This is a genomic window from Granulicella sp. WH15 (assembly GCF_009914315.1).
Classification (GTDB): Bacteria; Acidobacteriota; Terriglobia; order Terriglobales; family Acidobacteriaceae; genus Edaphobacter.
The window spans coordinates 3044371-3102041 of record NZ_CP042596.1 but is presented as its reverse complement, the minus strand read 5'-3'; the positions used below and the strand labels follow the sequence as shown (position 1 = coordinate 3102041).

Here is a 57671-nt window from a genome sequence, read left to right as displayed (position 1 = left end):
GAGCTTGCATGAAGACAGCTCATCCAGAGTGCGAATAGAAACACGGTGGAGAGCAACGAAGCCAAGAGCAACAACAAAAGCAAAAGCCTATGAAGGAAAAACAAAGAACAATCACTTGACACTAGTGACCTGCTCATAGAAAGTCGGCTTGTCGGAGGTAACGGTTGCCAACGTGGCTGCATCTGCAAAGTAGTTATACGGAGATAGACAGCACCGTCTGTCTCTGTACGTCAGTTCATATGCCGGATCCCAAAATGCCTCGGATGGAGCAGAGAACTGAATTTAGTGGCCTGCCAGCCTGGGCAGGTTCCAGTGCCGCCAGAGGCTGACCATGCGGAGCAGGAAACATACGGAGATTCCACAGATGGCGACGGGTGTCCGAGGAAGCTTTAGCCGAAGGCCGATCACGACGACCGCGGCTCCGGCGAGGGCCGCTGTGGCATAGACGTCGGCTCGCAGGACGGTGGGTACCTGGGCAAGCAGGACATCGCGCACCGTACCTCCTCCAACACCGGTTATGCCGCCCATAAGGATGGCGAGGAAAGGATGGATCTTATAATTCAGGGCCTTTTCCGCGCCTGCTACGGCGAATAGGGCCAATCCGGCGGCATCGAGCATGGTCAGGAAAGACGCAGGAATTTCGAGCACAAGCGAGTGCATAAAAAACGCTACGATCGCTCCGAAAAAAGCGATAGCTCCGTAACGCCAGTCACGGATAGAGTTGGGCGGAATGGCCCCAATGAGCACATCGCGGATGATTCCGCCGCCGAGCGCGGTGACGAAGGCCAGAACCAAGGCGCCGAGCAGGTCGAGGTTGCCTCTAGCCGCTGCCACGCCGCCCTCGATGGCGAAGACCAACGTGCCAAGAAAATCGACCGCCAGAAGGAGTGCGTCCGATGTAGGCCTGAGCAAAGCGGGATAGGACAGAACGCGACGGATCGTAGTCATAACGGGTCTCGTTTGAAGATTAGCTCAATCGGATTCTTCGTACTCAATCTTCACGCTCAACCTGTCGTTCCCGAGAATGCTCGCGAATTCTGATGCGTTCGACCTGGGCAAGGATCGAGAAGTCGGCTTGTCGGTAGCAGAGGGATCTGGTCTTGTGGCTGGCGTGGTGGTTACTTGATGTAGGAGTAGACACCGCAGAGGTCGGTGGAGTTCTGGAGGGCTTCGAGGGTGAAGAGAGGCGGCTTTTCGCTGGAGAAGAAGGCGAGCTTCAGATTGCGGCCCTCTACGTAGGTGGCCATCCACTGTGTCTCTTCAGAACCGCAGAGCGTGTTCTTGTGCAGGAAGCGTGCAGTCGCGGGGACGTGCAGGCGGTACAGGTGGCCAATGCCCCCGGAGTTGCTATCGCTGTCGAAGGCCGAGCTTAATTCGGCGGGTTGCAGGGGACGAATCTGGGAGATCACGAAGCTCGAAAAGTTGATGGTGAGGCGCTCGTTCGAGAGGCCGATGTCGCCCGTGATGGAGCGGGCCGTCGAACTGGAGGCGCGCCACAAGCCCTGTTCCTGGGCCGCTCCTGATACAGCATTGGCCAGTCCTAATCCCATTACTACGCAGAGCAGCGTTCGCCTCATCATCTCTCAAGCATGACATCGACAGAGGGTTTGGGCAATGTACGGGCTACGTTCTAATCCAGGGTTGGTTGCGTACGCCTCCTCCGGGCAGGGGAACGGTCTCGAGATGTTCGTCCACCTCGTAGCTCTCGACGTAGAAGTTGGTGACGTCGGCTACGCCAAAGCTGGTGGTGATGGCGACGTCGGTGGCGTCGCGGCCGGTGGCCATCAGGACGCGGCCCATGCGGGAGTCGTTGTGGCGCGCGTCCATGGTCCACCAGCGGTTGTCGAGAAAGACCTCGTACCAGGCGCTGAAGTCGCCGGCACCACTGTACGGGCGGCGGATGTCGCCCAGGTATCCCGTCACATAGCGGGCGGGGATGTTCATGGCCCGGGTCATGGTGATGGCCAGGTGCTGGAAGTCGCGGCAGACGCCGACGCGCTCGGTGAAGACGTCGAGCGCGGTCTTGGTGGGGCGGGCAGTCTTGTAGTCGAAGCGGACGTGGTCGTGGACCCAGTCGCGGATCCAGATGGCGCGAGCCCAGCCGGGTGTGGTGTGGCCGAACATCTCGCCCGCGATCTGCGAGAGCGCATCCACCTGGCAGTATCGGCTGGAGAGGAGGTACTCGAGGACGTCTGTGGGGAGTTCCTCGACCTGGTGCTGCACGGCTGCGGTGTGGATGGGGTCGGGGACCGACTCCTGCTCGGTGACGCTGCCGCCGGTGAGCCGCAGGCCGCCCTCGGGGGCCAGGAAGCGGGAGCAGCGGTTGCCAAAGCGGTCGAGGTACTCTTCCACTGCGATTGGCGTCTTTTCGCCCGTGTCGGAATCGACGTGTTCGGCGGCGAGTACCTCCGGCACGCGTACGCGGGGATCGAGCGACGGGTGCAACCGCAGCATGGCGACCAGGGCGCAGGCGCGGGGGAGGTGGAAGTCGATAGCGAACTCGGAGCGGATAAGCATTTTATGGTTTTTCCTGAGAGATGCGGCTGACCATACGATGCGGTTTTCGGGTTTATCGCGTGAATGGAGGGTTGGGGAGTGCAAAAAGAAGCGGGCGAACCCGGAAGTGGGCTCGCCCGCCTGATGCTTTGCTACTGCGTTATGGCTACTTGGCTGCGGTGAGAAGCTGCTCGGCTCCGGCCTTGAGAGCGGCGGCCTTGTCGGTCGCCTCCCAGGTGAAGTCCGCGCCGGTGCGGCCGAAGTGGCCGTAGGCCGCCGTCTGCTTGAAGATGGGACGGCGCAGGTCGAGTCCTTCCATGATGCCCTTGGGCGTCAGGGAGAAGTTGGCACGGACCAGCTTCTCCAGCTCGACCGAGTCCACCGTGCCGGTGCCGAAGGTGTCGACCAGAACCGAGACCGGCTCGGCGACGCCGATGGCGTAGGCAAGCTGGACCTCGCAGCGCTGGGCCAGGCCCGCCGCGACGATGTTCTTGGCCACGTAACGCGCCATGTAGGCCGCCGAACGGTCAACCTTGGTCGCATCCTTGCCCGAGAAGGCTCCGCCGCCGTGACGGCCCATGCCGCCGTAGGTGTCGACGATGATCTTTCGGCCGGTGAGGCCGGTGTCACCCATCGGTCCGCCGATGACGAAGCGTCCGGTCGGGTTGATGTGGTACTTGGTGTTCTCGTCGAGCAGGGCCGCGGGGATCACAGCCTGGATGACGTGCTTGAGGATGTCGGCGCGAAGCTCGTCGTTGCCCACCGACTCGGCGTGCTGAGTGGAGATGACGACGGCATCGACGCGGACGGGCTTGTGGTTCGCGTCGTACTCGACGGTGACCTGGCTCTTGCCGTCGGGGCGCAGGTAGCTCATAAGACCCGACTTGCGGACCTCGGAGAGCTTGTGGGTGAGCTTGTGGGCCAGCGAGATGGGCGTGGGCATCAGCTCAGGCGTCTCGTTGGTCGCGTAGCCGAACATCATGCCCTGGTCGCCGGCTCCGCCGGTATCGACGCCCTGCGCGATGTCGGGGGACTGCTTGTTGATCGTCGAGATGACCGCGCAGGTGTTGGAATCGAAGCCGTAGAGGGCGTTGTCGTAGCCGATGGCGGAGACGGTGCCGCGCACGAGAGCCTGGAAGTCCACGTAAGCCTTGGTGGTGATCTCACCGGCGATGACGACGAGGCCGGTGCAGGTGAGAGTTTCGCAGGCTACGCGGCTATAGGGGTCCTGCTCCAGACAGGCGTCGAGAATGGCGTCTGAGATCTGGTCTGCAATTTTGTCGGGGTGCCCTTCGGTGACTGATTCACTCGTGAAAAGAAAACGGTCGCGTTTCGCCAAAGAAAATCTCCTGTACTTCCACACACCGGGAGGTGCGTAACTTGCTGAAGCTGATTCGTCGTAACCCTTATCGTAGCTCCCACCGTAATCAAGGGGCAACAATCGGCACGACCTATCTATTTTACCTCAAAGGCTGGGCTGGGGTGGTTTCGGAGCTGGTTCAGGGACGACGGCCTGTCAGGCTGCCTGCAGCGTGGCTGCCGAGGATGGTCGCCTGGTGCCGCAGGTGCGGCTGGATGGCGTAGCGCCATGCCACCCAACTGAGCGCTCCGAGCACCAGCAGCATGGCGAAGACGCCCAGCCAGCGGGTGAGGCCCAGGCCACTGGCGGCGGGCTGTCGGTTGCGCTTGACGTTGACGGCGAACTCGGTCCAGTCGGCCTCGGGATCGGAGGCGAGGCCCGCAGAGCGCAGAGCGTCGTCGAAACGGCTCATCCAGTTGGATTCTCCGGCGGCGTCGAGGCCAAGGGTGGAGAGGTAACTGCGCAGGATGCCTTTGCGAAAGACGCCGCCGGGAAGCTCACCGAAGCGGTTGGCTTCGAGCGCCTGGAGGTGGCGCTGCGATACCTTGGTGACTGCGCAGATGGTCTCGATGGACATGCCACGCCGTTCCCGTTCGCCACGCAGTTCGTCGCCGAATCGTTCCATGCGCTCCGCTTGCATTGCCAGCATCGGTCTGACCCCGTCCGTCGTCCAGACTGGTCGCTAAAACCCCATTGTCCGCAAGGGTAGCTGCTTTGACTGCCTTGGGTCAAAGCCGATCCGGTCCGGAGGCACCATCGCCGCCAATAGCTGATTTTCTTATCGGCAGGCCGGGACGATTCTAGAGAGGAGAAAGCAGATTGTCGGCGGGGGCGGGGGATCCACGCTAGAATAGCGGAAGCAAAATGCGGATCCCCTTTCCAGAACGCATTCCCATCCAGTATGTGGTGACCTTCGCCGCAGTGCTGATCGTAGTGCAGCAGCTTGAGGGGACCGATCTACTGTTCTCCGTCTGCGCATTTGGCTTTATTGTCCTGTCTGGCGTGGGGTTCAATATCGCCGGTGGGTTCAGCCGTGTCTCGGGGGGGTATATCTTTTTTTACTCAACCCTGACAGCTATTGTTGCCTGGGTTGCTAAGGCGGCTCTTGGAGAGGCGGCGGATTCCAATCTGACGGTGCCCAACCTGACCGCGCTGGTCTACCTTGGCACGTCGTTCTCGCTGGCCCTTTCGGTTCTTGTGAGCAAGAAGTTGACTGCCAAAAAGCCGTGGCTCGGGACAATGCTTACCGAGGAGAACATGGAGGCCTCTGCGGTCGGCTGTGCGGTCGTGGGCTTTTCCATCTGCCTGGCCCTTACGGTCCTTCCGCATAATTCCGGCGATTCGCTTAGCGCCCTGAGTCAACTAAACCAGTGGTCTGCGCTTGCCATCGTGATCGGGGTGATCTACGAGATCAAGCGGAGCGGTGGCAAGAGGAGCGTCAACGCCATTGTTCTTATGGGCGGAGTCACGGTTTTTATATTTGTAGGGCTCTTGCCGTTTACCAAGCAGGGCCTATTTCTTCCATTCTTCTGCTATCTGGTGGCGGCCGTCAGCATGGGATACCGGTTTAGCTCCAGACAGGTTCTCGGGTGGGCCCTCACCATCTTTTTGATGATGTACTATCTGGTGCCTTACTCGCAGCTCGGAAGAGCCATGAGGCCCGAGGAGGGAGAGTACTCGACTGAGACCTTGCTCACCAATATCCATGATTCCTGGTCAGTCTTGAGCGATCCGGTGGGAACTCGGGATGCCTATTTGATCGAGATGGCAAGCGCGCGAGCCAAAGGAGCGGTGGGATATTTTGACGAAGACGAGGGCCTGTTCGAGCGCCTGCAGATGCTGAAGATCGACGACGGGCTCATCAGGATCAGCTCAGAAGGGGTTAATCCTTATGGATTCCTTCCCTTTCTGGCAGAATTTACCAATCTTGTTCCTCACTTCCTCTGGCCGGATAAACCTGATGTCCGATTCGGCAACTTGTATGCGCATGAGCTTGGCATGTTGGGCCGGAACGATTTCACTACCGGCATCTCGTTGAGCCCGGGAAGCCAGGCATTTCATGTATGGGGCTGGCTGGGGGTATTTTTGCTTGAGCCGGCCATCTTCATCTTTGTTTTCTGGTTCTTTGATTCACTCTGCGGCGACACGCGAGCCTCTCCCTGGGGCCTTCTTGCGATTGCTGTATTCGCGCATCTCGCTCCGGAGGGCATGTTGAACGGTGCATTGGGTTCTGTGTTCCATGTTGGCGTTGGACTGACGATCGGGGCTCTGTTCTGCTCGTACATCATGCCTCTCCTGGGGGTGCTGATGATTGGTCCGCAGAAGAATCAGAGGCTGCAGGCGGCGCTTGCGAGAAGCAGGCAAAGAGCGCTTGTAGGGGGCTCGAAGCCGCAGGTCTTGTAAGCGGGAGTGGGCTTCGGTTGCTTCCGGGCATCTCCGCCGCGCCCGACAGCCGTGTTATCCGAGCTTTGAATTTTTATTGACTGTGCCGGGCTTGTGTCTTGCCGCACCTGTTCTGTATTGCGCCGCATGGCGTTGCTTTGTAGTGCCGGCCATGTACGATTGAGAGTTAAACCCCAATCGTCCGAGCCATTTGTAAACTGTGCAGAAGCCATCTTCCAACTTAGTCGTGCGTCTCCTCGAAGCTGTGTTGCTCTGCCTCGCGGCCGTCTTTTTTGCCTTGCACTATGTTCATCTGGCGGCGGATTTCCCCAACTTTTCGCCCTGGATGGACTGGTCGAAGTACACCGACGAGGGGTGGTATGGCGATGCTGCTATCCGCTACTTCCAGTGGGGGCACTGGTACGTCGCGGGAGATTTCAACCCGGCGACGGCGCTGCCGGTGTGGCCGTTTCTTGAGGGGATACTCTTTCAGTTCACAGGGGTCTCGCTGATCGCGGCTCGCGCCCTTACGGTCACGGTTTTTGAGGGGATTTTGGTGTGCTCGTGGCTGCTCCTGCGGCGATGGAGGCCGGGCAATACCTCTCTGGCTCCGGCGACTGCGGTTTTTTTGCTGGCGGTGAGTCCCTTCTGCTTTGTGTTTACCCGGCTGGCGATTCTGGAGCCGCTGCTGATCTTGCTGATGCTGCTGGCTCTGCTGTTTGCAGGCAGGATTGGAGAAGGGCTTGCACGGCTGTTCCCCGTCATCGGGCTGGGAGTGCTGATTCCGGCGATGATCCTGACCAAGACCACGGCGCTGTTCCTGCTGCCGTCGATCTTCTGGCTGGTCTTTGCCGGGGTGGAGTACCGGCCGCGGCGGTTTGTGCGCGTGGCTCTGCCGGTCTGCGGGCTGGCGCTGGCGCTGTGGCTGCTGTGGATGGGGTTGATCCTGCACGGCCACTACATGCTGGACTATCGCTACCTCTTCAGCGCCAACGGTTACACGCAGATCAGCCGAGCCAACGCGCTCTCGGTGCTGCACGATACCTTCGCCGACGGTATGTGGATGGGGAAGATCTTCTTTCCGGCGGCGATGCTGGCGGTGGCTGTCGCAGCGATCCGCTGGCGTCGGCTGCGGGATTATCCGCTGGTTCCGGCGCTGCTGCTGTGGGCTGCGGGGTACACCGCGTTTCTCGCCTACCATAACAATCTTCAGCCTCGTTATTACCTGGTGGTGGCGGTTCCGCTGACGCTGCTGCTGCCGGTGATGCTGGAGTTGTGGCTGCTGGGGCGGCTCGGTCTGAGCCCGCGTGGAGCCTCGCTGCGGGGAGTAGCTCTGGCTGGGGCGGCGATTCTGATCGGCGCGATCGGGGTGCAGGATGCGGCGGAGATGTTCGGCTACCTGCGCCATCCCGAATACACTTTGGTACGGGCTGCTCGGCAGTTGCACCAGTACATCGCCGAGGACCGCAGCCGCGATTCGCAGCATAGCCCTCTGGTACTCTCGATCTCGGGTTCCAATCTCTCGCTGATGACCGGGCTGCACAGCATTAATGACGACTTCGGCACTCTGGAGCTGGTCAATCGCGTGGGGCAGTATCGTCCGGGCTGGTACGCGGCCTGGAACCAGATCGACGACGACAAGATGGAGGCGCTGGCCCCGTACTACCGGGTGGAGCGGGTGGCGACCTTCAGCGCGATGGACGATCCGGACCGGAACCAGTTGGTGCTCTACCGACTGAACGACGAGACGGAGCCTACTCCGCCACGCCGCCCGTCGAAGCCGGTTCCGCTGTCGTTCCGGGCCAAGGTCGGGCAGGAGCCGAGCACCATTCAGCGGAAGCACTAGCTGGACGGGCTCGGCTCTAATGTTCTATGGATTCGACCGGCCGGAAGCGATTGTGAACGATGAGTGCGAGCGCGGGAACGATAAAGGCGGTCAGCTCCGAGAAGATGCGAATCTCGGTGATGACGCCGACCATCATCATGCCCGCAAACCAAGCCGGAATCAGGATGGCGCAGGTCCAGGTAATTCCTTTGTTTCTAATCCAATGCCGACCGGCCCAGAGGGCGGGCAGGGTAAACCCGAAGGTGCTGAGCAGTACGGGCCACTGCTGCGGTTTCGCCAGCTCCGGCAGGTTGTAACGAAGCCGGAAGAGTATGGTCGAGGAGCCCAGGGCACCTTCAGACGGGTTGGCAGCATAGCGATGTGAGAGCCAGGCCTTGATCGCGCCCCAGATGAATAATTGCACGAGGGCGTGGGCTGAGAGGATCGCCAGTTGGCGCTGTGTCGGCCGTTGCCGGCTCGACTTGCACCAGCTCCAGATGAGGAAGAAGAGCGTGAGAAAGCAGGAGGTCTCGCGATTCAATGCGGCGAAGGGCAGCAGGAGGTAAAAGGCCCATGTTCGCTGACTCACCACAAAATAGACGCCCAGACAGAAGAAAAACAGGCTCGGTGTGTCGTAGGGGAGGGTGTAATCCAGTCCCCAGCCTGGGGCCAGATTGAAGTAGGCCATGTAGACGACGAGCAGGCTGAACCAGCGGCTGAACTCGCGATCTGCGGTCAGTAAGACTAATGTGTGGAAGGTGGCCAGAACGGCTCCCAGCATGGAGAAGAGGACGATTCCCGTCTGTACCAGCTGGCGTGGATCGTGGAGCAGTGGCGGTAAATGGGTTGCGATGCGGGCGGTGGCAGGGAGGTTGGCAAAGATCCGCAGGATGTACATCGGCAACACCCGATACTGAAAGGGGGTCTTTGCCAGGCCTTGCATATAGGTGCTCAGGTTTAGGTAGTCGCGATGGGCATCGTAGTCGAGTGCGAAGTGAGTGCAGATCAGGACTAGTACGATCCGCCAGACGATCAACTGTCTTGTGGAACCCGCATCGCGAAACCAGTGTGCGGAGCGTGCTGCATCTCGCTGCTCTTCCAGGGCGCTTCCGTTCGGCAATGGAATTCTCCTCAGTCAGCCTTGGACGCGGCTGCGTGCTGATGATATCGGCTTTTGTAGGGCCTTTTCAAAAAAAGAAGATATAGAGAAGGGGACTCGCGCTTTTGGTAAAGGAGGTCTTATTGACTTTCGATTCCGCTACGGATATCCTTGAAACTCGCGCAGTCTCGCGTCTGCACGTCTGTGCTTTTCCATGTCTACTTGCTAGTATGTGGCTCGGTTCAGTCGCTCGTGAGGCCTCCGCAGGTTCGGCCGGTTAGCTCCATCGCCCCGCCAGACCAGTGCGAATGCGCCGATCCAGGCAGTCAGGTCGCCACAGGACGTTAGTTCCTGCTCGCACACCATCCGCCAGGCAACAATTTTCCTGCGAACGGTCTTGTCTCGTCGTTTGTTTTGTTCCACATCGCGCCTCATCTTCAAGCACCACGCTGCGCCCAACTGAAGACAGCAGAACCAAGGAGTACATCGCACCATGAGCAATCTCAACAACACCACGACGATCCCCAGCGGGAAAGACATCCAGCGCAAGTGGTTCGTGATCGACGCCGCCGGCAAGACGCTCGGCCGCCTTTCCACCTCTGCCGCCTCGGTCCTCTCGGGCAAGCTCAATCCGCTCTACACGCCGTACATCGACATGGGCGATCACGTCATCGTGATTAACGCCGAGAAGATCGTCCTGACCGGCCTGAAGAGCGATTCGAAGATGTATCGCCGCTACACCGGCTTCCCCGGCGGTCTGCGCGAAGAGAGCTTCATCAAGCTGCTCGCGCGTCGTCCCGAGGCCATCGTCGAGCAGGCGATCAAGGGAATGTTGCCCAAGAGCAAGCTGGGACGCCAGATGGCGACCAAGCTCAAGGTCTATAAGGGCGACAAGCACCCGCACTTCGCCCAGCAGCCGCAGCCGCTCGAGTTCCACGCCTCCAACGCGCCGAAGAAGACGGGCAATGCGTCTCAGGCGATGGTTGCGCTCGAAGGCTAATTGCAGCCAGGGTTCGGGACACTTTCGTCCCCATAAGAGATTGGCTTCACAGCTTATAGGAGCATCATGGCAGATCTGATTCAGTACTACGGAACCGGCCGTCGCAAGAGCTCGATCGCTCGCGTCTTCCTGCGCCCCGGCAGCGGCAAATTCGTCGTCAACAAGAAGGACGTTGACGTTTACTTCGTCACCGCGCAGCAGCGTGCAGCGGTTCGCCGCTCGCTCGGCATCGCCGGTATCGAAGAGACCTTCGACGTGCTGACCACCGTTCGCGGCGGCGGCGTGATGGGCCAGGCCGATGCGGTTAAGCTCGGCATCGCCCGCGCATTGATGGAGTTCAACCCCGAGCTGCGCAAGGCTCTGAAGGCCGAGGGCCTGACGACCCGCGATTCGCGCGGCAAGGAGCGGAAGAAGTACGGGCAGAAGGGCGCTCGCGCACGGTTCCAGTTCTCCAAGCGCTAAAGAGTTTTATGTTGTGGGTTGTATGTTGTGTGTACTGCGAAGAAAACACATAACATACAGCCCGCAACGCATCACTTTCGCAACACCCTCCGAAGCGGTTTCATCGGAGGCAAGGAGTCAAATCTCCCGAAGCTTTTTCGCCAGGGATCAATCCAGACCGCGGACACCAGGCCCATCAGAGCCCGTCCGGGCGGGTCTCAAAACAGGAGCCTATTATGGCAAGCATTACGATGAAGGAACTGCTCGAAGCAGGCGTGCACTTCGGCCACCAGACCAAGCGTTGGAACCCCAAGATGAAGGAGTACATCTTCGGCGAGCGCAACGGTATCTACATCATCGACCTGCAGAAGACGCTGAAGATGTTCAAGGAAGCGTCGAAGTTCGTCACCGACCTGACCTCGACCGGCAAGCTGATCCTGTTCGTCGGCACCAAGCGCCAGGCTCAGGATGCCATCGCCGAAGAGGCGACGCGCGCCGGGATGCCGTACATCAACAGCCGCTGGCTGGGTGGACTGCTCACGAACTGGGTTACGGTGCAGAAATCGGTCAAGCGTCTCCAGGAGCTGGACGACATGTCGACCGACGGCCGCTACGAGCTGCTGACCAAGAAGGAAGTCATCAAGCTGGAGCGCGAGCGCAAGCATCTGTCGACCAATCTGGCCGGTATCAAGACCATGAAGCGGCTGCCCGATGCGCTCTTCATCGTCGATAGCAACAACGAGGCGATCGCTGTGGCCGAGGCCCGCAAGCTGGGCATCCCGGTCGTCGCGGTGGTCGATACGAACTGCGATCCGACGGTTGTCGACTACGTGATCCCTGGCAACGACGATGCTCTGCGCGCCATCCGCCTCTTCACCATGAAGATGGCTGACTCGGCTGCCGAGGGTGTCCAGATGGTTTCGGAGCGCGCTTTCGCGACCGAGGCTTCTGACGTTCGCGTTCTGCCGACCGAGGAGCACTTCATCGGCGAAGAGGGCGAGACGTTCGATGCTCTGCCGATCGCCGAGAGCGTTGGCACTGCCGAAGCCTCGACCGAGGACATCGCCGAAGAGGGCGAGATCGACCTCGAAGCGGCTCTGGGCGGCGGCATCAAGAAGGCTCCGGCTGCGGCCACCGAGCCTGAGCTTGAGGCCGAGGAAGTCCACGCCGAAGCCACTGCCTAAGCCACACGGACCTCACCAGAGAGAGCGTGGCGCCGGCCCAAACCGCCCACGCTCTTTCTGCGTCCGGCTCCTCGCTGCGCGTTGTGGGAGTGCAACCGCATTGCAGAGTTGTAACAACGCTGGCGTACTTTTAAAGAGACAAATAACTTTAAGCGAAGCTCAAAAGAGAAGGAATTGCCAATGTCTACCGATACCGCAGTGAAGATCGATGCCAAGCTCGTCAAGGAACTCCGCGAAAAGTCCGGCGCCCCGATGGGCGACTGCCTGAAGGCCCTGCAGGAGGCCAAGGGCGATATGGAAGATGCGTTCGTCGTGCTGCGCAAGCGCGGCATGGCGTCGGCTGCGAAGAAGGCCACGCGCACCACGAACGAGGGTGCGGTGGGCACGTACATCCATGCCGGCGGCAAGATCGGCGTGCTGGTCGAGCTGAACTGCGAGTCGGACTTCGTGGCCCGCACCGAGGACTTCCAGGAGCTGCTCCGCGACATCGCGATGCACATTGCTGCGACTGACCCGCGCTTCGTGGGCCGGGAGGAGGTCGCTCAGGCTGACCTCGACCGCGAGAAGGAAGTCTTCCTGGCTCAGCCCGCGATGCAGGGCAAGCCCGCCAATGTCATCGAGAAGATCCTCGAGGGCAAGATGAGCAAGTTCTACGAGGAGGTCTGCCTGCTCGATCAGCCGTTCATCAAGGAGGCCAGCCAGACGATCTCGCAGCTCATCGCCAGCAAGGTTGCCAAGTTGGGTGAGAATATCTCGGTTCGCCGCTTCGCCCGCTTCAAGGTCGGCGCGCCGGACTGGACCGTTGCCCAGACCAAGGCCGTTGCTGAAGAGGCTCAGGCGTAGTTTTTAGGTACCTCATCAAAGAAAAAGCCCGGGCTTATGCCTGGGCTTTTTCTTTGAAAGAGTGGTTTGGCGATGGCTGGTCACTTCAGCTTGGCGAGTAGTTCCTGCATTCGCGTAAAGCCTTCTTCCCATGCTTTCTTGTTGGCTGGGGTGGCGTCGGGGGCTTGACCGGCGCGCATGAAGCCGTGGCCTGCGCCCTCGTAGGTAATCGGCTCGTAGGTTTTTCCGGCTGCCTTCATGTCCGTGACGGTGCCGGGGACGGTGGCGCCGATGCGGGCGTCGAGTCCGGCGTAGAAGCCGTAGACCGGGGCGCTGATCGCCGCCATTGCGGCTGCCGGTGGTGGGGGGCCGTAGAAGACCAGGGCTACCTTGATGTCCTTACGATGCGTGGCGAAGGCGAAGGTCTTGCCTCCGCCCCAGCAGAAGCCGCCCACGGCCAGCTTGCCGTTTGAGGCCGGAATCGTCCTGGCGTAGTCGGCTACGGCGTCAAGATCGGCGTTGACCTGCGCGGCGTTGAGGGAGGAGACGGCCTTTACGACTGCGTCCTGATCGGGGAAGGCATCGGTGCCGCCGGGTGTCGCGGGGATGTAGGCTGCGCCGGTGTTGGCGTCCATGTGGGCGTGGTCCATGGGGGCGGCGGGGGCGGATTTGGCCGCGGAGGAGATGGGGCCGAGGCCGCTCAGCAGGTCCGGCGCGAGGACGATGTAACCCTTGGCGGCCAGCTCGTCGGCTTCGAGCTTCATCCAGTCGCTGAGGCCAAAGATCTCGTGGATGAGGATGACCGTTGGGGCCTTCTCCTTGACCTCGGGGTAGACCACCAGCACGTTGACGGTGCGGCCGCCGTGGGTGACGGGGACGTACTCGCGGTGGCGGGAGCTGTTGGCGAGTGGGGCCTTGGCCCAGTCCTGCGCGTTGGCAATGAGGGGGCAGGTGGCCAGGGCGGCCAGAAGCAGGGCGGCAGGGAAGAGGCGCGTAAGACGGATCATGCCAGCGAGTTTACGTTGCGGTGGTGGTGATCCGCAACGGTACTTCGTACGGTTCTCGGGGCGGTACGGGGAGTGCGTGCTGTATGGGGTCTCCCATTGGTCGGAAGCGAGGTAAGGGTACGGCTGAGGCTGTTCTGATTGGAGGCCATGTACGAGGGTGCTCCATGTCCCAAAATGGAGATATGGAGCACCCGAATCTGTGGTCGCTTAGCGGTCATTGCCACCAAGCAGCGAGCCGACGACGCCGCCGATGACCGAGGCCGCACCCAACTCCTGCACGCTGCGGCCGCGGCCCTCGCTGGGGGCGTACTCGAGGATCTGGTGGGCCAGCCGGGCGATGGGCAGGGTTTGCAGCCAGACGCGGCCTGGGCCGGTCAGCGCGGCCAGGAAGATGCCGTCGCCGCCGAAGATCAGATTTTTGATGCCGGGGACGCGGGTGATCTGGAAGTTGACGCCTGCGGTGAACGCGCCGACGTGGCCGGGGTGCACGCGCAGAGTCTCGCCGGGGCGAAGCTCCTTGACGACGACCTCGCCCGAGAGCTCGAGCCACGCGGTGCCGCTGCCGGAGATCTTCTGCAGCAGGAAGCCGTCGCCGCCGAAGATGCCCGCGCCAAGCGACTGCTGGAAGCCGACGCCGAGCTGCACGTGGGACGTCGCGCAGAGGAAGCCGTGGCGGTGGACGAGGAACTCCTGGCCGACGCCGACCTCGATCGGCAGGATGTGGCCGGGGACCTTGGTGGCGAAGGCGATCTCGCCGGGGTAGCCCTGGGCGGTGTACTCGGTCATGAACAGCGTTCCGCCACCTGCGACACGCCTGATGGCGCCGAAGAAGCCGCCGCCGCCCGCCATCTGGGTGTGGGTGGTCATCTGGATGGTCTGGCTCATCCAGCTCAGTTCGCCTGCCTCCGAGATGACGGCCTCGCCGGGCTGAAGGAGCACCTCCAGCACCGGCATCGTGGTTCCGAGAATCCTGCTCTGCATCGCAAATCTCCTTGCTGGAAAGATACGCCTGATGGCGGTGCAAAGTTCCGGGCGATCCCTTCTTGCAGCCTTGGCCCCATGCGATACTTGAAATTGATATGTATAAGCGCATCCTCCTCAAGCTCTCCGGAGAAGCCCTCGCAGCTGGTAAGGGGTTCGGCATTGACGCCATTTTCATCCACAAGGTAGCCGAAGAGATCGCCGATATTCACGCACTTGGCTGCCAGATCGCCATCGTGGTGGGCGGCGGTAACTTCTTCCGTGGCGTCGCCCAGCAGGCCATTGATATGGACCGCGTGGCGGCAGACCATATGGGGATGCTCTCCACCGTTATCAACTCGATTGCGTTGCAAGATGCGATTGAGAAGCGCGGACTCTTCTGCCGGGTCATGTCGGCTATCGAGATGCACGAGGTCGCCGAGCCGTATATTCGGCGGCGGGCTATTCGGCACCTCGAGAAGAATCGGGTGGTCATCTTCGCCGCCGGAACCGGCAATCCGTACTTTTCGACCGACACGGCGGCCAGCCTGCGGGCGATGGAGATCAGCGCCGATATCCTGCTGAAGGCCACCTCGGTCGACGGCATCTACTCGGCCGATCCGAAGAAGGACCCGACCGCTACCCGGTTCGATACCATCACCTATGACGAGATTCTGCGCCGCAATCTGAAGGTAATGGATACGACGGCGGTCTCGCTGTGCCGCGACAACAACATGCCGATGATGGTCTTTTCGATGCGCGAGCAGGGAAATATTACGCGCGTCGTCGCGGGAGAGCAGCTCGGGTCGCTCGTTACGGCCTGATCTTCGTTGCCTCGGAACCCAAATCCATCATCCAATCCTGAGAATAGCCTGTTTTTGCCTGCTTCCTTTTGGGGAGCAGGCAGAGATAGTGAGGCAGGTCGTGCAACTTAGCCCGACCCCTCGCGTCTAGAAAGATAGTTTAGGAAGATAGTGTCCGCCGTTAGCCCCAGCTCGCCGGTTCGCAGGCCCCCACTCCCGGCACTCACCGGGTTGCGGACGCTGCTGGCTCTGAATATCGTTCTCTTCCACTTCACGCCGCAGCATCTGCACTATCTCTACCCGGTCATCGATAATGCGTATGTCTTCGTCGGCTTCTTCTTTCTGATCTCCGGCTTTGTGCTGACGTATAACTATGCCGACCGGGCGCTGGGGCTGCGGAATTACAACTTTTATATCGCTCGTTTTGCCCGCATCTACCCTACTTACCTGCTGACGTTGCTCATCTCGCTGCCCATGGTTGGGGAGGAGTGGCACGCTCGCTCGCGGGCGGAGTTCTGGCAAGGGATGCTCCTGACGCCGATCAGTATGCAGGGATGGATCCCGTCGATCGCAACCTTCTGGAACACGGTGGGCTGGACGGTCTCGGCGGAGGTGGCGCTGTACCTGGCGTTCCCCTTTATGTTGCGCGCTGCCGCCCGTAGCCGCATGTGGAACTGGTCTGCTCCGCGTCTGATCCTGTTGGGGCTGACGGTCTGGCTCGTCGGGCTGATTCCCCACAGCCTCTACATCGTCTTCAACCCGGACCATCTGCCGCTGCCGATCAACCGGTTTTCGTATGGGATCTACCTGCGCGCGCTGAAGTTCGGGCCCATGTCCTACTTGTGCATCTTTCTCGCCGGGGGAATCCTGGCTCGGGTGCATTTCCGGCTGAAGCTCGGGTCGATGCAGAGGCTGGTTCTGTGCGTAGTCGCGCTGGTCAGCCTGGGGCTGTTCTTCCAGAAGGCGATTCCGGCGGGTGTGCCGTATGTGTTGATTCACGGTTGCATCCTGCTGCCTCTGTTTTCCATGCTGACCCTGGGGCTGGCGGGGCCGAATCCCGTGGCTGCGGTGTTCTCGTGGAAGCCGCTGGTCAAGCTGGGGGAGGCGACCTTTGCGCTCTACCTGTTGCACTTCAATGTCTTCGTGATGATTCACGCGTACCACCTGCCGGAGCGGTTGCATGTGGCGCAGTGGGACCCCTGGATCTCGTATGTCTTCCTGCTGGTGCTGGCGTATGCGGTGATGAACCTCTTTGAAAAGCCGATGCGGCAGTTGATCCTGGGACGGATGCTGCCCAGGCCGCAGGCCGCTATGGCTTCGGCAAAGGCTGTGGAGCCGCAGCTCGTATAGTCGGCGGCTGTCTTTGGGGGAAGAAAGCATGCCTCCCCAGAAACAACGTCAAGAGCAAAAACAGAAGCAGATTCCTCCGCTTCGCTCCTGAAGAACAACCGGGAAAACAGGCAACAGCAGCAGCGTCCTCACGCCGGGGCGCTTCGTGCTGTTGCTGCGCTCGAAAGACCGGCACTTCGTGCGGTGTTGTACGCTGCGAGGGACTCTTCCCTGAGCACAAGTACTGCCCGGAAGAGAACGGAAAAGGCCCCGCCATTGGCGGGGCCTTTCCCGTAAAACCAACCCAGTCAAGACTAGGGGGTTACTACCTGGGTGGCGTGAGAGCTGCTCGCCGCCGCCGCTGCACAGCTCGGCAGACCAGAAGCAGGGTAGGGAGTTCCCTGGATCTGGGTCAGCGCGCCGGTAGTCGGATTGAGCTGCATACCCGAAACCGAGTTGTCCAGGTTGTTGGAGGTGTAGACGTACTTTCCGACAGCCGGATCGATGGTCACACAGGTCGGTCCCGTTCCGGTCTGCGTCGCCGAACCGCTGGCCGAGAGAGCGCCGTTGGCGGTGTTGATCGCATAGCCGGATACGCTGGAGTCGCTGAAGTTAGAGACGTACACGAAGAGTCCACGTGGATCGACCGTGATGCCCATCGGAAGAACGCCGGTTGCAAACGGGGCGTTGACCATTGGCGTCAGGATTCCATTGGCTCCCACTACATCGCCGAATACCTGGTTGGTGGCGCGGTCGGTGACGTAGACATAGCGGCCGGTGGGCTCCACAGCGATCGCGGAGGGAACTGAACCTGCCTTGTATCCGCCGAGCAGGGGACCGTTGACCGGAACGAGGTTGCCAGCGGGGTTGCCGCTGCCGTCCACACCCTGCTGGAATGCCATGATGACGCCGGTGGGAACGCCGCCTACGGAGTCCTGATCGATTACGTAAACACTAGGAATGGTCAAATGACCTGCCGCCTGAGCCGTGGTGGTGCAGGCCTTGGTCGTATAGGTGACGCCGGAGACATCGGGAAGGCAGAAGCTGTTCGCGACAGAGACGGCGACCGGATTGTTGCCAACGGGGAAGTAGGGTAGCGGATTCGCTGCCGTAGTTCCGACCGAGGTGTTGGTCACTGGGGTGCCGAGGGTTCCATCGGTGTTGATCGGGAAGACCGCGACGCCACCGGGTCCGGTCTTGGCGGGCGAGAACCCATTCTGGTAGGTAAAGGTCACGTAAAGGAACGTATCGGTCGAGTCCATCGCGATGCCCGTCGGCAGGCTGCCGACGATGCTCTTCGAGGCGTTGGTGACGACGTCGTAGGTATTCGCCTGAAAGAGCTTGCCGTCGGTTCCGATGGAGAACTGAACCACGGAGGAGTCATCGTGGTTGATGACATAGACGAACTGCTGACCGCCCTTGGTGTAGCTCGTATTGGTCGAGACCACCAGGCCGACGGGGTTCTTGCCCCCCGAGGGAATGGGCGAGTCCGCGAGAGGTACCAGCGAACCGAGCTGATAGTCGATCGTGAAGGCGTTGATAAGCCCCGGATTCGTCTTCGCTGTCGTCACGTAGAGGTACGCCACGGTAAAGTCGCGGCTGCAGGCCGTGACCCCGAGTCCTAATGCCAGAGATACTGCGAGAGCCTTTGCACCACGGCCCAGTTTAGTCCACTTCATGCGCTTCCTTTTCCCCCGGGCTTCGTACCGCCCGCAACTGCTGCTGCTCAAAACTTCCATGCGCTACCACGTGCTCAACAACACGTGGTAGCGGACTCCAAAGGCCACTTCCACTGGTCCGGTGAACGGGACCGGCTAGTTCACGTTCGGGCTGATGACCAGGCAGCTCGGCGGCCCCAGCAACGTGAAGGTAGATCCGCGATGCAGCGGCTGAAGCAGGCCATTGGTCTGCTGAATGATGCGGCCCGTAACGGTCTGGCTGGTGCGGTCCGAGGTATAGATGTACTCGCTCGACGGATCTTCCACGATGCAGGTCGGGCCGGAGCCGTTTGCATAGGGGTTGTTGGAATCGCCCAGCGGCTGCAACTGGCCCTTGCTTGCGTCGATCGAGAAGGCCGAGATGGTGCTGTTGGACGGAGTCTGGGGATCGCTGGTCGAGGACTGGTTGACCACGTACAGGTACTTGCCGTCCGAGCTCGTCAGCGAGTTGACCGGATTCGAGGTCAGGGGCAGGTTCGCCACAACACCGGGGTTTACCACGCTCAGCGAGCAGGCGGAGGCGCCGGCGGTCAGAGGGTAGATGCTGTTGTTGGCGACGTCGGTCAGGTAGACGTAGGTGCCGCCCGTGTTGATGGAGCTGAATTTGATGGGATTGGGGGTATCACCTGTGATGGTGAAGGGTCCCGTCGTCGCCGCCGTCAATTGTCCGCCGCTGCCCGAAGCCAGGGGGTAAACCGACTGATCGGAGAGGGCATAGACGCAGCCGTTGGAGCCGACCTTCACCATAGTCGGCTTGATGCCGACGGGGAAGTAGGGTAGCTGCTGGGTGCCCTTGCCGTTGGGATCACTGGCGGGATACTTGACCGCCGCGTTCAGCAGCAGGGTCAGGCGCCCGGAGTCGGCCGCGACCGAGAATGCCGTGATGTCGCCGCAGGTGGTGGTGGGATCGGGGCAGAGCTTGTCCGCGGTGGGACCAGACTCGGCCGGAGCATCCTGATCCAGCACGTAGAGGTAGGTTCCGGTGGAGTCCATGGTGGCCCAGACCGGGTTCGAGCCCTGGCTGGAGTAGCTCAGCTGGAAGACCAGCGTGCCGTCGCCGCCGACGCTGTACACCGCGATGTTGCCCGGAACGGCGGCAGCGGAGCCGGAGGCCGGGGTCCCGGCGTTGATGACGTAGACGAAGCGGCCGCCGGACTTAACCACGAGCGAAACCGGATTGGCTCCATTCGAGCTGAAGGGCGAGTGCGGAATAGCCGTCAGGTTGCCCGTGTAATGGTCGATCTTGAATCCGGTAATGATGCCGGTGCTCTGGTTCGGCTGCGTGCCCAGAACCCACATATAGCCGATCGTGCCGCCACCACACGCCGTCATACCTAAACCGAGTGCCGCCGATGCTACCAGGCCTAAAATGATCCGGCCAATCCTGCTGAACGTCATGCGCTTCCTTCATCCTCGCGAACCGTTCGTTACCGATCGATTCTGTAGTGCGAGCAAACTCTCTGGGGATCTGTTCCTGCGATTTATTGTAGAAGCAGTCGAGAGTTTGTGCCACTTCCGGGGTGCTCATTCCGGCATCCAAGGGGAAATTCGTGAGCCTTGGCGGATGGGAGGAAGGCAGATTCGGAGCTTGGCATGGTTGCTTTAGGGGAAGACCCTGGCGGCCTCCGGGTGTATCGTGTTGATCCATTTTTGATTCGGGCCGGGGATCGGCCGGGAGATGAAGGCGTGTCTCGGGGACTAACGCTCCGATCTGCCCCCAGAAATAGCGGCAAAGACAGAGGCAGATTCCTCCGCTGACAGAAACATCAACGGCCTCCCGCTGGACTCAGCAGGAGGCCGTTGATGAGGACGATGCCCTAGAAGACCTTCAGGTGGATCGTCAGGTACTTCTTCGGGTCCTGCCGGATGGTCTGGACCAGCAGTGTGCTCTCGGTCAGGGTCTTGTTCAGGTTGGTGTACATCTGGTCGTCTGTGGCCAGCTTGCCCAGCGTGCCGCGGCCCTCGTCGACGCCCTTTACCAGGCTGTCCACGTGCGCGACGGTCTCCCTTAGCTGCTTCGCGAAGACCGGGTCGCTGATTAACATCCCGGCCGCACCCTTGCCATGCTGCACGTCGGCGAGCAGGGCGTTGGTCTGGGTCAGGGTCTGGTTCAGGTTGTTGTAGAGCGTCTCGTCCTTGAGCAGCTTGCCTGCCGTGCCCTTGCCGCTGTTCAGCTCGCCCGCGATGTGCTCGAGCGTGCCCGCGGTGTTGTTCAGCCGGTTATAGAGCGTGTCGTCGGTCATTAGCTTGCCGACCGTGCCGCGGCCGTTGTTCAGGTTGGTCTCGAGCTTGTGCAGCTCCTCGACCGTGGCGTTGACCTTGTTGTAGAGGTCGGGGTTATTGATGAGCTGGCCGATGGAGCCCTTGCCCGCCTGCAAGTTGTCGACGACGGTGTTCATCTTGGCGAGAATGACGTTGAGCTGCTCGATGGTGCCCTGGCTGGCCTTGACGACGTCGGTCAGGCTGGGGGTCTCGAGCGTGTGCAGCTCATCGCCGTCGCGCAACGGCGGACCGGCGGCGGTCTGGCTGTTGATATCGACGACCGTGTCGCCCAGCACACCCACGGTGGTCAGAGATGCCTTCGAATCGGTGTGCAGGCTGGAGGCGTACTTCTGGTCGAGCTTGAGGGTGACGCGCACCGGGGTGAGCTTGTGCGCGGGGTCGGTGACTACGGTGACGGTCTTGACCGAGCCGATGGTGACGCCCTGCAGGTTGACCGCGCCGCCCTCCTTCAGACCGGCGGCGTTCTCAAAGTAGACCGTGATGGTCAGCTTCTTCGAGAGGATTCCAAGCCCGGAGGCGCTGGTCATCAGGAACAGCAGCGTTACCAGAATCACGGTCGCGACCACGACGATCAGGCCGACCTTGAGTTGCGACCACTGGACCTCCTGCTGGCTGGGCATAGCGTTTTCTGGCTCCTGAATCCGGGGACAACATGAAGATGTTGGGATCTGAACTGCGATCCTGATACTTGAAAAGCTTACGATACGTCCGAGAATACATGACGACTGCTGACGGCGAAGGAAGGCCGCTGCAACAAGATAGCCTCGTTTTCCCGGTAACGGCTTATGACTTTATTAGGATAGATGCACGTTCATTGGCCTACGTTTCAGGTACTTCGGGTACTTCGTACTGTTCTCGGGGTGGTATGGGGGGAATTGGCTGCTGAGGGCCTCCCGTTGGTCGGCAGCGGGTATCTATTTCCGGTTAGGTGCGGGCTTCAGCTTGTCTCCATAATGACTACGGCCATCGCCAGGTCGCGGCTGTGGGTCAGGCTGAGGGAGATGTGGCTCACGCCCAGGCTGGCGGCGCGCTCGGCGGCGCGGCCGCTCAGGTGCAGGGTCGGCCTTTGGCCGGGCTCGCGGCGGACTTCGATCTCCTGCCAGGAGACGCCGCGGCTGATGCCGGTGCCGAGTGCCTTGGCCCCGGCCTCCTTGGCGGCGAAGCGCGCGGCAAAGCTCTCGGCGGCGGCTTTTTTGCGCTGGCAGTAGGCGATCTCTCCGGCGGTGAAGACGCGGTCGAGAAAATGTTGCCCAAAACGGGCCAGGCTTTTTTCTATACGCGCGATCTCGGTGATATCCGTTCCCAAACCTACCACCATGGCTGTATTTCTCCCGCTCCTAATGTATCGCGTGGCAATTCATCATGTTGTAATTGTTACGGGGCTACCCGCCAGTCACGTGACTACTGGAGGGAATCTGTCGATTTCACGATGGCGAGGCCTTGCGCTTATCCGATGAGGTATACCGAGGACGCCAGAGCGCGTTGCATCTCACGAACGAGGATCGATGTTGACCAGCCACTCACTTGACCTTCAAGGCTTCTGTTACCAGGATCGCGTGGACGCCATGCCTGCGCTGGACTTGGCGTGTACGGACTCGGGCGGCTGGATATTAGAGCGGACGACCGTGGCGGCCAACGTGGTGGAGCTGAATATCGAGATCCAATTGCGGGGGATCGTGGAGCTGTATGCGAACCTGGCCGCCAATGGCGTGGAGCTGACCCGGGTGACCCAGGACCTGCTGACCGAGCTGTGTAACTGCCGTCAGCAGTTCGGGTTTACCGAGGCGCAGAACCAGATTCTCTCGCTGCGGCTGAAGCTGAACTTTCTGGAGCATGTGACGGTGAACTCGCTGCTGATGACGGGGTCGGTGACGGCCTGAGGGGGCATTACTTTTCAGGCCAGCTTTCAGCCAGGTCGATGAGGGGGACGTCGTGGAAGGCCTGCTCGCCGTCCTCGCTGATGCGGACCCGGCCGGTGGCGATGTCGTAGACCCAGCCGGAGATCGTCAGTTCACCGCTGGACATGGCTTTGACGACCGAGGGGTGGGTGCTCAGATGCCGCATCTGGAGAGCGACGTTGGCTTCGGTGAGGCGTCGCAATATTTTGGCGCGCTCCTCGTCGCTGAGCGGCTGGCCGCGCAGGTCGCGGGGGAGTGCCTCGTCGAGTGCAGCGGCGGCGTTGCCCAGCCAGTGAGCCACGGCGGGCATGGGGACGGTCGAGGCCGGATCGAGCAGGGCCTTCATGGCCCCGCAGTCGCTATGGCCGCAGACGACGACGTGCTGCACCTTCAGGGCCGTTACGGCGTACTCGATGACGGCGCTGACGCCTCCGAGCATCTCGCCGTACTGGGGGACCAGGTTGCCGACGTTGCGGGTGACGAAGATGTCGCCGGGGCCGGACTGGGTAATAACGTGCGGCTCCACGCGCGAGTCGGCGCAGGCCACGATGAGAGTGTGGGGCTGCTGCGGCTCGATTGCCGCCTTCTGGTACAGCTCGGCGGCGGCTGGGTAGATCTCAAGGCCGAAGCGCCGGATCCCGGCCTTCAGGTTGTCCAGTACAGTGGTCACGCGTGGGCTCGTTTCTGAATCTGATTGATCTTGTTTAAGACTTCCATTTGATGTTGCAGCCAATGCTGGAGATCTGTTCGGTGCTGGGCTGGACGCCGCGGATGACGTCGTCCATGGCGCGGCGCAGGTCTTCCCCGTTGACCGGCAGGTCGTTGCCGGAGTCGCGGCGGCGGGGGCGGCTGCTGTCGAGCTGTCCGCGGTAGACGAGCTTCAGGTCGGCGTCGAAGAGGAAGAAGTCGGGCGTGCAGGCGGCGTCGTAGGAGCGGGCGACCTCCTGGCTCTCGTCGAAGAGGTAGGGGAAGCGGAAGCCCAGGCGCTCGGCCTGCTCCTTCATAGACTCGGGGCCGTCCTGGGGGAAGGTCTCGATGTCGTTCGAGGAGATGGCGGCGATGGCGATCTTGCCTTCGTAGTCCACGCCGATGCGAGCCAGTTCTTCTTCCACGTGCTTGACGTAGGGGCAGTGGACGCAGATAAACATGACCAGCAGGCCACGATAGTCGCCCGCGAAGACGTCGTCGCGGCTCACGGCGCGGCCGGTGACGATGTCGGTCAGCTCAAAGGGCGGGGCGACGGTGCCCAGGGTGACCATGGTGGATTCTGTCTTCGACATTGCTTGCTCCTGTTTTTCTTGCGTTCATTTATGGATGGGATGCGTGCAGACACATCTTCCATTGCCTCATGCCAACCCTTCCATCATAGAGGCTTGAGCATGACTCCGACATGAAGCATGGCTTAGTCCTTTGTTTTGGAGGCGCATCTCGTCTTCATCAGGATTGTTGATGCAATGCGGCGTGGGGCGGCAATCCATTCCAGGTTTTATGTATCTAAGATTGGATGGAATCAAAACGCATCTGCGAGGGTCAATGGAACGAGCTTTAAAGCCAGCATCAGTAGCAGAACGAAGAGGTAATGCCCGGAAGGGCGCATGGATGCCCCGCGCTCTTCGCAGAAAGCCGGTGGTTTATGCCGCGATGGCGCTTGCGCTGTCCGGAGTCTTTGAGGCGGGTCACATCGCCTGGTCGCAGCAACAACAGCAGCAGCAACAGCCGCCGGTCGACTTCAAGGCGCGGGGGCAGGATGTTCTGGCCCACCTGAATTCGGTGCTCCGCTTCTACCGGGAGTCTACGGCTCCGGTGCAGAAGATGGGCGAGCCGAACGATATCGTCTATCGCGAGCAGGCCGTGGCGCTGGTAAGCCAGGCGGCCGAGTTCGCTTTCCAGTCGGCCAAGGCCGAGGCCGAATTGATGGCCTCGTATCAGAAGCATCAGGGCGGTGCGACCGAATCCGCGGGGTCTGCCGAGCAGCAGCGGATGCAGACGGTGGCCAGCAACATAGATAAGCAGCTAGCCGACCTGAAGACACGCGGAGATGCGCTGGATCAGCAGATTGCCACGGCCAGGCCGAAGGACCATGCGGCGCTGGTGCAGCAGCGGAAGCAGGTCGGCGAGGCGACCGATCTCGCGAATGCGATGAAGGACGCGCTGCAGAAGATTACGGGCATCTCGGATGCGAAGGGGAACAGCGGGCTGGGGGCGGATATAGAGAGCCTGCAGCGCAGCGTGCCGGAGCTGAACAGCAAGACCGCTCCGGTGGCCGCTCAGTTGACGACGCTCGATGCGGCGCGCTCCTCCGGCGTCAGCAGCCAGACGATTGCGCTGTTTGAGCTGCTTAGCTCGGAGCATACGCTGGATGGCCTGATTCACGATAACGATAGCCTGCACCAGCAGGCGCTGGCGCTGCGGACGCCGATCTCCAGCATTCTGCGCGGGCTGATCGGGCGGGGGCAGCAGCTCTCGCAGCAGGTGGCCGATGCTCCTCCGGCTGTGGTCGCAACTCCGGCTCCGGCTAAGGGGAAGAAGGGTGCTGCGGCTCCGGTCGCTGCTGCTCCCAAGGCTGCGGCTCCGGATGCGGCTGCTCCAGGTTCTACAGACCAGAGCCTTGGGTCCATTGCTACTACATTCAAGGCGCTCTCCACTGCCAGCGTGCCGCTGAGCCAGGAGATCATCGTTCTCGAGCGCAACCGGGCCAACCTGACGGCGTGGAAGGCGGCTGTGGATCGGGAGTACAAGAGCATTCTCCACGCGCTGCTGCTGCGTCTGCTGGTGATGGCCGTGGCGCTGGCGGTGATCTTTGCCGGGGGCGAGGTATGGACGCACGCGACTAACAAATATGTCCGCGATATGCGCCGCCGCCGCCAGGTGATGCTGATGCGCAGGACGGTTGTCGGATTCCTGTCGGCGATTGTGCTGCTCTTTGGATTTGTGACGCAGTTCAACTCGCTGGCTACCTTTGCGGGCTTCATCACGGCGGGCGTCGCGGTCGGTTTGCAGACGATTCTACTGTCGGTGGCCGCGTACTTCTTCATCATCGGCCGGTACGGCATCAAGGTCGGTGATCGGATCACGATCGCCTCGGTAACCGGGGATGTGATCGACGTGGGGCTGGTCCGCTTCTACATGATGGAGCTGGCGGGGACCGGGACCGAGCTGAACCCTACGGGGCGTGTCGCGGTCTTTTCGAACGCGGTACTGTTTCAGGCGGGCGCTCCGCTCTATAAGCAGATTCCGGGCACGGAATACGCCTGGCACGAGCTGATCGTGAAGCTCACGGAGACGGCGGACTATAAGACGGCGAGCGACGCCATCCTGAAGGTGGTGCAGGGGATCTATGACACCTATCGGGGGGGAATCGAGCAGCAGCACCGCGACGTCGAGCAGTGGATGCAGACCTCGATTGTGGCTCCGGGAGTCGAGTCCCGGCTGCAACTGGTGGGCGGCGTTTTGCAGCTTTGGGCGCGCTTTCCGGTGCAGATCAAGCAGGCCGCCGATACCGATGAACGGCTGACGGAGGCGCTGCTGGGACTGCTGGAGAAGAATGAGGCGATCAAAGCCGCGGTTGCTGCCATGCCGGTGATTCAGCCGTCTATCAAAGGATAGGCAGGGGACAGGCAGGCAAAGACCTGCAAAACCTCATTGGTCGAGACTGCCGGTAAGAGCTGCGGTTGCAGCTTTTTACCGGCATTTTTTCTCCGATTCATTCTTAGATTTCCTGGTTTTGCTTGTTCCTTGTAGCATCGGTGTGAAGGTGATGAATCAATGACGGTTTCTCAGCACGAACAGCATGGAACGGAGCGGGTACAGCACGAGGTCCCGGCCGGGCTAGAGACGGATTGCAAGACGGGGCTTGCCTCTTCTTCCGGTGGAATCTTCAAGGGCTACTTCGCGAGTGAGCGGAAGTGGAACTTCAAGAAGGACGACCTGCTCGACGCGCGTGGACGGCGGCTCTTCGAGTCGACCGCGATGGCCTGCGCGGCGGATGCTTATCCGTTCCAAGTGCCGCTTGAGGGCAAGACGGGGCCGATCATCAGCACGGAGGGGCGGCAGATGCTGATGCTGTCCTCGTACGACTACCTGGGGCTGATCGGCGATCCGCGGATTGATGAGGCGGCGATTGAAGCTGTGAAGAAGTACGGCACAGGCACGGGCGGCGCGCGGTTGCTGACCGGGACGCTCGACCTGCACCACGAGATGGAACGGGATTTGGCTGGGCTGAAGGGGACCGAGGCGGCGCTGGCGTTCAGCTCGGGCTATATGGCCAACCTGGGCGTGATTACGTCGCTGTTTGGACCGGCGGACCGCGTGGTTCTGGACGCGTTGTGCCACCGCAGCCTGCTGGACGCGTGCAAGATGGCTGGGGTGCAGGTGCAGAAGTATCGGCACAACGATATGGACTCGCTGCGGGAGGAGCTGCGGGGCGGCGCTCCGGCGAATCGGACGCTGATTATCGTGGACGGCGTGTTTTCGATGGACGGCGACATCTGTCCGTTGCCGGAGCTGATCGCGATCAAGAAGGAGTTCGGCTGCTTCCTGCTGGTGGATGAGGCGCACTCGATCGGCGTGATCGGCGGCACGGGCCGGGGAACCGATGAGTACTTCGGGATCGGGCCGGAGGGAATCGATATCTGGACGGGATCGCTGGCGAAGTCGATCCCCTCGACGGGCGGGTTTGTATTGATGTCGAAGGAGCTGGCGATCTATATGCAGCACGCGGCGTCGCCCTTTATCTTTTCGGCGGCGGTGAGCGCTCCGGCGGCGGCGGTGATCCGCAAGGGCATCGAGATTCTGAAGTCGGAGCCGGAGCGGGTGGCTCGGTTGCAGGAGAACGCGGTCTTCCTGCGCGAGGGGCTGAACAGTCTGGGCTTCGATACGGGGCTGTCGGAGACGGCGGTGATTCCGGTGGTGATGGGCGAGGATATTCAGGCGGCGCTGTTTGCGCGGAAACTGCGCGACCACAGCATTCTGGCCTGTCCGGTGATCTTCCCGGCCGTGGCTCAGGGTTCGGCGCGGCTGCGGCTGTGCGTGACGGCGGCGCATACGAAGGCGCATCTGGAGTACGTTCTGGATACCTTCCAGAAGTTGTCGAAGAGCTAGGCGTGGCCGTCTTTGTAACCGGGGCCAGCGGCTTCCTGGGCGGACGCCTGGCGGAGCTGCTGGCCGACCGGGGGCATGAGGTCGTGGTGCTGGCGCGGGCCTCGGCCGATCTGCGGCACTTGGCCCATGTGCCGGTGCGCGTGGTGGCCGGGAGTCTGGGCGATCTGGAGACGCTGAAGCGAGCCATGAGCGGGGTGACGCAGATCTTTCACTGCGCTGCCGCTTCAACCGATTGGGCATCCAAAGAGATGTTCTTCGATGCCAATGTGCGCGGGACGGAGAATATGCTGGCCGCCGCAACTGTAGCCAGCGAACTCCAGCGGTTTGTCCACGTCAGCACCACGGATGTGTATGGATATCCGCTGGTTCCGTGTGGAGAAGATGCACTCGTGCAGGATGTGGGGCTGGGGTACAACCACACGAAGGTGCTGGGGGAGCAGGCCGCGTGGCGGGCACATCGGGAGCAGGGGCTACCCGTGACCATCATCCGTCCGGCGACGATCTACGGGCCGAGGGGCAAGGCGTTTGTCACCGACTTTGAGGAGCTGCTGCGCATACGGTTGATGGCGTATATCGACGGCGGCCAGCGCACCGGGGGATTTACCTACGTGGACACCGTGGCCGAGGCCATGATGGCGGCGGCCCAGAGCGAACGCACGCTGGGGAGGGCTTACAACATCTCCGATGGAACCGGCGGGACGTGGCGGGAGTACGTCGAGGGGCTGGCGGCGGGGCTGGGGTACAGAACGCCATGGCTGAAGCTGTCGTTTCAGTCGGCGATGCTGCTGGCGCGTGCGATGGAGTTTCCGCACGGGACATTGGGACTGCCGGGACGTCCACAACTGACGCGGCACGCGGTCTACCTGCTGGGGAGGGACCAGGAGTTTCCTAACGCCAAGGCCCGGCAGGACTTTGGATTTGCGCCGGAGATAGACCTGGCCGAGGGAATCAGGCGCTCGGTCGAGTGGCTGCACTCGCTGCCGAAGTGGGTTTAAGGCTGGCCTAGATGCTGGCCAGCCCGGACTCCTTGGACTGGAGTAGCTGCTGGATGCCGGTCACCATCTGGGGAATAGTGGTGATGGTTTTGGCCTCCTCATCGTCGATGGAGATGTCGAACTCGTTCTCGAGGTCGAAGAGCAGATTGATGCGGTCGAGAGAGTCGATGCCGAGCTGCTCGAAGGTGCTGTCGGAGGTGACGGACTCGGTAGGAAGGCGGCGTGAGGTGGCAACGACTCGGAGGACACGGCCCTGGACGGAGTCGGGATCGGTCGTGCCAAGGGTTGGTTCGGTGGATGCGTTCATAGTCCTCGAAGATAATGGTAATGCGCTCAGCCGCTGACCTGATAGACGAGCCGCGATTGAGTATGGCCTACCTTAAATAAATAAGGTATGAGATTAAATAAAGCTTAAGATATGGGGCCAATCTGCTTTCTCGGGTGTTGAGGGAGACTGGCGCTCCGGGCGGAAGAGCCTTCAGAGAGACAAGCCTTCCAATATTCATAATACAAATCCAAGAATCGAATCATAGCATGAGAGCCGATGTTGGAAATGGAATCGAGGGTGTTTCTCGAGGTCGGATCGTTAACGATGTTGTCCGCTCGTCCCCAGAGTAAGTGGTCCTCCTACTAGCAGATACGCGGGATCTGCTAGCCGATCTGTAGTGGAATAATCCGAGTGCCGCCGATGGCTGTTTTTGATGCGATCATTCCCACGTGACGCTCTATTACCGTGCCAAAGATGGCGGCTCTGAGTCCGTGACGGTGCTCTCGCATCCGGGCCAGAAGGTCTTCGGCGATGAGTGGATCGAAGGTGGCGACCAGCTTGCCTTCATTGTGTGCATAGATCGGGTCCATGCCGAGCATGGTCGCAGGCTGCTTGCACCTCGGGCAGAACCGGCAGGCTGCGCTCGTCGAAGAGAATGCCGACCTGAGATTGGGCCTCGGTTTCGTGGAGCGAACCGGCAAGGCCGCCGCGAGCTAGGACGTGCAGGTGCGGGGAGAAGGGCAGAAGTATTGCTACTAGGCCGTTTAGCGCCGCCGTGTCGCTGCGGATGAGGGGCTGGAACTCCAGTCCCACGCGGACGCTCATGATGGCCATGCCGTGGACGACGTAGGAGTCGGTGGAGAAGGCGAGGCGGCCTGCGGCAGGTGGCAGGACGGAGGAGTCAGCCATCGTTTCGAGCGTGGTGTTGCGGAAGGCGGGACGAAGATGTGTTCAATCAGCCAGCTGGTGAGCTGGCCGCCGCCGTGGCCGAGGACGATGGTGGGGTAGTCGCGCAGGGGTAGAGGGCAGCTCCACTACGTGAGATCGGGCTTGGTAAGCCAAGGAATTGGTGACGAACTGTTTGATGCAATGGCATTGGTCAATTCGAAGTCATGCCGATCGTCTGGAGCCAAATTTCAACGAGCTGCGGCCATGCGGTTGCCGGGTACTTCGTTCTGCGAAGGCCGAAGGCGTGGCCACCTTCGGCGTACGAATGAAACTCCACTGGAACATGCACCTTGATGAGCGCTGCGTAGTAGGTCAGCGAGTCCCATATGGTGTCCACGTTGTCGTTTTCGTTTTGTAGCAGAAATGTGGGTGGCGTTTGAGGGGTGATGTGGCTCGCGATATCCGGGGTCAGGTCGAGAGAGCCTGCCTTCACCGAGAGGTGACCGGGATACAGGGCTACTGCAAAATCGGGACGGCAACTTACTTTGTCGGCGGCGTCGACATCGGCGTAGAGGCGCTTGTCGAAGTGGACACTGGTGGCTGCTACGAGATGGCCGCCGGCGGAGAAGCCGAGCACGCCGATCTTGTGAGGATCGATGTGCCACTCGGCGGCGCGAAAGCGCAGAAGGCTGATGGTTCTCTGCGCGTCTTCGAGAGCGATGGGGGACTGAGGGTATGCACCCCAGTATGGGGCAGAGCGGGCGCGGGCACACGGTACTTCAGCAGAACGCAGGTGATGCCTTTTGCGACAAGCCAGTCGCAGACCTCCGTGCCTTCAAGGTCAATCGCAAGTCCCTCGTAGCCGCCGCCAGGAAACACGATGATGGCTGCGCCGGTGTTCTTACCCCGGGGGGAGTACACGGTCATCGTCGGCTGTGAGACCCGTTCCAGCCAAAGCCACGGCTTGCCGGCGACGAGGGATTCAGGGCCGACGCTTTGCACGTTTTCTGGCCCCGTGGTGGGTCGAGCATCGGGCACGGCTCCGGGCCATATCGGTATCTGTGTGTGCCCGGCCGATGGCTGCCAGGGATTTTGAGCGTGGAGAACGCCCACCACGAATAAGGCGCAGAGGACTATCAGTGGATTCCGCATGAAGACTACCTTGAGAAGTCGGGATTGAGAACGGAGCGGCTAAGGGCGGGGCCGTTGGTAAGCCCGAGTATAGAGGCGTTACTTGAGGAGACCTGTTATGGATTCTCTTGTCTGAACCATTTGGGATAACAGCAAACAGAGCGAAATGCAGGGACCGCCTCTGCAAAGGGCGGAACGGTAAGGTGTGTCTCAATTTGGCCTGGCTAATCGGCCTGTCTAGGCTCTTTGGCCTAGATGTTTCTCGGTCAACTAGCCGACGACGGCTAGTCCGGCTCAGGGTGTAATCGGGGCATTCAATTCACCACATTTTCATTATTTTTTGGCTTTTATTCCCTCCACAGAGTTTTAAGAGGCCTCGTATGCTCAAACTGAAGCACCTTTATCCTGTTTTTCTACTAGCAGGCCTGACGCAGGCCGCTTATGCACAAACGGTTGATACATCCATCAGTGGCACGATTGTCGATGCTGGAGGTGCGGCAATTCCCGGGGCGACCGTCACTATCGCCAGTCCCACTACCGGACAAACCAAGAGCTTCACCTCTGGAAATTCAGGCGAATATAGCATCACCTACCTCATTCCGGGCTCGTATGACATCTCTGTCGTTGCCCCCGGTTTTGCCACTTACCAAACGAAAGGTATTACGCTGGAGATCAACCAGCAGGCCAAGATTAATGTCTCCATGAAGGCTGGTGGCGGCAACGAAGTAGTGGAAGTGCATACGACGCAGCCTCTGCTGACCACGGACAATGGAACGTTGGGTGCTGTCGTGGGTACGACTGAGGCTGCGAACCTTCCGCTGAATGGCCGGAAGTTCAACGATCTCGCGGTTCTGACTCCCGGTGTCACCGTGACCAATCCTGATAACCACTCGTCGTCTACCGACGGGTCCACGGTCTCGTCGAACGGCAATCAGAACACATGGGGGCAGGTCTTCCTCGATGGCGTCACGATGGTTAACAATCGCAGTCCGTACGTGAATGCTTATCCCTCGGTCGATGCGGTGCAGGAGTTTAGCGTATTGACCAGCAACTATGGTGCGCAGTACGGCGGTGGTGCGGGCGCGATCGTCAACGTGCAGTTGAAGAGCGGCACGAACCAGTTCCACGGAACGGTGTTCGAATTCATTCGCAACTCGGCCGTGGATGCGCGCGACTACTTTCGCCCGGCTCCGCTGGCGAAGACGGTGCTGAAGCAGAACCAGTTTGGCGGTGTGGTCACGGGGCCAATCGTGAAGGACAAGACGTTCTTCATGTTCAGCTATGAGGGAATTCGTTCTATCCAGCAGTCGGCGGAGACGACCACGGTCTTTACCGATGCTGAGTTGAATGGCGACTTCTCTGCTGTACCACAATCTTATCTGCGCAACCCCTTCACTGGAGATGCCTACGCTAATAAACAGATTCCGGTGAACTCTGTGGCGCTCAATATCGCTCGTAACTACATGCCGCGTCCGAATATTCCGGGTACCAGCAATGGCACCGTGAACAACTACAGCGGCGTGCAGACGGGCAATCAGGTGAATAATCAGTACCTCACTCGTGTTGACCACAAGATCAATGACAAGAACCAGCTTGCGATTCACTATCTCTATCAGGGACGCGATTTTCCGCTGACCAGCTATAACCCTGTCTTCAGCTATACCGGCACTTACAAGATTCATAACACCGGCTTGCAGTATGTACATATCTTTAGCCCGACACTCATCAACGAGGTTCGCGGCGGAGCAGACCTGGAGCATGTGCAGCAGCTTCCTGCCGGTTATTACAATAGCGACTTCACGGCTGCGCAGCTCGGCATCAACCAGTTCACTCTGAATGGCGTTCCCCTGCCGCCGACGCAGGAGGGCTTCCCGACGATCACGATCTCGAACTTCGTCACAGTGGGTAGCGGCACTGCTGCTTCGAATCTGGATGACAGTCGGACCTACCAACTTACGGACAATCTCACCTGGACAAAGGGGCGGCACACCATCCTGATGGGCGGCGATCTGCGTCACGTACAGGACAACGCAACGACCAACAACACGCCCTTCGGCTCTCTGAGCTTTACCGGAGCGCTGACTGCGGGCCCGCAGTTCACTTCGGGCGGTACTCAGTTGGCCGCGTCGGCTGGTAATGCTGGCGCCGACTTCCTGCTCGGTCTGCCTGCCTCGGTGATCACGCCGGAAGGCGTGCCGCTGACGGCGGCTCGGCAGTGGCGCTATGGCTTTTATGTGCAGGATGATTGGAAGCCTACGCCGAAGCTCACGGTGAACATCGGTCTGCGCTATGACCTGTGGATGCCTCCGCATAATAATCTCAACACGTCGCGCACGCTGGACTTCAGCACGGCGACTCCTACTCTGGTCCCGTTACCCAATCCTCTTTGGAAGATTACTCATAAAGACTTTTCTCCCCGCGTTGGCTTTGCTTATAGCTTTCCACGCAACATGGTGTTTCGCGGGGCTTATGGAATTACTTTCTATGGCGGCAAGTTCGACAATATCAATATTCTGCAGTTGAACCCGCCGATCGATTCGAGCTTCTCGATCTCGAACACGACTGGCCCTACCGTCACTGCGCCCACGACTCCCGCGCCGCAGGCGACGATCAACAACCCAGTCCCTGCCTCTATCGCTCCGGCAAGCGCGAACGTTGCAACTTTGCCGGCGGATGATCGCCGCCCGGACCTCTATCTGCAGACTTACACGGCTACGCTTTCCAAGCAGTTCTGGAACAATGTGCTCGATATCTCGTATGTGGGGGTAAAGGGAACGCATCAGGATACGTCGATTCCATACTTCAACTCCGGCCCGCCGAACGACGGCACTAAGATCACGGTGCAGGCGAATCGTCCTTACCCAACCTATGGACGTATTCGTTACGTCGACTTCCATGGTGCTTCGCAGTACCACGGCCTGCAGGCGAAGTTCCAGCATAAGTACTCGCATGGGCTGACGCTGACTACTTCCTACACCTACTCGCACCTGTTGGATAATCAGGGCGGCGATACCAACGGATCACGCAGTGAAACGCAGATCCCGACGTCGAAGGAGTGGGCAAGCGGACTTACCGATCAACGTCATTACCTCTCGATCGGTTTTGTCTATGAAACTAAGTTCGATATGCAGAGTCGTATGTCGAAGGCCCTTGCGAATGGATGGATGCTGACCAGCCTCTACTCTTACGTGACGGGTACACCGCTCTTTATTACGCAGTCGCAGGATCTGGAGCACAACGACAACTTGTTCCAGCGCCCTGACTTTGCGCCGGGCAACGATGTCAATACGCTGGAGCTTCCGGCAAGCCAGCGAACCCTAAACCGCTGGTTCAACACTGCTGCCTTCCAGAATGCTAACGGCCACTATGGCAACGTTCCGCGTAATCCCAACGGCCTGCGCACGCCCTCGCACTATCCGTTGACACTGGGACTTTCGCGGAGCTTTCCCATGCCTTACAACGATCGGCATAGCCTGTTGGTTCGCTTAGAGGCATTCAATGCACTGAATACTCCGCAGTTCTCCAGTCCTGGCACGGAGTTTGGCTCCAGCAGCTTTGGTGTCATCAGCAGCACGGCATCTGGATACTCAAACCGCGCACTGCAGTTAGCCGCGAAGTATAGCTTCTAACTGCATCGGCAAAAAAGCCGGAGAGTCATGGGCACTCCGGCTTTTTTCGTTTCGATTGCGTTACTCTTCAAGTGGTTGCAACTAGAAATGAATCCTAAGTGCAAACTCCATCGTTCTCGGATCGGTTGCCACCGTCACCTGGCCGAAGTTGCTGGTGCCAAGTACTGCTGGAGCGGCGATAGTGAAGTAAGAGAGGTGATTCGGTGCGTTAAACATCTCAGCCCGGAAGTCAACTCCAAGCTGCTCAAAGATCGGGAAGGTCTTTTGAAGAGAGACATCCCAGTTATCGTAAGTCGGCCCCTTGACTCCATAAGCCTGAAAGTTGCCGAAGGTGCCTGGAGTGGGTGTGGCAAAGGCCGCAGAGTTGAGAAACTGCTTGCCACTTACTCCGGCGCGAGGATCTCCCACCAAATTCGGACGCAGTGCTACCGAGGTTACTCCGTCGCCCGAGTTAGCCGAGTTCGTGGGCAAAGTGACGTTGATCGGTAGCCCCGAGGAGATGCGGGTGATGCCAGAAATCTGCCACTTGCCGAGGGCTTTTTTGTACCACTCGCCACCCTCCTGCCAGAAGGGAAGAGGATAGACATAGCTGATCACCAGGATCTGTGGCTGGTTATAGCGCTGTGGTCCATAATCGGCTCTCAGGTTGAAGCTATCCTGTGGATTGTAGTTGTAGTCCTGTGCGTCCGTCAGAGACTTTGACCAGGTATAGGAGACGTTGACGGTGCCGCCGTTGTTAATGCGTTTTTGCAGGTGAGCTTGGAGAGAGTTGTAGTTCGATATCGCTCCATTTGTGCTCTGGAAGATATCCTGGTATCCGAGATAGGGGCGAAGAGCCTGCGGCGATATGCCTGGATGTTGCTGTAGTGTGCCGCCAGGAAGTTGATTAATGTTTTTGTAGTAGGTAAGATTGCCGGACGACGAGCCAACGTAGTTAATCTCTGCAATCGTGTCGTTCGCGAGCTTCTGTTGCACTCCGACACTCCAGTTCATGACCCGGGGCGGCTGAAGATTTCGATCGTACGAGTTCGTAATCGTGCTGGGGTTTGCGGCAGCAGAGGACGCGCTCGTCAGAGTATCGGCATTTCCATTCGAGATGTTGGCGACTGTGGTGAAGGGTAGCTGCGCAACCGAATTGTAGTAGTAGTTGCCTTCAAGTCTTTCATACGAGATGCCGAAACCCCCGTGGATAACGGTTGTCTGCTTACCGTTCGTATCATAGGCAAATCCTATACGAGGTGCTTCGGTATTCCAGTAGGTATTGACCAGGCCGAGCGGAAGGTTGTGGAAGAGAGCGAGTACTTGAGGATTGTTCACGACCGACACACGACCTTGTGCCTGTGCCGGGAAACCTGCTCCGGGAAGCACCAGGCCGTTATAAGGATAGGGATTGCTGGTGATGATTCCCGCCGCATTGACCGTCGCCGCGTGGGTTGGATCGTAGTAGTTTGGATCGAACGCCGAAGCATTATTGAGCGCACTGAAGATGGGCTGCATATACTGCCAGCGTAGTCCCATGTTGATGGTGAGACGGTGGTTAACCGTCCAATCATCCTGAACATAGGTTTCGACCTGAGAGAAGCGAGCCTGCACCTGCTGGATGCTGCTGCCCTCCTGATAGGTAGAGAAGTTTCCCATCAACTCATTCTGGATAGAAGTGAAGCCAAAGTTGCCATTAATCGCTGGGATGGATGTCTGGTTCTTTCGTCCGCGCCATACATAAACACCTGCCTTGAGGCTATGATTCCCGATGATCCGCGAAAAGTCGTCCTTAGCGGCATAGATGCGCTGGCAGTTATCAAAGTTGATTGCCGTGGCAGTAAGAGTGGAGAAACCCGTCGTTGTGACAGAAGGAATATCCGGAGAGAAATTGAAGAGAGTGGGGTAATTAAGGTTGTACGCGGAGCGCAGGATGCTGGTGATGCCGAGTTGGCCGTTGGGGGCTATGCCCTGGCTCTCGGTGATCAAGTTACCCGAAAAGGATACCGTCAATGTATTGAGCGTCTTTGCGTTGATGGTTCTGGTCCACTGAACCGACGACGTGAGTCCTGGGATGTGCCGCTGAAAAGTGATAAGTCCGGTAGGAGCACCTAACCCCGTGTAGAGGTCGTGCACGTAGTGGCCTGATATTTGATTCTTCGAGTTGACGTTGTAGTCAATTTTGAAGAGATATTCCTGGGTATTGAGGGGATTAAGGCTGAGGTAGTTGAAGCTCTTTCCGTCGGAGGTATTGGAGGCCGGAAAGAGATTTACAAGGGCGCGTCCTGTAGCCGTAGAGCAACCGGTGGTAACACTTGAACTGCATGGTGGGAGGCTGGTTCTTTGGGCCGCCGTCGGAACGGCAAGCGTGGCAACCGTTGAGGTGCGTTGCCGCTTGAAATCCTGACCCACGAAAAAAAACAGCTTGTCTTTATTAGTGTTGAAGTGTCCTGGGATGTAGATAGGACCTCCAACGAACCAACCGAAGTTGTTGTAACGCAATGGTGGCTTGACGGGGGTGACGGTTCCGAGTGGCTGGAAGGCATAGGCTTGAATCGCGTCGTTGCGAAGGTACTCGTAGGCAATTCCATGGAACTGCTGTGTTCCATTTTTGATTGCGACGCTGATAGTTGCTCCTGAACTGCCTCCGTAGCTGGCATCGTATGCGGACGATGCGGTCCGGAACTGGTCGAGCGCGTCGGGAGAGATATTGACGAAGTTGTTGCCGCCGCCGCCGTTGTCCTTGTTGTCCACGCCGTCGATAAAGTAGTTCGCTGTGTCAGTGCGCCCTCCGTTGACCGACTGAGCGTTGCTGCTCACACCATAGGTGCCGAATAGCGCGAATCCGCTGGCTACGGTTTGGGAGACGCCGGGCGACAGAGCGATCAGTTGAATGTAGTTGCGACCGTTCAGCATGAGGTTGGTCGCCTCGGTACTGGTAACCAGTGAGCCTACCTCGGCGCTGGTCGTATTCACCTGCACGGCATCTGCTCGTACTGTGATGGATTAGCTTTCCACACCGACTTCCAGGGAGATCGGAACGCTGGGTTTACCTCCAACGTCAACATGAATCTCCTGGACCACCACTTTCTTGAAGCCGGGTACGGTTGCCGAGACAGTGTAGATTCCGATTGGAAGATCGAGAGCTATGTAGTTCCCATCGCTGTTTGAGGTGACGACCCTGGTGAGACCGGTGCCGACATTTGTTACCGTTACTGTCACATTGGGGACGACTGCGCCGGTTGCATCGGTGACGGCACCGGAGATCTGCTGGCTGTCGACGGCTTAGCCATACGACAAGGTAGATAGAAATAAAGAGAAAGCAAAGCAAAGAGCAATTGCATGTTTCATACTGCCTCCAAGAAGGTGTATCAATCGGTGCTGGGCGAGTCTATTTTTAGGTCAACTACGGTTGACTTAACTAGTGCTGAAATTTTGACGCAGAGATTCATGCCCGAAGGAGGGCAAGGCGTCTCGAGGGAAAATGACTCTGCTAAACCCATGACATGCTCGGGATTAGCACCGACAAATCGATAGGAAAAGAATCAGGACATTTCTCCACGCGTGAAGAGCCACTTATTGCGCGTCGCAAAATATACGGACGCTGATAGCGACTGTCAACAGGCGTGTCCGAAAAACCATGAGGAAGGGATTCGAATTTGAAAAGGCTTAGGGGGTAACGACACCGAATGATCTTGCCCGGTTAGGATTTAGCTCTGCACTCATCTCCTGCGAGAGAATGACTTTACTTTTTTTGAAATTATTAAATCGTTAGGACGCTGTTCATCCGGTGCTGATCCTGCACTTACTTCTGCTTCCTGACCGGCAGTTAGATTTGTCCACAAACTGTTGTGTCGAAGGTAGACGAATAACAGTTATGCCGGATTGGCATCATTTATGAGATGCGAAGTATAGGAAACGAAATAACGGTTGCTATCACTTCCTTACACTTTTGTGCTAACTGCCCCAATCTGGAGAACGCCGGAATCATGGGGAGCGGCGGTATTCCTTTTTACGGTGAAGCCTGAGCCTCTAAAAAGTCCCTAAATTCTGTCTGTCATCCTTGATCAGGTGGCATCAGATTGACAGATACATCTCCAGTTCAAAGTATTCATGGAGCGCCCTCCGTGGCTTCGGGGATATCCCTGTGACGAAACCGAGAAGAAGATCGCCCATGTCTTCAGAGTCATGTTTGTTCCATGTACATACTAATCATAATATGTATATTATTTATATGTCTTTATCTGCACCAAAGCGATCCCCTCTTGCACTCGCTGTTCTCGTGCTTCTCTATGAAGAACCCATGCACGTCTACCGGATGCGGCAACTGATCAAAAGGAGGGGAGAAGATGAAGTTATTAACGTGATCCAGCCCAACAGCCTTTACCAGACAATTGCTCGCCTCGAGCGAGAGGGCTTGCTCATCGCAGGGGGCGTTGACCGCGATAGCAATCGTCCCGAGCGAACGGTCTATGAGCTGACAGATACAGGTAAAACAACTCTCGTTCGGTGGACTCGAGATATGCTTTCCGCACCCTCTCGTGAGTTTCCCGAATTTCCCGCTGCGATCTCCGTCCTTCCTGTTCTCACACCGAAAGACGCGCTCACCCAGCTTGAGAAGAGAATTGCAGTGCTCGAACCTGAGATCGCCCGGCATCACGCGCGGATAGCCGCGTCTCATTTTCTGCCACGCTTGTTTCGGCTCGAAGTTGAGTTGCTCCATGCTCAGGCGACGGCTGAACTTCGCTGGGTCCAGTCTATTGCTGGAGACCTTCGAGCCGGACGTCTGACTTGGAGTAAGGCCTGGCTGAAGAAGGCTGTCAAAGAACTCACTCAACAACCCTGCGATGAAAGCGAAGGAGTCTAACGGATGTCTGAGCGCTCTGCACCACATATCGCGATTGTTGGAGCGGGCCCTGGTGGTCTGACTCTTGCCAGTATTCTGCATCTCCACGATATTCATGCTGTGGTCTTCGAACGCGAAGCATTCTCTTCGGCGCGGCCACAGGGAGGCTCGCTCGACATGCATCCTGATGCGGGCCAGTTTGCGATTCGGTGCGCTGGCTTGAGCGAGGAGTTTAAGCACATCGCCCGTTATGAAGATCAGGAATTACGGATCTACGACAAATACGGCAGGCTGCTACTCGTCGATGCCGATGTTACCGGAAAGGACCGCCCTGAAGTAGATCGAGGCCAGCTTCGGCAGATGCTCCTGGACTCTCTGCCGTCCGGCGTTGTTCGCTGGGACCACGAACTGACTGCTGCTAGACAACGGGACGATAACACGTTCGAGCTTGAGTTTCGGAATGGATGGAGCGAGAGATTCGACCTGGTGATAGGAGCGGATGGTGCATGGTCACGCCTACGGCCGTTGCTGTCGGACGAGCAACCCATCTACAGTGGCGTGATGTTCGTCGCGCTCGGCGTCGACGATGCGGATGTGCGTCATCCGGAACTGGCACAGATTGTCGGACGGGGTATGATGTTTGCCCTCGGAGATTCCAAAGTGATCATCGGCCATCGCGACGCGAATAGCCACCTCGGCATCTACGCCGGGATGAGGGTGCCGGTGGATTGGGTCGAGACGAGCGGTCTTGATTGGTCATCAGGTGAGGCTGTGAAGGCCAGCTTGGCAGATCAGTTTAGTGACTGGTCCGAGGACCTGTTGCAGTTGATCTACAGGTCTGGTGCTGGTGGAGGGAAGGTTGCCCCTCGGCCCATCTATGCGTTGCCGGTTGGTCACCGCTGGGAGCATCGGCCTGGAGTCACACTGCTGGGTGATGCCGCTCATCTGATGTCTCCCTTCGGCGGCGACGGGGCAAATCTTGCCATGCGAGACGCGACGGACCTCGCACTCGCTCTGGCTAGTCACAAGGACTGGAGAGCCGGGGTTCAGGGCTCTGAGATTACGATGTTTGCTCGAGCGGAAGAAGCTGCGGCAAGCGCAAGGGATGCCATCGACGAAGTTTTCTCCGCGGAGGGCCTGGCTCATATCCTTCACGTTATGAAAGAACAGAGGAGGTAGCTCCCTGTGGGCCGAATTGACGTCTCCGGTATCAGGCCGCCCGGGAGAATATCGGCATTGACGTTCTCGCTAAGTACCTGGAGGGGTTTGGTAGACAAAAATACTGGTTTACGGTCGAGTTTAAATAATTGCCACTCGGGCTTGAGACCTTCGATGCTATGCTGTCAGCGTTTTCAGATGTCTATCGACGCGGATACGGGACCGTGGCTGTTCACTCCTCGGTGCCGGGCGTCGCGTCTGGTTTCTGGAATGTCGCAGGTGGCTTTATGAGACCAGTTCGACGCGCGAGATGCGAGCGTCATGCGGCGGCGGTTGTATCTCGGGAGTAGAACTGCCATTGCTGCCCCGGTCCGGGATTTGGATTCGGTGATGACCGCGACGGCAGAGGCGAGAGAAGAAGGAGAGGCATGCGATGGTTGGAGCCGTTCCGCTTTTTGTGAGAAAGCAACACCGCGTGTCTCCGGCTGCAACGCCGTCCGCTTCTGTTTCCGGGCACGAGCCATCCTCGCCGCACCCCTTGATCTCCTTCCGCGCTACCTCACTGTCTACCGGGCCTTTGCAGCGCAGCCTGGTCACGGAAACGTCAGGCGGCGCAATGGAGCAGGAGCCAGAGAACGGTGCGCAGTCGGTAGCGAGTGGGGGCAGGGACAATGTCCTCGGTACGGCCTCCACCCCAAAACTGCAGCGCTGTGGTTGCGGAGGTAGTGCGCCTGCGGGTGGCAAGTGCTCCAAGTGCAAGGAAGAAGAAGAGAAGAAAAAACTGCAGAGGAGTGCCTCTGGACCCGTAGGCGCGGAGGCGCCGGAGTCTGTGCATCGAGCGTTGAACTCGCAGGGCGAGCGACTGGATCAGCCCACACTTGGATTCTTTCGGCAGCGCATGGGCATCGACTTCAGTGGCGTGCGGATCCATGCGGACCGCGCCTCGGCGGACTCCGCGCGGGACGTGCAGGCGCACGCCTATACGGTCGGCAGCCACATCGCGTTCGCTCCTGGAAAGTATGCGCCGGGAAGCACTGCCGGGCGCAGCCTTCTGGCGCATGAGCTGACGCATGTGGTGCAGCAGAATCCATCGTTGCAGCGCAGACCGTCTGGTCGGACAACGCTCATGCGGGAGCCTGCCGGAGGAGGCTCTACGGCAGGTAAAAACGCAGCGGCCCCTGGAGCTACTGCGGCGAGCAGGGCATCGCAACTGGCGGATCTCCTGGAGCGCCATGCGAACAACGCAGATGCGCGTCTGGCCGCAATGGCGCGACCGGCATCGGACAAGAGCGCAGTGCGCGGAGACCTCGCACATCTGCGCGACGGCATCGCGCGTATCCGGCAGGCGGCCTCGCGGGGAAATGACGCGGAGTGTCGAAAGGTTCTGGGGCTGTTTACCCCAGCCAGATTGCGGTCTGCCGCGCACGACCTGGTGGGTGCTCGGGACACGCCTGCCGCGCCCACGCCGGTTGCTGTCGCGGAGCGGACACCACAGGGCATTGCGGCAAAATCGCTGGTGGTGGAGGGCGAAGAGACTCCGGCGGAGCGGGAGGCGAGCCGCGTAGCCGATGCGGTGATGTCTTCCGATCCCAAGCGAGCGCCCGCCATCGGTAGCTATGCTGGTGCAGGTGTGCAGCGTTACGCTCCGTCTCCCGGCAACTTCACGCCTGTCGATGTTGAAACATTGCTGGAACCCGCACTCCCCGAGATTGAGAGCCTTGTGGTGACCACAGGCGCAGAGGCGACGACCACTGTGGCGGCCGGTGGCGGTGTTCTGGCCGAGGGGGGACTGCTGGCGGCGGGAGGAACAGGGGTAGCCGAGCTAGGAGCCGGTGGCGCGGCGGCCGCTACTTTCCTTGGCCTGACGCCGGTGGGCTGGGTCATCATCGGCGTGGCGGTTGTGGCTGCGGTGGCAATCGGAGTTGGTGTTTACGTGTACAGCAAGCGCGGAGCGCAGCCCACGCCGACTCCGCAACCCAATGCACAGCCTCAACCTAAACCTCGGCCAGACGAGGATACGGAAGGTGTGCCGGAAGAGTGCGTCGAACATGCTCGACAGCTCTCGCGGCCAGGCTGCCGCATGATTGCCAAGCTGGGCGGCTCCGGCGGAGACCCGGTGGCGAACATGTTCTGCCAGGAGGCGACCGGCGGACAGCCGTGCGAGTACTGGCGGTTGGGCGAGAACAGCAATCGCGCGCTGGCCAAGTTCGACGCCAGCATGGGCCGCGATGTGATCGAGTGCAAGTGCGGATACGGCGGATTGGCGGAGACCTTTCGGCTTGCGCGCGAGGGGAGCTATCGAGCCCAGCAGGCCGTCAATCGGCTACTTGAGCAACTGCGGAGTCACAAGCGCCTGAGCGCTGACTGTGACCTGCAGTATCGCGTCATCGTCTCGGACGCGGGTATGGCGGAGATACTCCGCGAACAGATGCCTGATGTGGACGTCGTCCTGCATCCATCGGATCTGTGCTGAATCCTCTCATCGAGGGAGGCCAAATTGCGGCTCTCACTCTCCTGCGTTCATTCTGCAAAAAAATGCACAGATGGAAGTTTTTCATCCTGTGAAGAAAAATTCTTACGAAGTGCTGAATGTGGTGTGCTAATGTTTCCGTTGCCACCGAACCATAAGATCATCCGGTGTCCTGGGGTGTTGATCGATCCCATGTTTTCCTGCACTTAGCTCAAGGGATATCCACTCCTGCATGGCTGCATGTAGCGCACTTGCATCATTGCCGTCTCTGCACTGGTCGCTGTTTCCATTTCTCTCCATCTTTTTTTATGGCAGAGGTGTGCATTGTCGAATCCTTTCGTCAGCTGCATCATGCCAACACGGGATCGGCCCGCCTTCGCGCTGCAGGCCATTGCGTATTTCCTGCGTCAGGATTACGCGGAGCGTGAACTGGTTATCGTGGATGATGGTGTGCGCGACCTGTCCGATCTGATCCCGCGCGACAATCCCATGATTCGTTACATCCGCCAGAACAAGGGGATGTCCCTGGGCGAAAAACGCAATCTGGCGCTGGAGATGAGCCGTGGCGAATACGTCGCGCACTGGGACGACGACGACTGGATGTCGCCCGACCGGCTCAGCCGCCAGGTCCGCGAGATCCAGCAAGCTGATGCGGATATCACTGGTCTGCGCAGCGTTCTGTACTACAAGGCCGATAGCGGCGAGGCGTGGTCTTACTCCTACCCGGACAACGGCAAGCCGTGGCTGCACGGTGCAACGCTGCTTTACAAGCGTTCGATCGGCGTAGAGCATAGCTTTCCGACCATCAACGTGGGTGAGGATTCTGGATTTCTGCATCGCATCTCGGGCCGCGCGCGCTTTCACGCAATCGCCGATTCGGTGTTTTATGTGGGCATCATTCACGGCGGAAACACAAGCGGCAAGAACACAGCCGGACCATGCTGGCGCAGGGGACAACTGCGTGAGGTGACGACTCTGCTGGCGTCCGACCGTGATTTCTACGCACGTGTGCGGTCGCGGAATGAGCCGACGCGGGTGGCTCCGCAGTCGACAACGTCGCACGTTACGGTGGCTGGGTACTTCGATGTGAGCACCGGCTACGGCAGCATGTCGGAGTACACGGTGCTGAGCATGGCGCGTGCGGGAGCGCATGTGGACGTAGTGCCGCTGAGCCTCCACGGCGAAGGCCTGACGCCGGAGTTTCACCAGATCGTGAGGCGCTCGGCCCCTGACCGCGGTTCTCCGACTCTCTACTGCGGATGGCCGCGGCCCGAGCTTCTGCCCTTCCTGGCCTATCAGGATCTATTCATGTACACGATGTGGGAGAGCGCGCAACTTCCGGCAGGATGGGCCGATCAGATCAATCGCACGCGCGGCATCATGGTGCCTTCGCACTTCGTTGCGGATACCTATCGTCGCTGCGGTGTGACGGTGCCGATTGAGGTGGTGCCCGAGGGGGTTGACCCATCGGTGTATCCGTATGTTCGCCGCGAGCCGCGCCGCGGATTGGTGACGTTGACCATCGGACCGATCGACGATCGCAAGCATGTGCAGGAAGGGATTGCCGCGTGGAAGCTGGCCTTCCGCGACGATCCCGATGCTCGCCTCATCATCAAGACGACGTACGGCTATCGCAACTACACCCCGGACGATCCACGCATTCGTTACGTGGATCAGCAGGAGCGGACGCGCGGCATCCTGCACTGGTACCGGCAGGCAGACGTGCTGCTGGCGCTGGGCAACGAGGGCTTCGGCCTGCCGCTGATTGAAGGCATGGCAACGGGGATGCCGGTGATCGCGCTGGACTCCGAGGGGCAGTCCGATGTGTGCCGCGAAGCGCGTGATTTTTTGATCCCCGTGCAGCCCGCGTCGTGGAACGAGTATGACAGCCGCTCCTTTGGACGGTGCGGCCTGCGCGGCGTGCCCGGCGTGGAGGACGTTGCCATGAAGCTGCGCTGGGTGAATGAGCATCGCGAAGAGGCGCAGCAGATGGGCGCGGCGGCTTCGGCGTGGGTGCATCGCCATCGCAATGTGTGGAACAAGGGACCGGCTGTGCTGGAGATGATGGAGCGACATGTCTCCACCCGGCGTCCATTGCTGCGTCCGTTTGCGTTGTGGACCACCAGCTTTGGCGGGCGTTGCGGAGTCGCCGAGTACACCAATAGTTTGCGGGCGGGGATGTCACGGCAGGTCCGCGCAAGTGCTCATCCGCCGAACCTGCTGAATGTGCAGTTGCTGCACATCCAGCATGAGGGCGGGCTCTTCCATGAGTCGGATATGTCGCGTGTGATGCAGCAGGCGCACGATGTGCGCGTGCCGGTAGTGGTGACGGAGCACTCGATCGACGCGCGGGTGCGTGCCTGGGAAAAGGATGCGAATGCCCTGGTCTCGTTGAGTGCGGCGGGAGCAGAACAGCTTCGGGCGAAGCTCCCGGGCAGGCGGGTGGAGCATATCCCGCATGGTTGCCCGACGTGGTTTCCGCCGCGTAAACAGAGGCGCGGGCGTGTGCTGGGAGTCTTCGGTTTTCTGGATGCGCACAAGGGTTTCCGCGATCTGTTGGAGGTGCTGCGCGCATTGCCCGGGACCGAGCTGCTGATGTTCAGCCACGCCAAAGGTGAGGATGCCGAGCGCGAATGGAATGAGGCGTCGCACGGGCTGCCGGTCCGACGCATAGGCGGCTACCTGCCGGAGGAGGAGGTGGCGCGGCGGCTGGCAGCGGAGGCCGACGTGCTGGTGTTTCCGTATCGCGAGGTGGGCCATGTATCCGTCAGTGGGGCCGCGCGCGTGGGCCTGGCGACCGGGGTGCCGGTGCTGTGTTCGCCCACGGGCTGGTTCGCCGATCTGAAGGATGTAACCCATCAGACATCGGACTTGAAAGAAGGCGTTGCGCGGATGCTGGAAGATGACGCGCTACGCAATCGACTTGTACATGCTTCCAAGGAGTTCTGCCACGAGAGCAGTTGGTCCCGCGTGGCAGAGAAACATCTCACGCTCTGGCGCAGCCTGGCCACGAGCTAACCCGTCAACGCCTTCCACGGAGGAGGATCCATGCCCGTTCAGACTAGCTATCCCGGTGTGTATGTCGAGGAGATTCCGAGCGGTGTGCATAACATCGTTGGCGTCACTACTGCGACGACCGCCTTTGTCGATTTTTTCCCGCAGGGACCCATGGGGGTTCCAACCCAGGTGAGTAACTACACCGAGTTTGTCACGCTGTTTGGCGGCCTGGATGTCCGCAGCGAGGCCAGCTATGGGGTGATGCAGTACTACCTGAACGGCGGGCAGACGGCGTGGATCGTGCGCGTAGCCAGCGGCACGCCGGCCACGGCGCAGGTGCTGCTGGATGCCGCGTCGCCCGCGCAGCCAACGCTGCTGGTGCAGGCGAAGAGCCCGGGTGTGTGGGGCGAATCGCTGCAGGTGGGCATTGATTACAACACGCGCCCGCTGGGAGATGTACGCTTCAACCTGGTGGTGCGGAGGCTCGATTCGATCACGAATCCGACCAAGGTGATCGTCTCCGAGATCTTTCGCAACCTGAGCATGAACACCACCGATTCGCTCTACGCGGTGGACCTGGTAAACAACGCGTCGCAGTTGATCCAGTTGACGGACGAAGGCCTGGGCGATCTGCCCAATGCCACGGCGCCGGATGTGATTGCGACAGTGGCGGACCCGACCAGCACGGATTTTCTGCAGGTGCATGATCCTTCGCATCCGGCCAGCGATGGCGGCACTGCGGACTATCCGGACGGGCGGCCCGATGCCACAGCGATCCAGGCAGGCGTGGATACGCTGGCGCGGATCGACCCTTACATCTTCAATATCCTGTGCCTGCCCGCGGTGGCGAACTTCGGCAAGCCAAGCGTTCCGGACACGGCGAGCATTGCTGCTACGTACCAGTACGCGACCAGCTTCTGCCAGACTCATCGCGCGTTCATGATTGTGGACATTCCCGCAAGCATCACCGGTCTGAGCAACAGCGATCCCAGCGGCATCATGTCCTGGGTGAACGTGCTGGAGACCAATGGCTACACTCCCAGTTCGTACGCGGCGATCTATTTTCCGCGTCTGGTGATCCCCGATCCGCTGAACCAGATGCGGCCGCGCAATGTGCCCGTGAGTGGAACGATGGCAGGCATCTACTCCGCGACAGACAGCTCTCGCGGCGTGTGGAAGGCACCTGCGGGCATCGGTGCTGGAGTCGGAGGAGCGAGCCTGGCGACGATCATGAACGATGCGGATAGCGGCTCCATCAATCCATTCGGCATCAACGGCCTGCGCAACTTTCCTACCTATGGCAACGTGGTGTGGGGCGCACGTACCATGCGCGGAGCGGACCAGATGGCCGATGAGTGGGCGTACATCCCGGTGCGGCGCACGGCGAACTACATCGAGGAGAGCCTGTTTGAGGGCCTGAAGTGGGTTGTGTTCGAACCGAACGACTACCGTCTGTGGTCGCAGATTCGGCTAAACGTGACCTCGTTCATGCAGACGCTATTTCAGCAGGGCGCGTTCCAGGGCGCGAGCGCACAGTCCGCGTACTTCGTGAAGTGCGACGGAGAGACGACGACGCAGACCGATATCAACTCCGGTGTGGTCAACGTGCTGGTAGGTTTTGCTCCGCTAAAGCCGGCGGAGTTCGTAGTGATCCAGATTCAGCAGATGGCCGGCCAGACATCCTGAGCGGGCAGCGAAAGTGAGAGGGGAAATCGATGGCACAGTTCACGGTGAATGCGCAGCGTTTTGATCCTTATCTGAACTTCAAGTTCCGCGTGAAGTGGGATGGCAAGTATGTGGCGGGTGTGACCAAGGTCAGCGGTCTTAAGCGGACGACCGAGGTCGTGACGCATCGCGAGGGTGGCGACCCTTCTACGGTGCGGAAGTCGCCGGGCAAGACAACCTATGACGGCGTGACGCTCGAGCAGGGAGTGACCTACTCTCCTGAGTTCGAGCAGTGGGCGAATAAGGTGTGGAACTTTGGCGCGGGGTTGGGCGCGGAGGTTTCACTGAAAGACTTCCGCAAGGACATCCTGCTGGAGCTTTACAACGAGGCCGGACAGCTTGCGCTCTCCTATCGCCTGTATCGCTGCTGGGTCTCGGAGTACCAGCCGATGCCGGACCTGGATGCGAACGGCAATGGCGTCGCCATCCGCCACATCAAGCTGGAGCTGGAAGGGTGGGAACGCGATACGTCCGTGACCGAGCCGACCGAACCCAGCTTCACGGTGCCTGCGGCGTAGGCTCCTATGACACCGCGCATCCATCCATTGACGGCAAGCGACCTGATGGCCCTGTGGGAGCATGGCAGCACGCTCGACGACGCATCGCGAGCGGTGTTGCTGCTCTCACACGGCGAGGGGATCGCGCCGGACGATGCCTTCCGCCTGGACATCGGGCGGCGTGACCAGATGTTGCTGGAACTGCGATCAGCCACGTTCGGCAGTCGGCTTGAGACCTATTTGGAGTGCGATGGATGCGGCGAGGCGATGGAGTTTGCCATGGAGGCACGACAGTTCCAGGTTACGAGAAGGGAAGCCGCGAACACGACAAGCCTTGGCTCGTGGCAGGTGCGCTTGCCGGACAGCCGCGATCTGCGTGCGGCGAGTGGATGTGAGTCTACCGAAGCTGCCGAGCGAACGCTGTTTCTGCGCTGCGTGACGGACGGAGAAGGCAACGCAGCCGAGGCGAGTCCTGACAACCTCGAAGCATTTTCACGGTGGATGGAAGAGGTGTCGCCGGAGATGGAACTGCTGGTCGAGATGGATTGCCCGGCGTGCGGACGGCATCGCGCCGTGGCCTTCGATGTTGCCTCGTTCTTCTGGAGGGAGATCGAATCGGCGTGTTCGCGACTGGTGCGCGAGGTGGATGCGTTGGCTCGGGTGTACGGATGGAGTGAGCGCGAGATTCTGGATATGTCTGTGGCGCGGCGCAGGCTCTATATCGAGGCGGTGACGGCATGAGCGGCTTATTGCAGCGGCTGGGACAACGTGCGGTGGGAACACTGCCGCGCGTGGAGCCGCTGATGCGAGCGGGCCGAGAGGCGCGTAGCGTGGTCTCCGATCCTATGGAGGGGATGTTCACAGAGAGCTTCGTGGAGCAAGACGGGATGCACCGGGAGAATGACACGCCTGCGTCGGATGTGTCCTCATTGATTGCCGCAGAAAGGCAAGTGCAACAGATCCCGGCAACGCGCCCGTCGTCGCGCGTAACGCTGGACCAGGTGATTGCACAGATCTTTGCAGAGCCGTCGCGTGTCTCTGAGGAGTCTCCGCGTGTAGCCAGGGCTTCTAGCCCAACAGATCCAACACATCGAAAACAGATATCGAATGATTCGCTCTCGCCGGTACGCGAGAGTGCCACGCCTCCGCGCGAGCGGCTACACGAGACGGAAAGAATATCGCAGATGCCTGGGCTTCATATGCCCTTTGCGCCGATGGAGGGGCAAGTCGAGGGTGGTCGCACGCGGGATGCCCAGGAGCGGTCTCCAATGCAGGCAGAGAGACGCGAGAGAGCGGACGCTGTTCGTCAGGCCCCGAACGTAGAGATCAGTATTGGACGTATAGAACTGCACGCCGCTCCGGCACCGCAGCAACAGCGGTCTGTTGCCGCGCCGATGTCGCGCTCGTCTTTGCTGACGTTGGACGATTACCTTTCGCGTCGCCGTGGAGAACAGGCATGAGCAACTATCTCGCAGTGGCGCAGGTGACCTCCACGTTGCGGTATATCGTGACCAACTCGCTGCCTAAAGATCTCTCCGGCGCGTCGGTAACTACGCAACGGCCGGATGGGCAGCTGGGCAGTAGTAACACGGCGGGCGTGAATATCTTTTTGTATCGCGTAGGTCCGAACAGCAGCTTTCGCAATGCCGACCTGCCTTCACGCGACGCGAGCGGCAACGTACTGATGCGGCCCACGGTGGCGTTCGATCTGGACTACCTGTTCACCTTCTACGGAGATGATGCGAACCTGGAGCCGCAGCGGTTGATGGGCGCGATTACGGTTGCGCTCCATGAGATGCCGGTGCTGTCGGCGGACGAGATCTCAAAGGCGTTGACGGCGATGCAGCCCTTCAAGGGATCGCCCTTCAACGCCGCACCGTTCAATGCTCCACCGTGGCAGCCGGATCTACAGCTTGGCGCGCAACGGGTGCGTGTCTCTCTGCTGCCGTTGACGCTGGATGAGTTGTCGAAGCTATGGTCGGTCTTCTATCAGATTCCGTATGCGCTGACCGTGGCTTACCAGGCGAGCGTCGTGCTAATGCAGCGCGAAAGCCTGGTGCCGCAGAGCGCGCCGCCGGTGCAGACGCGTGTGGTCTCCGCGCAGCCGTGGAACCCGCCGACGATCCAGGCCATCGCCTCGAATGCAGGAGCGCAGGCGCCAATTGTTGCGGGAACGACGCTGGTGATTACAGGCAGCGGTCTTGCTTCGAGCTCGCAGACGGTGTCGATCGACGGCTATGCTCCCCCGCTGGTGCCCACGTCCAACTCGGATCAGCAGATCATCGTACCGCTGCCTACGGACGTTCCCGCGGGCAATCGAGTGCTGCGGATCACGCGGTTGTACTCCCTTGGGGTGCCCGCTGTAGATCACGATACGAATGTATCTGACGCGGCGGCGTTCGCACTGCGTCCGACGATTTCCACTCCTCCTACGCTCGGCGGCGGACAGGTCACGGTCACATTGAAGTACGCGATTCTGCAAGGGCAGACGGCAACGCTCCTGTTGAATGAGGCGACGGTGCCCGCGCCCATGAACCCCTTCGCGTACAGCGTGACGCTGCCGCAACAGGCTGCCGATACGACCACGCTTATTTTTCCGGTGGGTACGGTACAGCCGGGTAAGACGTACTTCGTGCGGGTGCAGGTGGATGGCGTGGAGAGCGGCCTGGATCTTAACCCGGCAAGCCCGACCTACGGCCCGACGGTGACCTCATGATTGCGATGCCTCTCCATCCCGATGTGGCAGGCCGGAATCAGAGAATGCTGGCAGCGGCGGTGCTGCGACTGATGACGGGACTGCACAACTGGGTGGATGGCGGTCGCGTGGGGCAGGTGCAGGGTGCGGACTCGGAGGAGATGCCTCTGCAACTGGAGCGCGTGACAAGGCTATTTGGACTCTCCTCGTTTGAGAGGCGCGTGCTGCTGGCCGCGGTTGCGTTTGAGATCGATAGTACCTTTGCATCGGTGTGCGCGGCGGCTCATGCGGACGATCGGATGGGATATCCCACGTTTCTGCTGATGTTGAGCGCCTTTGAGGATGCCCACTGGGATGCGCTCTCACCGTCTTCGCCGCTACGGTCGTGGAACCTGATCACACTGGCCCAGGGCGAGACGGTGGCGAGCAGTCGTATGCGCATCGATGAGCGGATGCTGCATTTTCTGTTGGGAGGTCAAGGCGAAAACACGCGGCTGGCGGGCGTGTGGCAGCCGGTTGTAGCGAGCGGCGTGCCGCTTGCCACATCGCAGGAGCAAGTGGCCACGCGCATAGCCGCGCTGCTCACACCGATGGAGGGAACACTGCCGCCGGTGATCGAGATACTGGGGGCGGACTCCGCAAGCAGGCAGGCCGTTGCGATTGCGGCGGCAGCGAACTGCGGACTTGGCTTGGGGCGAGTGGTGCCTCACCTGCTGCCCGGCTCCGCGTCGGACCATCACGGGCTGGCGCGGTTGCTGGAGCGCGAGGCTGTGCTGGAGCAGCGGGCGATCTTTGTTCCGATGGACGACCTGGAGGCGGCAGAGGGCGCGCGCACCACGCCGCTCAGCGCACTGCTCGAAGCCATCTCCGCGCCGGTCATGCTGGGGGCGGAAGCTCCGGTGCGTGTCTTCGGACGTGAGACCGTGCTGTTCGAGTTGAAGAAGCCAACTGTATGCGAGCAGAGCAATCTTTGGAGAGAGGCTCTTGGATCGCGGGCCTCTTCTCTGAACGGATCACTGGACCGGCTGAGCACGCACTTCAATCTGAGCAGCGAGGCAATCTATCGCAACAGCGCAATGTCGATCGCGCTATCTGGCGAGGAACCGAAAGATAGTGGGGGCGGGGAAGACAAGCTGCTGGCGGACTCGCTCTGGAACACCTGCCGCACCCAGTCGCGTGTGCGTCTGGACAAGCTGGCGCAGCGCGTGGAGGCAGATGCGGGATGGGACGACCTGATCCTGCCCGCCAGTGAGATGCGGGTGCTGCGCACGATTGCGCTGCAGATGCAGCACCGTATGCGAGTCCATGAACGCTGGGGATTTCGCGGTACGGGCGGGCGCGGCATGGGGCTGACGGCGATCTTTGCCGGGCAGAGCGGCACCGGCAAGACGACTGCCGCGGAGGTATTGGCGCAGGAGCTTCGCCTGGATTTGTTCCGCGTGGATCTGAGCCACACGATCAGCAAATACATCGGCGAGACCTCGCGCAATCTGCGGCAGATCTTCGATGCGGCGGAGGAGGCTGGTGCGATTCTGCTGTTTGACGAGGCGGATGCTCTGTTCGGCAAGCGCAGCGAGGTGCGCGACAGTCATGACCGCTTTGCCAATGCAGAGGTTTCATATCTGCTGCAGAGGCTGGAGCTTTATCGCGGTCTCGCGATACTGGCGACCAATATGAAGCAGGCAATCGACCAGGCATTTCTGCGGCGCGTGCGCTTCGTGGTGCAGTTTCCATTTCCGGATGCGGCGATGCGCGAGGCGATCTGGAGGCGTGCTCTTCCGGCTGAAGCCCCCACAGAGGCGATCAACTTCCATGCGCTTTCGCTGTTAAGTGTGACAGGTGCGAACATCCGCAACATCGCGCTGAATGGAGCGTTCCTGGCGGCGGCTGAAGGAACCCCGATCCGCATGGCGCATCTGCTGGAAGCGGCTCATGCGGAGGCCGACAAGCTGGAGCGCGCGGTACCCGAGAGTGAGATCGAGGGGTGGGTATGAGAGACAACGCAATGGGGTCGAGCATGAGGATTGGGCCAAGCCTGCTGCCGGTAGCGGAACAGGCGCGTACACGGCGGGATCGGCGTCATCTGGCTTCGCCTGCGTCGCATCATGCGGAGAGGCATGTTGCCGGACGAGTCGCGATCGATGTGCATGAGATCCGTTTGCACGGCGTGGCCGCGGGCATACGAGAGACGGAGCTTCGACGCGAGATCGCACGGTCACTGCAATCCGCGCTGGCCGCGCATGGCGGTCATATTCCGTCCGGGCTGCCTGTGCCGATTCTGAGAGCAGGGGCTTCCGCACGAGAGTTGGCGGCTGCGATGACTGCGGCGATTCTGAACGATGCCGCGCGCAGAGAGGAGGCTCCGCGATGAGCGCATTCCCTGGTTCGCCGCGACTGTTGCGCGGGGGCATCGTGCTGGTCGATCCCGACACAGCCGCTGTCAAGAACGTGATCGTGTTGCAGTACAACCCGGATTCGCTCAGCCGGAGCCTGCAGGTGCAGAGCGTGACGCCGGAGCATGGAAATCGATCCGAGGCGTTGCGCATCACGGGGCCCCCGATCGAGACCTACAAGGTAGAGGCCGAGTTGGACGCGACCGATCAACTGGAGATGCCGGATCAGAACCCAAACGTTGTGCAGTACGGCGTCAATCCGCAGATTGCCGCACTTGAGATGATCCTGTATCCAACAAGCTCGACGCTGCTGGCGAACAACGCCCTAGCCAAAAACGGGACGCTGGAGATCGCGCCGATGGAGGCTCCGCTGGCGCTGTTCATCTGGAGTCGCGTGCGCGTGGTGCCGGTGCGGATCACGGACTTCAGCGTGACGGAAGAGGCGTTTGATCCATCGCTGAATCCGATTCGCGCAAAGGTGAGCATCGGCATGAGGGTGCTGAGTGTGGACGACCTGGGCTTTGATGGCAAGGCCGGCAACTTCTACATGGCGTATCAGCAGCAGAAGGAGCGGTTGAGCGCTCTGGGGCAGGGCAGCTTTGCAACGTTGGGCATCGGAGGGCTTTCATGAGCACATCGCAACAAGCCATCTTTCAGTACCTGGGGTTGAACACGAGCTTGTTCCCCACCGGGAGCAGATATGCGGGGATCGATACAGGAACGCTGACAACGAACACGGGCCGCAGCATCGCATACGTGCAGCGGCGCTTTCTACCGAAGGCATCGACGCTTGCCGTGTTGCAGCAGTACACCGTGGCGCAGGGAGATCGACTGGACAATATTGCCTATTCAACCCTGGGCGATCCCGGACTCTTCTGGCAGTTGTGCGATGCGAATACGGCGATGCGGCCTTCGGAGCTTGAGGTGCAGGGACGAACGCTGAACGTGACTCTGCCGCAGGGCACGCCGGGGGCGCGCAATGCTTAGCGGGATCCACATGACGCTGATGATCGGACCGGCGGTGCCGGTGCCGGTGTCGGCCGATGTGTTGAATGCGTTGACGGCTGTGGAGGTGACGAACACGACGGATGGGCCGAGCGGCTTCCGTCTGCAGTTCACGCTGCCGAAGAAGTCTCCGCTGGAGGTTCTGTTCTTGGTCGCGGGGGGAGCGTCGGTGCCGCTGGTGCGCGTGGTGGTCGCGGTGACGCTGAACGGTGCGACGGAGGTTCTGGTAGACGGCGTGATGACGAATCACCAGTATGTGCCGGGGTCGGCTGGACAGGGGCCGACGCTGACGATCATCGGCGAAGACCTTACGCGGGTGATGGACTACATCGACTTCAGCGGCATTCCCTATCCTGCAATGCCCGCGGAGGCGCGCGTGGCCTTGATCCTGGCGAAGTACGCGGCGTTTGGCGTTATTCCGATGGTGATCCCAAGCGTGTTGATCGACGTGCCTATTCCGATACAGCAGATCCCGCGCCAGCAGGGTAAGGACCTGGCCTATGTGAAGCAGCTTGCTGCGGAGGTCGGCTACGTCTTTTACGTGGAGGCCGGTCCGACACCGGGAATGAGCATCGCTTACTGGGGACCGGAGATCAAGGTGGGAACGCCTCAGCCCGCGCTGAGCTATGACATGGACGTCTTCTCGAATGTGGAATCGCTTTCGTTCACCTACAACGCGGAGCGCAAGTCGTTGCCGGTGGTCCTGATCCAGGAGCCGATCTCCAAGACGATTATTCCGATTCCAGTGCCGCCGATTACGCCGCTGAATCCTCCGCTGGGTGCAGTGATGCCGATTCCAAAGGACATCGAGTTCCTTGATGAGACATCGAAGTATTCACCGGTGCGCGCGGCGTTGATCGGTGTGGCGAAGGCGTCGAAGACGGCGGACGTGGTGACAGGCTCGGGCACGCTGGACGTGCTGCGCTACGGGAGGATCTTGAAGGCGCGCAAGCTGGTGGGTGTGCGCGGCGCGGGCACTGCGTTTGACGGCCTGTACTACGTGCGATCGGTCACGCACAACCTGAAGCGCGGATCGTACACGCAGAGCTTCAGCCTGGGGCGCAACGGTCTGATCTCAACCATGGGGACGGTGCCTGCATGAGCAGCGGAGCAAAATTCTTCGGCAAGTATCGCGGCACGGTCATCAACAACGTCGATCCGATGCAGATGTGCCGCATCCAGGCGATGGTGCCCGATGTGTCGAACTACATTCCTACCAGCTTTGCCATGCCATGCCTGCCGCTGGCGGGGATGCAGATGGGCCACTTCGTCCTGCCGCAGATTGGAGCTGGCGTGTGGATCGAATTCGAGCAGGGCGATCCGGATTATCCCATTTGGACGGGGTGCTTCTGGGGCTCGGCCGCGGAGGTGCCTGCTCTCGCGCTTGCGGGCAATCCGGCGAGCCCGAACATTGTGCTGCAAAGCAGCCTGCAGAACGCAGTGATCGTCAGCGACCTGCCGGGGCCGACGGGCGGCATCATGCTGAAGTCGACTACCGGGGCTTCGATCATCGTGAACGATACGGGGATCTACATTCAGAACGGCAAGGGCGCAAGCATCGTCATGGTGGGTCCATCCGTGACCGTCAACCAGGGCGCGCTCACGGTGATCTAGCAGTACTGCAAGAACGAGAGGAGGCAAGTATGCCGGGGTTTCTGCTGCATATGGGAGCGACGGTTCTCTGCGCGCACGGCGGGCAAGCCATGCCGACTGCTCCGGAGCCGCGAGTGATGGTGAGCGGCCAGCCGGTGGCGACGCTTGCGGCCCCGTGGGTCATTGCCGGATGCGCACTGCCGCCACCGGCGGCGGCCAACGGTCCGTGCGTGACGGCTCAGTTTATGACCTCTGCGACGCGCGTCCTGGCCAATGGCGTGCCTGTGCTGTTACTGGATAGTCAGGCTCTGTGTACGCCCACGGCAACGCCGTTGATGCCGGTGGCGACGCAAACCCGAGTGAACGGAGTGTGAGCTAGATATGCCGACCAACATCAGCTTCCCCTTTCGCATCGATGGCCGCGGACGTACCTCCGATCCGATGACGCAGGATCAGCATGTGAGAGACATGATCGAGCAGGTGCTGTTCACCACGCCGGGCGAGCGTGCGAACCGCCCGGACTTCGGCAGCGGCTTGTTGCAGGCGGTCTTTGCGCCGGGCAGTAATGAATTTGCAGCGGCGCTGCAGTTCCTGGTGCAGGGCGGCCTGCAGCAGTGGCTGGGCGATGTCGTGCAGGTGCAGAGTGTCGATGTATCCACCGAGGACACCACGCTGACCGTGCTGGTTAGTTATGTCCTGCGCAACACGCAGACGGTGCAGGTGGCTGAATTTGTGAGGGGGCTCTGAGCATGGCTGCGAATGTGTACACCTGCGGGAACGCACTGCGCCGCGGCAAGGTGCTGGAGGCCGGAACCCTCAACGGGATCGATTTCCTTGAGGTGATGGACTCGGCTGCGGTGACGTTTGGACTGCCTCGGCAGACCACGCTGCTGTTGTATTTTCTGCATCCGGTCACAGGGTTGTCCGCAGCGAACTTTGTGCTCAGCGGCGGTGTGCGGACCACCGATACCTCGATCCTATGGGCTTTCCGCGCAGACGCAATGCCGACGGATGTAGTGACCGCAGCGCAGGCAGCAGCGTTTGCGGCGCTGGATGGGGCGGACCGCATCCTGGTCCTGCGGAGCAATGGAACCGGCGATTTTTCGACCTACACACTCTCGCTGGTGCGCAGCGCCGGACAGACGGCCGCGCCCGATGGATTCGATCCCAGGCTGGCTTCGGTCGATTTTTCCTTCAAGGTAGAGTGCCCTTCGGACTTTGATTGTGCGACGGACACGGAGTGCGCTCCTGCAACGCCAACTGACTTGCCGATCGACTACCTGGCGAAGGACTACGCCTCATTCCGGCAGCTAATGCTGGATCGTATGGCGACGACGATTCCGAACTGGACTGAGCGGAGCCCTGCGGACCTGGGCGTGGCGCTGGTGGAGACGCTGGCGTATGCGGCGGATCGGCTGTCGTACTTTCAGGATGCGGTGGCCACGGAGGCTTACCTTGGAACGGCGCGACGCCGTGTGTCCGTCCGTCGGCACGCGGTGCTGCTGGGCTACGCAATGCACGATGGCTGCAACGCGCGCGTGTGGGTCTTCGTGGAGGTAATGCCGTCCATGGGCATCGCCTACATCTATGGGCCGGGACATGCGGCGCTGCCCGTGACGCTGTTCGTGACGCAGTCGAGCCTGCCTCTGGGGCAGGTGAGCCGAACCGATGCGCTGACCGCGGTGAGCACGGGCG

At 60.2% G+C, this 57671-nt stretch carries 52 protein-coding genes (1 of these 52 running past the window's edge); 31 read left to right on the top strand and 21 right to left on the bottom strand.

Features of this window, described 5'->3' with window-relative positions:
* Positions 1 to 282: 282 nt before the first annotated feature.
* The 5 genes from FTO74_RS12920 to FTO74_RS12900 all read right to left on the bottom strand — a co-directional run bounded on the left by FTO74_RS12920 (position 283) and on the right by FTO74_RS12900 (position 4505).
* Positions 283 to 912, bottom strand: a complete 630-nt coding sequence (locus FTO74_RS12920; protein WP_255462246.1) for a TRIC cation channel family protein — start codon at positions 910 to 912, stop codon at positions 283 to 285.
* 206 nt (positions 913 to 1118) lie between these two features.
* Positions 1119 to 1580: a hypothetical protein gene (locus FTO74_RS12915; RefSeq protein WP_255462245.1), complete on the bottom strand. Its 462-nt coding sequence runs from the start codon at positions 1578 to 1580 to the stop codon at positions 1119 to 1121.
* Positions 1581 to 1623: 43 nt separating this feature from the next.
* Positions 1624 to 2517, bottom strand: coding sequence for a transglutaminase family protein (locus FTO74_RS12910; protein ID WP_162538518.1), 894 nt, complete (start codon positions 2515 to 2517; stop codon positions 1624 to 1626).
* A 145-nt stretch (positions 2518 to 2662) separates the two neighbouring features.
* The gene (gene metK, locus FTO74_RS12905) at positions 2663 to 3835 is read right to left on the bottom strand and encodes a methionine adenosyltransferase (protein ID WP_162538517.1); all 1173 of its coding nucleotides are present in this window, start codon (positions 3833 to 3835) and stop codon (positions 2663 to 2665) included.
* A 160-nt stretch (positions 3836 to 3995) separates the two neighbouring features.
* Positions 3996 to 4505: a helix-turn-helix domain-containing protein gene (locus tag FTO74_RS12900; RefSeq protein ID WP_162538516.1), complete on the bottom strand. Its 510-nt coding sequence runs from the start codon at positions 4503 to 4505 to the stop codon at positions 3996 to 3998.
* Between the two features lie 215 nt (positions 4506 to 4720).
* On the opposite strand from FTO74_RS12900, the gene FTO74_RS12895 reads away from it, so the two are divergent.
* Together FTO74_RS12895 and FTO74_RS12890 are read left to right on the top strand one after the other, a co-directional pair.
* Positions 4721 to 6259, top strand: coding sequence for a hypothetical protein (locus FTO74_RS12895; protein ID WP_162538515.1), 1539 nt, complete (start codon positions 4721 to 4723; stop codon positions 6257 to 6259).
* 199 nt (positions 6260 to 6458) lie between these two features.
* Positions 6459 to 8084, top strand: coding sequence for a hypothetical protein (locus tag FTO74_RS12890; RefSeq protein WP_255462244.1), 1626 nt, complete (start codon positions 6459 to 6461; stop codon positions 8082 to 8084).
* Between the two features lie 16 nt (positions 8085 to 8100).
* Here the strand turns inward: FTO74_RS12890 and FTO74_RS12885 are convergent, their stop codons facing one another.
* Positions 8101 to 9183, bottom strand: coding sequence for a hypothetical protein (locus FTO74_RS12885; protein ID WP_162538514.1), 1083 nt, complete (start codon positions 9181 to 9183; stop codon positions 8101 to 8103).
* A gap of 472 nt (positions 9184 to 9655) precedes the next feature.
* Between FTO74_RS12885 and rplM the strand changes: the two genes are divergently transcribed.
* The 4 genes from rplM to FTO74_RS12865 all read left to right on the top strand — a co-directional run bounded on the left by rplM (position 9656) and on the right by FTO74_RS12865 (position 12630).
* Positions 9656 to 10162 carry a 50S ribosomal protein L13 gene (rplM, locus tag FTO74_RS12880; protein WP_162538513.1) on the top strand — a complete coding sequence of 169 codons (507 nt, stop codon included), beginning with the start codon at positions 9656 to 9658 and terminating at the stop codon, positions 10160 to 10162.
* Between the two features lie 66 nt (positions 10163 to 10228).
* Positions 10229 to 10624 (top strand): 30S ribosomal protein S9, encoded by a 396-nt coding sequence (rpsI, locus tag FTO74_RS12875; RefSeq protein WP_162538512.1) that lies wholly within the window; start codon positions 10229 to 10231, stop codon positions 10622 to 10624.
* A 215-nt stretch (positions 10625 to 10839) separates the two neighbouring features.
* Positions 10840 to 11787 carry a 30S ribosomal protein S2 gene (gene rpsB / locus FTO74_RS12870; RefSeq protein ID WP_162538511.1) on the top strand — a complete coding sequence of 316 codons (948 nt, stop codon included), beginning with the start codon at positions 10840 to 10842 and terminating at the stop codon, positions 11785 to 11787.
* A gap of 180 nt (positions 11788 to 11967) precedes the next feature.
* Positions 11968 to 12630: a translation elongation factor Ts gene (locus FTO74_RS12865; RefSeq protein WP_162538510.1), complete on the top strand. Its 663-nt coding sequence runs from the start codon at positions 11968 to 11970 to the stop codon at positions 12628 to 12630.
* An 80-nt stretch (positions 12631 to 12710) separates the two neighbouring features.
* On the opposite strand, the gene FTO74_RS12860 is transcribed toward FTO74_RS12865, so the two are convergent.
* Positions 12711 to 13616, bottom strand: coding sequence for a dienelactone hydrolase family protein (locus tag FTO74_RS12860; RefSeq protein WP_162538509.1), 906 nt, complete (start codon positions 13614 to 13616; stop codon positions 12711 to 12713).
* A gap of 207 nt (positions 13617 to 13823) precedes the next feature.
* Positions 13824 to 14597: a TIGR00266 family protein gene (locus FTO74_RS12855; protein WP_162538508.1), complete on the bottom strand. Its 774-nt coding sequence runs from the start codon at positions 14595 to 14597 to the stop codon at positions 13824 to 13826.
* Between the two features lie 98 nt (positions 14598 to 14695).
* Between FTO74_RS12855 and pyrH the strand changes: the two genes are divergently transcribed.
* Together pyrH and FTO74_RS12845 are read left to right on the top strand one after the other, a co-directional pair.
* Positions 14696 to 15400, top strand: coding sequence for a UMP kinase (gene pyrH, locus FTO74_RS12850; protein ID WP_162538507.1), 705 nt, complete (start codon positions 14696 to 14698; stop codon positions 15398 to 15400).
* Between the two features lie 150 nt (positions 15401 to 15550).
* Positions 15551 to 16729: an acyltransferase gene (locus FTO74_RS12845; RefSeq protein ID WP_255462243.1), complete on the top strand. Its 1179-nt coding sequence runs from the start codon at positions 15551 to 15553 to the stop codon at positions 16727 to 16729.
* 293 nt (positions 16730 to 17022) lie between these two features.
* Here FTO74_RS12845 and FTO74_RS12840 read toward each other — a convergent pair whose 3' ends face one another.
* From FTO74_RS12840 to acpS, 4 genes are all read right to left on the bottom strand, one after another.
* Positions 17023 to 18387, bottom strand: a complete 1365-nt coding sequence (locus FTO74_RS12840) for a beta-propeller fold lactonase family protein (protein ID WP_162538506.1) — start codon at positions 18385 to 18387, stop codon at positions 17023 to 17025.
* Positions 18388 to 18522: 135 nt separating this feature from the next.
* On the bottom strand, positions 18523 to 19824 hold the full coding sequence (locus FTO74_RS12835; RefSeq protein WP_162538505.1) for a beta-propeller fold lactonase family protein: 1302 nt from the start codon (positions 19822 to 19824) through the stop codon (positions 18523 to 18525).
* A gap of 419 nt (positions 19825 to 20243) precedes the next feature.
* Positions 20244 to 21329, bottom strand: coding sequence for an MlaD family protein (locus tag FTO74_RS12830; RefSeq protein WP_162538504.1), 1086 nt, complete (start codon positions 21327 to 21329; stop codon positions 20244 to 20246).
* 317 nt (positions 21330 to 21646) lie between these two features.
* On the bottom strand, positions 21647 to 22027 hold the full coding sequence (gene acpS / locus FTO74_RS12825) for a holo-ACP synthase (protein WP_162538503.1): 381 nt from the start codon (positions 22025 to 22027) through the stop codon (positions 21647 to 21649).
* 187 nt (positions 22028 to 22214) lie between these two features.
* On the opposite strand from acpS, the gene FTO74_RS12820 reads away from it, so the two are divergent.
* Positions 22215 to 22589: a hypothetical protein gene (locus FTO74_RS12820; protein WP_162538502.1), complete on the top strand. Its 375-nt coding sequence runs from the start codon at positions 22215 to 22217 to the stop codon at positions 22587 to 22589.
* Positions 22590 to 22596: 7 nt separating this feature from the next.
* On the opposite strand, the gene FTO74_RS12815 is transcribed toward FTO74_RS12820, so the two are convergent.
* Both FTO74_RS12815 and FTO74_RS12810 read right to left on the bottom strand, forming a co-directional pair.
* Positions 22597 to 23277: a carbonic anhydrase gene (locus tag FTO74_RS12815; RefSeq protein WP_162538501.1), complete on the bottom strand. Its 681-nt coding sequence runs from the start codon at positions 23275 to 23277 to the stop codon at positions 22597 to 22599.
* Positions 23278 to 23311: 34 nt separating this feature from the next.
* On the bottom strand, positions 23312 to 23887 hold the full coding sequence (locus FTO74_RS12810; protein ID WP_162538500.1) for a thioredoxin family protein: 576 nt from the start codon (positions 23885 to 23887) through the stop codon (positions 23312 to 23314).
* A gap of 319 nt (positions 23888 to 24206) precedes the next feature.
* Here FTO74_RS12810 and FTO74_RS12805 point away from each other — a divergent pair, with 319 nt between their 5' ends.
* From FTO74_RS12805 to FTO74_RS12795, 3 genes are all read left to right on the top strand, one after another.
* The gene (locus FTO74_RS12805; protein WP_162538499.1) at positions 24207 to 26213 is read left to right on the top strand and encodes a mechanosensitive ion channel domain-containing protein; all 2007 of its coding nucleotides are present in this window, start codon (positions 24207 to 24209) and stop codon (positions 26211 to 26213) included.
* 159 nt (positions 26214 to 26372) lie between these two features.
* A complete protein-coding gene (locus tag FTO74_RS12800; protein ID WP_162538498.1) occupies positions 26373 to 27707 on the top strand; it encodes an aminotransferase class I/II-fold pyridoxal phosphate-dependent enzyme in 1335 nt (444 codons plus the stop codon).
* Between the two features lie 2 nt (positions 27708 to 27709).
* A complete protein-coding gene (locus FTO74_RS12795) occupies positions 27710 to 28702 on the top strand; it encodes an NAD-dependent epimerase/dehydratase family protein (protein WP_162538497.1) in 993 nt (330 codons plus the stop codon).
* A 7-nt stretch (positions 28703 to 28709) separates the two neighbouring features.
* Here FTO74_RS12795 and FTO74_RS12790 read toward each other — a convergent pair whose 3' ends face one another.
* The 5 genes from FTO74_RS12790 to FTO74_RS19780 all read right to left on the bottom strand — a co-directional run bounded on the left by FTO74_RS12790 (position 28710) and on the right by FTO74_RS19780 (position 31010).
* Positions 28710 to 29009: a phosphopantetheine-binding protein gene (locus tag FTO74_RS12790; RefSeq protein ID WP_162538496.1), complete on the bottom strand. Its 300-nt coding sequence runs from the start codon at positions 29007 to 29009 to the stop codon at positions 28710 to 28712.
* Positions 29010 to 29353: 344 nt separating this feature from the next.
* Positions 29354 to 29560 carry a hypothetical protein gene (locus FTO74_RS19550; RefSeq protein WP_220399015.1) on the bottom strand — a complete coding sequence of 69 codons (207 nt, stop codon included), beginning with the start codon at positions 29558 to 29560 and terminating at the stop codon, positions 29354 to 29356.
* Entirely contained in the window at positions 29535 to 29879 is a 345-nt protein-coding gene (locus tag FTO74_RS19545) for a hypothetical protein (RefSeq protein ID WP_220399014.1), read from the bottom strand. The genes FTO74_RS19550 and FTO74_RS19545 overlap by 26 nt, the downstream gene beginning before the upstream one ends.
* 190 nt (positions 29880 to 30069) lie before the next feature.
* The gene (locus tag FTO74_RS19785) at positions 30070 to 30543 is read right to left on the bottom strand and encodes an alpha/beta hydrolase (protein WP_255462640.1); all 474 of its coding nucleotides are present in this window, start codon (positions 30541 to 30543) and stop codon (positions 30070 to 30072) included.
* Positions 30462 to 31010: a hypothetical protein gene (locus FTO74_RS19780; protein ID WP_255462242.1), complete on the bottom strand. Its 549-nt coding sequence runs from the start codon at positions 31008 to 31010 to the stop codon at positions 30462 to 30464. The genes FTO74_RS19785 and FTO74_RS19780 overlap by 82 nt, the downstream gene beginning before the upstream one ends.
* A gap of 359 nt (positions 31011 to 31369) precedes the next feature.
* On the opposite strand from FTO74_RS19780, the gene FTO74_RS12775 reads away from it, so the two are divergent.
* Positions 31370 to 34618: a TonB-dependent receptor gene (locus FTO74_RS12775; RefSeq protein ID WP_162538495.1), complete on the top strand. Its 3249-nt coding sequence runs from the start codon at positions 31370 to 31372 to the stop codon at positions 34616 to 34618.
* An 81-nt stretch (positions 34619 to 34699) separates the two neighbouring features.
* On the opposite strand, the gene FTO74_RS12770 is transcribed toward FTO74_RS12775, so the two are convergent.
* Together FTO74_RS12770 and FTO74_RS19540 are read right to left on the bottom strand one after the other, a co-directional pair.
* Positions 34700 to 37579, bottom strand: a complete 2880-nt coding sequence (locus FTO74_RS12770; RefSeq protein ID WP_220399013.1) for a carboxypeptidase regulatory-like domain-containing protein — start codon at positions 37577 to 37579, stop codon at positions 34700 to 34702.
* A gap of 24 nt (positions 37580 to 37603) precedes the next feature.
* Entirely contained in the window at positions 37604 to 37864 is a 261-nt protein-coding gene (locus FTO74_RS19540; RefSeq protein WP_220399133.1) for a carboxypeptidase-like regulatory domain-containing protein, read from the bottom strand.
* A gap of 952 nt (positions 37865 to 38816) precedes the next feature.
* Here FTO74_RS19540 and FTO74_RS12765 point away from each other — a divergent pair.
* The 18 genes from FTO74_RS12765 to FTO74_RS12680 all read left to right on the top strand — a co-directional run.
* On the top strand, positions 38817 to 39464 hold the full coding sequence (locus tag FTO74_RS12765; RefSeq protein WP_220399012.1) for a PadR family transcriptional regulator: 648 nt from the start codon (positions 38817 to 38819) through the stop codon (positions 39462 to 39464).
* Positions 39465 to 39467: 3 nt separating this feature from the next.
* The gene (locus tag FTO74_RS12760) at positions 39468 to 40622 is read left to right on the top strand and encodes an NAD(P)/FAD-dependent oxidoreductase (RefSeq protein ID WP_162538494.1); all 1155 of its coding nucleotides are present in this window, start codon (positions 39468 to 39470) and stop codon (positions 40620 to 40622) included.
* Between the two features lie 808 nt (positions 40623 to 41430).
* On the top strand, positions 41431 to 43074 hold the full coding sequence (locus FTO74_RS19435) for a DUF4157 domain-containing protein (protein WP_220399011.1): 1644 nt from the start codon (positions 41431 to 41433) through the stop codon (positions 43072 to 43074).
* A 348-nt stretch (positions 43075 to 43422) separates the two neighbouring features.
* Positions 43423 to 46089: a glycosyltransferase gene (locus tag FTO74_RS12750; RefSeq protein WP_162538493.1), complete on the top strand. Its 2667-nt coding sequence runs from the start codon at positions 43423 to 43425 to the stop codon at positions 46087 to 46089.
* Positions 46090 to 46119: 30 nt separating this feature from the next.
* The gene (locus FTO74_RS12745; RefSeq protein ID WP_162538492.1) at positions 46120 to 47754 is read left to right on the top strand and encodes a phage tail sheath family protein; all 1635 of its coding nucleotides are present in this window, start codon (positions 46120 to 46122) and stop codon (positions 47752 to 47754) included.
* 29 nt (positions 47755 to 47783) lie between these two features.
* On the top strand, positions 47784 to 48311 hold the full coding sequence (locus tag FTO74_RS12740; RefSeq protein WP_162538491.1) for a phage tail protein: 528 nt from the start codon (positions 47784 to 47786) through the stop codon (positions 48309 to 48311).
* A gap of 6 nt (positions 48312 to 48317) precedes the next feature.
* Complete coding sequence (locus FTO74_RS12735; protein ID WP_162538490.1) at positions 48318 to 49031, top strand: hypothetical protein; 714 nt, start codon at positions 48318 to 48320, stop codon at positions 49029 to 49031.
* Positions 49028 to 49750: a hypothetical protein gene (locus FTO74_RS12730; protein WP_162538489.1), complete on the top strand. Its 723-nt coding sequence runs from the start codon at positions 49028 to 49030 to the stop codon at positions 49748 to 49750. Before FTO74_RS12735 ends, FTO74_RS12730 begins: the two co-directional genes overlap by 4 nt.
* Complete coding sequence (locus tag FTO74_RS12725) at positions 49747 to 51006, top strand: DUF4255 domain-containing protein (RefSeq protein ID WP_162538488.1); 1260 nt, start codon at positions 49747 to 49749, stop codon at positions 51004 to 51006. Before FTO74_RS12730 ends, FTO74_RS12725 begins: the two co-directional genes overlap by 4 nt.
* Entirely contained in the window at positions 51003 to 52979 is a 1977-nt protein-coding gene (locus FTO74_RS12720) for an ATP-binding protein (protein WP_220399010.1), read from the top strand. Before FTO74_RS12725 ends, FTO74_RS12720 begins: the two co-directional genes overlap by 4 nt.
* Positions 52976 to 53356 carry a hypothetical protein gene (locus tag FTO74_RS12715; RefSeq protein WP_162538487.1) on the top strand — a complete coding sequence of 127 codons (381 nt, stop codon included), beginning with the start codon at positions 52976 to 52978 and terminating at the stop codon, positions 53354 to 53356. The genes FTO74_RS12720 and FTO74_RS12715 overlap by 4 nt, the downstream gene beginning before the upstream one ends.
* Positions 53353 to 54009 (top strand): hypothetical protein, encoded by a 657-nt coding sequence (locus FTO74_RS12710; protein ID WP_162538486.1) that lies wholly within the window; start codon positions 53353 to 53355, stop codon positions 54007 to 54009. The genes FTO74_RS12715 and FTO74_RS12710 overlap by 4 nt, the downstream gene beginning before the upstream one ends.
* Positions 54006 to 54365 carry a LysM domain-containing protein gene (locus FTO74_RS12705; protein ID WP_174242224.1) on the top strand — a complete coding sequence of 120 codons (360 nt, stop codon included), beginning with the start codon at positions 54006 to 54008 and terminating at the stop codon, positions 54363 to 54365. The genes FTO74_RS12710 and FTO74_RS12705 overlap by 4 nt, the downstream gene beginning before the upstream one ends.
* Before the next feature lie 10 nt (positions 54366 to 54375).
* On the top strand, positions 54376 to 55485 hold the full coding sequence (locus tag FTO74_RS12700) for a hypothetical protein (protein WP_255462239.1): 1110 nt from the start codon (positions 54376 to 54378) through the stop codon (positions 55483 to 55485).
* Positions 55482 to 55997 (top strand): phage baseplate assembly protein V, encoded by a 516-nt coding sequence (locus tag FTO74_RS12695; protein ID WP_162538484.1) that lies wholly within the window; start codon positions 55482 to 55484, stop codon positions 55995 to 55997. The genes FTO74_RS12700 and FTO74_RS12695 overlap by 4 nt, the downstream gene beginning before the upstream one ends.
* A gap of 29 nt (positions 55998 to 56026) precedes the next feature.
* Positions 56027 to 56350, top strand: a complete 324-nt coding sequence (locus FTO74_RS12690; protein WP_162538483.1) for a hypothetical protein — start codon at positions 56027 to 56029, stop codon at positions 56348 to 56350.
* A 7-nt stretch (positions 56351 to 56357) separates the two neighbouring features.
* Positions 56358 to 56723, top strand: coding sequence for a GPW/gp25 family protein (locus FTO74_RS12685; protein WP_162538482.1), 366 nt, complete (start codon positions 56358 to 56360; stop codon positions 56721 to 56723).
* A gap of 2 nt (positions 56724 to 56725) precedes the next feature.
* Positions 56726 to 57671: the 5' end (the start) of a putative baseplate assembly protein gene (locus FTO74_RS12680; RefSeq protein WP_162538481.1), read on the top strand. 1550 nt of this gene lie beyond the right edge of the window; 946 of the gene's 2496 nt are visible here — the first part of the coding sequence; it begins with the start codon at positions 56726 to 56728; the stop codon falls past the right edge of the window.

Excerpts from the sequence above, each read along its gene's own strand:
- FTO74_RS12760 (WP_162538494.1), top strand. The coding sequence starts at position 39,468 with ATGTCTGAGCGCTCTGCACCACATATCGCGATTGTTGGAGCGGGCCCT.
- FTO74_RS12745 (WP_162538492.1), top strand. The coding sequence starts at position 46,120 with ATGCCCGTTCAGACTAGCTATCCCGGTGTGTATGTCGAGGAGATTCCG.
- FTO74_RS12710 (WP_162538486.1), top strand. The coding sequence starts at position 53,353 with ATGAGCGCATTCCCTGGTTCGCCGCGACTGTTGCGCGGGGGCATCGTG.
- FTO74_RS19780 (WP_255462242.1), bottom strand. The coding sequence starts at position 31,010 with ATGCGGAATCCACTGATAGTCCTCTGCGCCTTATTCGTGGTGGGCGTT.
- FTO74_RS12705 (WP_174242224.1), top strand. The coding sequence starts at position 54,006 with ATGAGCACATCGCAACAAGCCATCTTTCAGTACCTGGGGTTGAACACG.
- FTO74_RS12730 (WP_162538489.1), top strand. The coding sequence starts at position 49,028 with ATGAGCGGCTTATTGCAGCGGCTGGGACAACGTGCGGTGGGAACACTG.
- FTO74_RS12690 (WP_162538483.1), top strand. The coding sequence starts at position 56,027 with ATGCCGGGGTTTCTGCTGCATATGGGAGCGACGGTTCTCTGCGCGCAC.
- FTO74_RS12900 (WP_162538516.1), bottom strand. The coding sequence starts at position 4,505 with ATGCTGGCAATGCAAGCGGAGCGCATGGAACGATTCGGCGACGAACTG.
- FTO74_RS12740 (WP_162538491.1), top strand. The coding sequence starts at position 47,784 with ATGGCACAGTTCACGGTGAATGCGCAGCGTTTTGATCCTTATCTGAAC.
- FTO74_RS12715 (WP_162538487.1), top strand. The coding sequence starts at position 52,976 with ATGAGAGACAACGCAATGGGGTCGAGCATGAGGATTGGGCCAAGCCTG.
- FTO74_RS12805 (WP_162538499.1), top strand. The coding sequence starts at position 24,207 with ATGCCCCGCGCTCTTCGCAGAAAGCCGGTGGTTTATGCCGCGATGGCG.
- FTO74_RS12695 (WP_162538484.1), top strand. The coding sequence starts at position 55,482 with ATGAGCAGCGGAGCAAAATTCTTCGGCAAGTATCGCGGCACGGTCATC.
- FTO74_RS12735 (WP_162538490.1), top strand. The coding sequence starts at position 48,318 with ATGACACCGCGCATCCATCCATTGACGGCAAGCGACCTGATGGCCCTG.
- FTO74_RS12750 (WP_162538493.1), top strand. The coding sequence starts at position 43,423 with ATGCCAACACGGGATCGGCCCGCCTTCGCGCTGCAGGCCATTGCGTAT.
- FTO74_RS12775 (WP_162538495.1), top strand. The coding sequence starts at position 31,370 with ATGCTCAAACTGAAGCACCTTTATCCTGTTTTTCTACTAGCAGGCCTG.
- FTO74_RS12700 (WP_255462239.1), top strand. The coding sequence starts at position 54,376 with ATGACGCTGATGATCGGACCGGCGGTGCCGGTGCCGGTGTCGGCCGAT.
- FTO74_RS12855 (WP_162538508.1), bottom strand. The coding sequence starts at position 14,597 with ATGCAGAGCAGGATTCTCGGAACCACGATGCCGGTGCTGGAGGTGCTC.
- FTO74_RS12685 (WP_162538482.1), top strand. The coding sequence starts at position 56,358 with ATGCCGACCAACATCAGCTTCCCCTTTCGCATCGATGGCCGCGGACGT.
- FTO74_RS12895 (WP_162538515.1), top strand. The coding sequence starts at position 4,721 with ATGCGGATCCCCTTTCCAGAACGCATTCCCATCCAGTATGTGGTGACC.
- FTO74_RS12830 (WP_162538504.1), bottom strand. The coding sequence starts at position 21,329 with ATGCCCAGCCAGCAGGAGGTCCAGTGGTCGCAACTCAAGGTCGGCCTG.
- FTO74_RS12725 (WP_162538488.1), top strand. The coding sequence starts at position 49,747 with ATGAGCAACTATCTCGCAGTGGCGCAGGTGACCTCCACGTTGCGGTAT.
- FTO74_RS12810 (WP_162538500.1), bottom strand. The coding sequence starts at position 23,887 with ATGTCGAAGACAGAATCCACCATGGTCACCCTGGGCACCGTCGCCCCG.
- rpsI (WP_162538512.1), top strand. The coding sequence starts at position 10,229 with ATGGCAGATCTGATTCAGTACTACGGAACCGGCCGTCGCAAGAGCTCG.
- FTO74_RS19545 (WP_220399014.1), bottom strand. The coding sequence starts at position 29,879 with ATGGCTGACTCCTCCGTCCTGCCACCTGCCGCAGGCCGCCTCGCCTTC.
- FTO74_RS12835 (WP_162538505.1), bottom strand. The coding sequence starts at position 19,824 with ATGACGTTCAGCAGGATTGGCCGGATCATTTTAGGCCTGGTAGCATCG.
- FTO74_RS12915 (WP_255462245.1), bottom strand. The coding sequence starts at position 1,580 with ATGATGAGGCGAACGCTGCTCTGCGTAGTAATGGGATTAGGACTGGCC.
- FTO74_RS19550 (WP_220399015.1), bottom strand. The coding sequence starts at position 29,560 with ATGGACCCGATCTATGCACACAATGAAGGCAAGCTGGTCGCCACCTTC.
- acpS (WP_162538503.1), bottom strand. The coding sequence starts at position 22,027 with ATGGTGGTAGGTTTGGGAACGGATATCACCGAGATCGCGCGTATAGAA.
- FTO74_RS12820 (WP_162538502.1), top strand. The coding sequence starts at position 22,215 with ATGTTGACCAGCCACTCACTTGACCTTCAAGGCTTCTGTTACCAGGAT.
- rpsB (WP_162538511.1), top strand. The coding sequence starts at position 10,840 with ATGGCAAGCATTACGATGAAGGAACTGCTCGAAGCAGGCGTGCACTTC.
- FTO74_RS12720 (WP_220399010.1), top strand. The coding sequence starts at position 51,003 with ATGATTGCGATGCCTCTCCATCCCGATGTGGCAGGCCGGAATCAGAGA.
- FTO74_RS12840 (WP_162538506.1), bottom strand. The coding sequence starts at position 18,387 with ATGAAGTGGACTAAACTGGGCCGTGGTGCAAAGGCTCTCGCAGTATCT.
- FTO74_RS12765 (WP_220399012.1), top strand. The coding sequence starts at position 38,817 with ATGTATATTATTTATATGTCTTTATCTGCACCAAAGCGATCCCCTCTT.
- FTO74_RS12800 (WP_162538498.1), top strand. The coding sequence starts at position 26,373 with ATGACGGTTTCTCAGCACGAACAGCATGGAACGGAGCGGGTACAGCAC.
- rplM (WP_162538513.1), top strand. The coding sequence starts at position 9,656 with ATGAGCAATCTCAACAACACCACGACGATCCCCAGCGGGAAAGACATC.
- FTO74_RS12910 (WP_162538518.1), bottom strand. The coding sequence starts at position 2,517 with ATGCTTATCCGCTCCGAGTTCGCTATCGACTTCCACCTCCCCCGCGCC.
- pyrH (WP_162538507.1), top strand. The coding sequence starts at position 14,696 with ATGTATAAGCGCATCCTCCTCAAGCTCTCCGGAGAAGCCCTCGCAGCT.
- FTO74_RS12865 (WP_162538510.1), top strand. The coding sequence starts at position 11,968 with ATGTCTACCGATACCGCAGTGAAGATCGATGCCAAGCTCGTCAAGGAA.
- FTO74_RS12860 (WP_162538509.1), bottom strand. The coding sequence starts at position 13,616 with ATGATCCGTCTTACGCGCCTCTTCCCTGCCGCCCTGCTTCTGGCCGCC.
- FTO74_RS12790 (WP_162538496.1), bottom strand. The coding sequence starts at position 29,009 with ATGAACGCATCCACCGAACCAACCCTTGGCACGACCGATCCCGACTCC.